Here is a 57671-nt window from a genome sequence, read left to right on the forward strand (position 1 = left end):
CCTGGCAATTCGGTAATCAAATGAATACAAGTGCCCAATTGCATGATTTGTTAAAATCCAAAGCATCAATTGATACCTGTTTTAGAATTTTTGATAAAAAACTGATCAGCTGTCGATGGTATAAAATGGTTTTTGCGGGCAACGAAAATGAGGGAAGGGAAGTTTCTCAGGAGGAAGTTGTCGATTTTATCGATGGGGAAAAACAACAATTCAATATAGTATTTGATGATTCAGGCTTAAAGGATAATGAACTTATCTTATCCCAAGTAAAAGTTGGGAATGTCAGTAATAAGGATATTTCAGTTCAATTGAAGTATGAGAATACGCATTTTTCAATAAGTCTTACCGCAGCAAATCCTGAGGGGCTCACGACTACTTTTGACATTACTTACAAAGGAATAATGGTACAGACTTTCAATGCAGGGCTTTTCCATAATGCCAAAGATTTTGTAGTGGAGATAAGCACTTACCATCCTGAATTGTCAAAAGTAAAACCTGTTATTACCTTAAAGCCAAATGACAAATTAACCTTACCAACGGGATTAAAGGAATACATAAGGTTAAAATATAAGGGGGAGTATGTAAAAATTGAGTTTCAACATGATGCGGCAGGTTACCTTTTCGGTTTTGGACTCTATCCAATCATTGCGGAAGATCATCAGATAGGAAAATATACAATGACCTTTCCAATCATAATAGGTGGCGAATATAAAATCATAAAATTTCCGATTGACTTGACGTTAACCAATGAAATCTATCGCAAAATCGTTGGAAAAACTATCACAGGAGATTTCCATAGATATGGATATAAGAACATGAAAATTTTATTTCGTGAAGATAAGACCGGGACTTTAGCTTTCGAAAATGGTCAACTGTATAGTACTTTTAATTATTTTTTCAATTCCGGTGGTGGCCATTTTGCACACATTTATCATGGTTGTTTTGGAATTAGCCCGGATGTCGACCAAAGGATTATTGGTGTAATTAGCTTGAGTTCTTTTTTCCCGTGGCAAACTCTCATCTTCCTTTTTGAAGACGGAACAATAAGGGCCGGTTCCCATCCTGAAATATGTTTACCACCACCGGGTACTAGCTTGGATAGAATTGATTACCGATTTTAATTAATGAATCTTTCGCTCTGGTTTTTTCCAAGTTAAAATTTTCTTTAATACCAATCTCCTAATAAATAGTCCAGATGATAATTCAGAATAAGATTATTGGTTTTCAATAGATTATAAGAGAGTTAAAAATTAACCTATCCATTCTTCCAAACCAAAAGCCATGAAAAAGCTATCATTCTTTGTTTGCTCAATAGTCATTTTTTTATTGGCAGGTTGCCACATATTTGAAGATAAGACCGATCAAGCTGATAAAATTGATGAGGGCGAACCGGTTCAGGTGGAGAATCAGGACCTGAATTTTTCCGTTTTTGAAATTGTCACCCTTAACCTTGGTGGTCAGGTTTTTACCAAGGGTCAAAAACAAGGAAAAACACTTGAAGGAGAAAAAATAGATTTAATGATCGAGGAAAATTCAGTGACTTTTATAGTTCCCAGACTCAAAGAGGGTAGCCACAAGGTAGTTTTTACCGAAAAAAACAAACCTTACAATATTTCTTTTGAAGTAAAACCCCATGACCTCAAAATGCTGCCCGCTACTTATTTGGAATCCTACCAGAAAAAATTCCAAGAGCAAATAGCAGCTCTTGAAAAGGGGAAAAGCCTGTTTTCTGAGGAAAAAAGCACCGCATTGGAGAAAGATATAAAAGTTTTGAAAAAACAGTTCGAAGATCAATTTGCTAAAGCTGCTTTATTGAACGAAAGCGAACTTGAGGATATGGCCTTTTTCTTTGAAGCGAATGAAGAATCTATTGAATATCTTTTTAAACCAATTATAGGATCCGATGCTTCAAATCCAGATGCGGGTCAAATCGATAATATTGAAGCCACAGGAAAGATTATCATGGTTGCATTCCCGAATCAAGCTTCCAAGTTTGTAGAGCAAATTCCAAAATTTGAACCCATTTTTTCCGTTGGCTTTAAAGCGGCAGCTAGTGTTCCTGAAATCGGAAATTCTGCAGGTGCAGCAGTAGGTATGGGCCTGGCCATTGGCGGCCTTTTATTGGATTTTAAAGAACTGTTTGCTGAAATTGAGGCCAGATCTGATTTGGCCCGGACTATCGACGATGCCATATTAACCGGCAACCTGCGGGCCGATTATCTGTTTGAGAACGACAAGACCCGGGAATTAATTGTTTCGATGAAATATCGGACTTTGTCCCGCCAAGATCAAAATTCTTCGATTCCCTTTATCCGGGACTATTTGGCCAGCTTCAAATCTTTTTTGGTTACATGGGAGAACCTCAACTCAAAAATCTCATTGGGATTAGAATTTTCTCCAACTGACCCAACTACTTTATCCACCTTCAATTCCAAACCCTTCAAAGTTCACAGTGACTATTTGAGCCTTTCTAGTATTTCCAACCCAAAAGTTACCGGTGAGTTAAAGAAGGAAAACGGCAAACTTTTACTCATTTTCAAAACTTCAGAGGAGGATGCCCAGGAATTTGAATTCAGGTTAAGTTATGAAAATCAGGATTTTGGGAAATTAACAAGCGAGTTCAATGCCGCAGTTTTTAATAATGGCTGCAAGGTTAAGTTAGAATTGACAGACTATAACATCCTGACTGCGACAGCCACAGGATATGGTCCTTTCCGGTTTGAATGGTCAACATTCTTGGATGAAATAGCTGCAAAATCCCATAAAATCACTGCACCAAGGACGGGAAATTATTCCGTGACCGTCACAGACCAAAATGGCTGCAAATCACAAGCCTCTTTAAATGTTCCATGTAAACTTAAAATGGAGGTTATTCAAACTGGCAATAATGTTGAAATCAAAGTTTTGGATGGACTTCCGCCATTTAAATATTTTTGGACCGGTGGATCAAACCTACCGGAACAAAAGAATCTGCCAAATGGAAACTACAATGTGACAGTCCAAGATGGTATGGGTTGTTCTGTATCAAAAACTTTCAGAATTGGCTAACGAGATAATCCTGAATTGTTTGCGACAAAACCGAATTCCCTTGTATTACCTCCACTTTCTAGCCGGTGTAAGCCGATAACTAAGTTGTAGTCGTTTTCCCTCTTTTTCCATAGTAGCTTTCTTTTACAAATTTTCGATTTTATGGATTTGAGAATTTATGGGATTCGTCTATTCAATCAACTTTAAAGCTATTCTTCCCTATGAAATTCATTCTTAAAAAATGCTATTTCTTGTTACTCGCAGTCGTTTTTGCCTGTGGCGTTCCTCCGGAAGAGCCAAGTGTCTTAGACCTTGAGGGTAGTCCAGGCAATCCACGCTTCAACCTCCAATTTACAAACCATGAAAATGTGGATCTTGACCTGATAGTCCAGACTCCTGGCGGGAGTTTGATTTACTGGGAAAATCCCTCTGCAGAAAATGGCATATTGGATCTAGACTGTTTTTGTGGGGATTGTGAAAATGGGCCCAATGAAAACATTTTTTGGGAAGATGGTTCAGCACCAAGTGGAACATACACTTTTTGGGTCAATTACTTCCAAAGTTGTAACGGAAACAATGAGCCTACAGAATACACTTTGCATGTCGTAAAAAACAATAAGATAATCGATACTAAAAAGGGTGTTCTCGAATCCGGGGCTACCACAACATGGACACATATTCAACCCTAAATACTTATGAAAACCTCTCTTTGCATAGTTTTGGTCATGTTTTTCACTTCTGTGACGGCCAATTCTCAGGACATCATTTACAAAAGGAATCTGGAAGAAATCAAAGTTTCAATCATGGAAATTGATTCCCTGATATTGAAATATAAAATCTATGATTTTGCTGAAAGTCCTGTCTTTACGATCAAGAAATCCGAAGTGGCGAAGGTCATGTTTGAAAACGGATCTGTCATGTATTTCGAATCTGTCACAAAATCAATTCCGGTTGCTGTGGATACAGCCGCGATTTTAGCACAAAAATTAGCGATGGACACGATTCCTGTTGCCAAAAGTAAAGGAGATTCCGAGGAAGAAGCCGACAAAGTCAAAGAGAAAAGAAGGGCTTCAGGAGGAGGTTTTGGGGTCAAAGGCGGATTGAATTATAATTCCAACGGAGACTACTTTAATGATGCGCAGGTCGTTTTCGGAGACCCGATGAAAAACCTGGGATTCCATGCCGGTTTTTTTGGAAAGGTAAAGCTAGGACCATTTTACCTGCGACCGGAGTTGGTTTACAGCCAACTTAAAACGGAACTTGACAACGAAGTTTTTTTAACACGAAGGATAGATGCGCCGGTGTTATTGGGTTTTGGAATATTCAGGCAATTCATCAGTGTGTTTGCGGGACCTTCCTTTCATTATAGGCTTGATGATGACCTCAACAACATTTCGATTTCAGATGTTTCCAATAATTTCAATGTCGGCTACCAAATGGGATTCGCTGTCAATATTGGAAAAGTGGGAGTTGACCTCAGATATGAAAGGGAATTGGTGGGAAAGGAATTCGACTTCAATCAGGTTGTAACCGGAACGGGGGAGTTTAACTTTCAGCAATTGATCCTAGGTGTTTATTTTAAATTCTAACCAGATATGAGAACTTACATCAATAAAATGAGTCGATTTTTTTTAAGCTGCCTATTTATTCTTTCTCTGCCTTTCTATCTGCAGGCCCAGAATAAAATCAAGATAAGTTGCAACCATGACGACGCCATTATATCAAAAGTTGATGATGCGTCAGATGCTGCATTGACCCGTTTGGGCATCGGTACAGTGGATTTCAAACTTGAAAAGGATTCCAAAAATAAGCTTTTGGTGACCAAAGACGGATATGAACCGGTTTATGTGGAGTTTCCCAAAACTGACAAATATGAAAAGGAACACCTTGTACTCCTCGAAAACAGAGAGGTCCTGATCGAATCTGACCATGAGGACGCTATGATATTTAGTGGCGATGCGCACGTTGGCACCAAAACAGCGAAAATAATCATTCCTAAGGATGAATCGGTCACTGTCTTTGTCAATAAGAGTGGATACGTTACCCAGAAGTTTGAATTCCATAACAAACCCGATAGCCAATCCCCACCCATCAAACAGGCGGTACTATTGAAAGACAGAATTGTCAATCTTGAAAATCTACCTGAAGGCGCATTGGTCGCCATAGGTGATGGAGAGCCTTTGCAGAAAATTTCAAAAATTGAAGTTCCTTTTGGCAAATGTGTAGAAGTCCACATCAGTAAAGAGGGTTTTGCAGGTGTTACAAAGGAGTTCTGCAATATGGCAGGAGCGGACAATGCACCTCCCATCAATCAAAAAGTGGTGATGGATGACCGGGTTGTCAAGATAAGTGCGAGCCCGGAAGATGCTTCCATCGCTTTGAATGGAAAAATGGAAGGTTTTGGAAGCTTGGAAATAATAATCCTCAAGGGTAAATGTCAGAGGATTACAATTACCAAGGATGGTTTTATCACCTTTTCCAAAAATTATTGTAATCAGCCAAATTCTGAGGCATTGCCGGTGTTGGAAGATGTTGTACTCTTGGAAGATGAGGCATACGGTTCATCTTTGCTATCCGAAAAAATCAACACAAGATTACCCTTGGCCACGAGGGCCTCAATTTCTTCTGCCGATGCATGGAAAATACTAATTTCCATTGTTACCAAAGAGTTTGATGTTTTGGAAACTGTGGATTTTAATGCCGGTTATTTGATCACAGCCTGGAAGCAGGATGTATTTAATGAGGAGACCTTTACCATTAGATCGCGGGTAATTATCACCAACAATGGCGATACATCAGAAAATAATTATTCGGTCAAAATGGTTTCTCAGTATGCAAATGGTGCTGCTGATGAGATGGAGGACAGCGATTTTAAAGATTGGAACAGAATTTTGAAAAAATATTATGACATCTTGGATGAAATAGAAATGCGTTTGCAATAAAGCAAACGCATTCATTTTCACAATACATTCAATTGAATAGGAGGTTATTGATTCAATGCTTTTTCTTACAAATACTTACTTTTCACCACCATCAATTTTTCTCTGGTCATTTCTTTCATGGAATAGGGGATACCTCCCATACCTTCACCGGAAGTGTCTCTTCCACCAAATGGCATCCAATCCACCCTGAATGCTGTGTGGTCATTGACCATCACCGCGTTTGCATTGAGTTTTTGGACGGTATCGAAGGCAATGTCCAAGTCTTTGGTAAAAACTGCTGCCTGAAAATGATATGGAAGGGAATTTGCCAGTTTTATGGCCTCATCTCTGTCGGAATATGGATACACGCTGACAACGGGTCCAAATATTTCTTCTTTGGACACTTTGGCTTCCTGTGAAGGGTTCCAAACGACCGTTGGCTCAAAACATGTTTCCGATATTCTCTTGCCCCCGCAAAGGATTTCGCCACCTTGTTTTATGGCTTCATTAACCCATTCCTCGATTCTGTACACTTCTTTAGGCAAAATCAGCGGACCAACTTCTGTCTTTGGGTCCAAAGGATCGCCTACAATTAATTTCTTGGCTGACTTGGCAATTTCATCTGCCAACTTTCGGGCGATGGATTCATGGGCAAAAATCCTCTGAACAGATACGCAGACTTGTCCGGCATGATAAAAACCTCCTTTGACCAACGCAGGTACCATTTCTTTGAAATCAGCATCAGGCTCAACGATCACAGGGGCAGCGCCACCATGTTCCAAGGCACAGCGGGTCCCTGGAGAGAGTTTTGACTTCAGGTACCAACCGACTTTTGCCGAACCTATGAATGACAAATAATTTACCCTAGAATCTGTAACCAATGCTTCTGAGTTTTCATTATCTAGGATCAAAGGCTGAACCCATCCTTCAGGAACACCTGCTTCTTCAAGGATTTTGACGAAAGCCAGACAGGACATCGGTGTCGTAGATGCCGGTTTGATAATTACCGGACAGCCTGCCGCAAATGCTGTCACCGTCTGATGGACAATAAGGTTTAACGGATGGTTGAAGGCTGAAATGGAAACTACCACCCCGATCGGTTCACGCATGGTGAAGGCCAACCTGTTGACAGAGGCTTGAGTCAATCCCATCGGGATCTGATGTCCGGTCAATCTGCCGATTTCTTCGGAAGCTATTTTTACACCGTTGATGGCGCGGAAGATTTCTACCTTGGAATCTTGATAAGGTTTGCCACCTTCTTTGGTTGCGGTTATGGTCAATTCCTCTATTTTGGATTTCATCAAATCTCCGACCTTTTCTAAGATTGCTATTTTTTGATGGGAAGGAATCCATTTTTTTCTATCCTGAAAAAGTGAATTGGCTTTTTCCAAAGCTATTTCAACTTCCTTCTTTCCATCCATTGGAATTTCGCCTAGGAGACTTTGGTCAAATGGCGAAAATACTTTTAGCATCAAGGAGGTTTTCATAAAGCGTAAATTTGGTTTATGTATTCAATATTGTTGTAGGATGGTTGGATTCCAAATCGGACAAGAAGAAACTGTTTGTTCGGTGATTTTTCATTTTATTATTTTCAAAATTAAAATCTGCCATTTTTAATATTATATGTCAAAAGTTTATAGAATGACCAATTATTGGTATAATATTTTTAAATTTAGCTCTACACAAACATATTTTTAGAATTTACAACTTTACAAAATTCCATTATGAACCTAACCAAAAACTTTTACCTTGATGAAATGTTGGCAAGCCAATCTGCGGTCAGACTCGGCTTTGATGAACAATTCTCACCTGACCAAGCAGTCATAGACAATTTGAGGGCTTTATGTCAAAACGTCCTGCAACCTTTGAGAGATGGATTGCAAAGAGCGATTCTTACAAGCAGCGGTTACAGATGTCCGAGAGTCAATCAGGCCATTGGTGGTGCCAAAACCAGCCAACATCTATTTGGAATGGCAGCGGATATAAATGTAGGGCACCTCACCACAGAGCAGCTTTACCAAAGGATCAAAAACAGCGGTCTTGTCTTTGATCAGCTGATTCAGGAATTTGACAGGTGGGTGCATGTTTCTTACAACCCTAATGTTTCGGCCAATCGACGACAGTGTCTCAGAGCGGTCAAAGAAAATGGATCGACTAAGTATATTCCCGATTAAAAATTAGAGGAACTTTCTTTTTTTGAAAATAAGCAGGTGTGTAAATCCAAATTACACACCTGTTATTTCTCTGAATTTGACACTTTGCCTTTGGCTGAGGTCTATTTTTTGGCCGTTTTGCATTTCGATCAAAAGCGTACTGTTGAAATACGGCTCAATGTTTTTGATGAAATTTAGGTTGAGGATATATTGCCTGTTGGCACGAAAAAAAACCTCTTCGGCAAGCCTGCTTTCCATATAAGTCAGCGATTTGTGCAGGAGTGGTTTTTTATTGTCGAAAAATACCCGAACATAGTTCCCCTCACTTTCTATCAAAAAGATGTCTTTGACAGGAACGAAATAACACTTTTCACCATCTTTGATAAAGATTTTTTTATCCAGGCCAAGTTTTTCAGATTCTAGAGACTTTTCTTTGATTGTCTTCTTTTGGACTTTGTTAATGGCATCTTTTAACCTTTCGGGATTTACGGGTTTTAGGATATAATCCAATGCATTGACTTCAAAAGCCTGAATGGCATATTCATCATAGGCCGTCACAAAAATCACATCCGGAGCTTCATCCAATTTTTCAAGCAATTCAAAACCATTCATTCCCGGCATGTTGATATCCAGGAAAATCAATTCCGGCTTAAGGGAATTGATCTGCTCTACGGCCTTGGTGGCGCGGTCACTGCTGCCGATGATTTCCAATTCGGGAAAAGCTTTTAACATGGTTTCCAGTTCCCTGATGGCTAGGATTTCGTCATCGACCAAATAACATTTCTTATTCATGGTTGCTGTATTTCAAAGGGTACACAATAGAAACAGATACTTTGTCGGGCGATTTGGCTTTGAGAAGCAGTTCCGCTTTTTCCCCAAAAAGAGTTTGAAGCCTCCTGCTTGAATTTTTCAGGCCGATTCCCTTGGTTTCATTTTCTTTCAATTCTCCTGTATTACAAACTTCCACTTTCAGCGAATGGGAATTGGCAGTGGATTTGATTTCGATGATTCCTCCATCCGGAAGCTGGGTGATTCCGTGTTTGATGGCGTTTTCAGCAAAAGTGAGGATCATCGCGGGTGGGACTTTGGCATCCAAGGTTTCTTCCTGGAGGTCAATATGTACATCCAATCGGTCCCCAAACCTTATTTTTTCAAGTTCCAAATACTTGACGACTTCATCGATTTCATCCGATAACCTGATCAAAGGAGTCTTTTCATAGTTGAGTGTAAATCGTAGCAGTTCGCTCAGCTTGATGATGGCTTCCCTGGCTTTTTCGGCATCTATGAGTACAAGCGCCTTGATGCTGTTGAGCGCATTGAACAGAAAATGAGGATTGAGTTGAGATTTGAGAAGTTCCAGTTCAGAGGTTTTTGCCAGGTTTTCTACGATCAGTTTCTGTTGGGAGATAATCCTGTTCCTGTCCAAAATATGGTACAGGTAATAAATAATGATCCATACCACCACATACCGTGCAATATTCATCATCTGACCAAAAAACTGGATCAAAAAATCTGCTGTGGAGAAATAGGCTGGATCATCGAAAATGACAGGCACAAAAAAAGTGCATACCATGATCAAAGTGATGAAAAAGGTATCTAAAAAAGCCTTTCCCCAGATTTTGGAAAGGCTTTTTTCAAAAGTGGTAGGTTTGATAAATAGAGTTTTGTACAAATGAGAAGCGACCAATCCCGAAACTGCCAAGAGACAAAACTGGAATACATATTCCCAGACAAACTGTCTGACAATGAAGAAAGTGTAATTGATGGTTTCTACAAAAACAATCGAAAGCCACCCGACTATCTGCAGCAGCCAATATTGTTGTTTTTTATTTAGTCTGATTTTTTTCATGAAACCGATTTACCGATGATTGTTCTTTGATCGATAGTACAAATAACAGGAAAAACCTCAAGAAAAGAATTCCCACAATACAGGATTGCAGGATTCAATGGATGAATGCCTACCTGCCTACGATATTGACCAAAGTTCCGATTTCATCTATTTCGATGCTGATTTTGTCACCGTCATGTAAGGTAAATGAGTCATCCGGTACGAGGCAAGTTCCGGTCATCAGATAGACGCCATCCGGAAATGCCATTTCTCTAAAAAGATATCCGGCCAATTCGGTATGGCTTCGTTTCATCTGGTTGATGGAGATTTCCCCTTCGAAGATGGTTTTCCCATACCGCTCGATTTTCATATGGATTTTGGTGTCGGGATGGATGGGCTTCTCCGGAACAAAGAGGCATGGACCGATAGCGGCTGCATAGTCGTAGCTTTTTGCCTGTGGAAGATAGAGTGGATTTTCTCCTTCGATATCGCGTGAACTCATATCGTTACCGATGGTATAGCCTGCGATATGACCTGCGGAATTGATAAATAACGTCAATTCGGGCTCAGGAACATTCCATTTGGAATCTTTGCGGATGTGGACTTTACCGTTTGGTTGGGCGACGCGGTAGTAGGTGGATTTGAAAAACAGTTCGGGTCTTTCGGCTTCATAGACTTTGGAATAGAATACCGCAGCGCCGCTTTCCTTGGATTCTTCCATTCTTGCTTCACGGCTTCGGAAGTAAGTGACGCCCGCAGCCCAGATTTCCTGTGTTCCGATCGGTGCAGCAATTTCCTTTGGAGACCAATCGATTTTTTCGGAGTTAGAAACTTCTTCCTGAAGTTTTTGAAAAAGGTTTTCACTGTTCACCAAAGTGTTCCAGTTTTTTTCTTTGGATCTAAAAAATCCTGATTCTGATTCAATGATGATGCCTTGGGCGGTTTTGTAGATTTTCATGGGTTATGGTTAAAGTAGGTTTGATCTGAAAGTTAATTATTTTGTATTGTTTCATTTGGTTTAAATTGATGAAAACACAGATAAACTCCCTAAGCAGACCAATAAATATGGGGGACGGTGATTTTGAAAAAAGCCTTTACAAAAAACCGGGGATTTCACCTTCCAGATTTGAACACATATTGAATGTTATGGATGGACAATTTTCAGATCATCACTTCAAAAGCTTCATTTTTTCATCCTCAAAAACGAAAACTTTCCCGTTACTCAGTCCGATTTCAAGATCAAAAACCAATTCCTGATTTTCGACCAAAGGAGAATTCCATTTTAGAAAAAGCCCGTCTCCAAGATAAATTTTTGGCTTTCCTTTCAAATAATCAGAAATGGTTTCTGCAGAATTTGAAGGATAGTTTGAAACCAAAAAATATCCCGAAATGTCTGACCCGATTGCGATGTCTGACCCGAGTGAAATTCCAATTTGTTTTTTGGCAGTGATTTTTATAACTGTAATGCTTTCAGAAGATTGGTTTGGCGCCGGACTACAGGCAGTGGCTACTTGGACCAATCCGGTTCCCTGAATGGGATTCTCGGCTTGTGAAAGAAATTCATAATCAGACACTTCAATCAATTTGTATAAATCTTCCTTTGGATAGTAGAAATCAGGATTGAAAGTTTGTCCAACCAAAAAATCACTCGCCTCAAAATCTTTTATCGTAAAGCTGGGAGGCGGAGGATTGTCGCCACAGCCACAGGTATCAAGGCAAATAATGTCACAGGAAACAGGTATGGCACCAAATAGTATAAGGAAAAGGAAAAAGGCTACGAAATTCTTTTGCATGGTTTCAATAGTTGAGCTTGTCTATCAACCGGACGATTTTTTCCACCTTGGTGTCCTGCCTCTTTGCTTCCATGATAGCATCTATCTCTTCTTTTTGTTCCAAATCAGAAAGTTCCTTGAATCTTTTGTAGGCATTTGGGGCTTCTTTGAGACATTCCAGGATATCACCGGGAATCACTTCCGGACTTTCTTCCCCAAAAAGTGTAATCCTCACCCAATCTCCTGCTTCCTTTTTGATGGATTTTCGGATTTCAGCCTTGACAGGTAAAAACAACTGACCATTGCCAAAGGGCATAAGCGTGCAATTCTCAAGTTGGAAATTATCTATGCTTCCGCTGACTTTCTTTAGGCCAAAAGGAAACCGTTTTTCTTGGGAGACTTCCGGTATCAAGGCATAAGTCCATCCTCCTTTGCCTTCAAATTTTTGAAGTAGATAATCATTTTCTATAAATGGTTTTTTATCCATCGGTGGTTGGAAGCCTGATCAAATTCCCTTTAAATTTAAGGAATTTAACAATCAATTTATAAACCTTATGGCCCCAATCTTTAGCGATATTCAGGAAGGATATTTCAAAAAAATCGCTTTTATATGCCTTGTTTTTTGTTGGATTGTGGTCACAACATCCTGCTCAGATAAACCTGAAGTAAGATCAAAAAAGGTTGTTTTGGTCATTTTGGATGGGATTCCCGCTTCGATAATCGAAAAAGTCTCGACGCCAAATCTTGACAGCATTTCTTCTGCTGGTGGGTATGCGCGTGCATGGCTTGGAGGAGAAAAGGGCGGATATTCGGAGACACCGACCATATCTGCAGTCGGATACAACAGCATGTTGACAGGAACCTGGGTCAACAAACACAATGTCAAAGACAACAATATCCAAATTCCCAATTACTATTATTGGAGTATTTTTAGGCATTTTAAGGAAACTTATCCCCAAAAGACCATTGCCATCTATTCTACCTGGCTGGACAATCGGACCAAATTGCTTGGCGAAGGATTGCCTGAAACAGGCAATTTAAAGTTGGATTACCATTTTGACGGATTGGAACTGGACACAGTCAGGTTTCCCCACGACACCTTGAGCCGGTATATCCATGAGATAGATAAATTGGTAGCATCAAAAGCCGTGGAAGAAATCAGTACCAAAGCTCCTGATTTAACTTGGGTTTACCTGCAATACACCGATGACATGGGGCATCGCTATGGAAACAGTCCGGAAATGGATGCCGCAGTCCAAGAAGCGGACAGGCAATTGGGGGAAATATGGAGAGCGATCAAAGAAAGAGAGAAAAATAACGAAGAAGAATATTTGCTGATCGTGACGACAGACCATGGCAGGGCTCAGGGAGGATACCATCATGGCGGGCAGTCTGATGCCGAAAGGGAAATTTGGATCGCAAGCAACTCTAAATTCAATAAGAGATTTATTCAAAATCCTGCGATAGTAGATGTTTTCCCCACGGTGGCACGTTACCTTGGAATTCCAATTCCAAAGGACCATGCCATGGAGTTGGACGGGGTTTCCTTATTGGGCGAGGTTTCTGCTACTGATCTTTCAGGAAAAATTGAAGGCGGAAGATTGAAAATCAATTGGAAGAATTTTGGGGAAAAGCAGGTTGGGAAAGCTTGGATCACCTTTGGAAACCAATTCCGGTATGGGAACAAGGATGCGTATATCCTGCTCGGGGAAGTAAACTTAGAGGATGAATCCGCCGAATTTGACATTTCAAACCACGCATTCCAAAATGCCAAAGTCGTATTGGAAACCCCGACAGGATTTCTGAATTATTGGGTGAAAAACGCAGATCAATAAGGGTTTTGATCTTGATAGGTCAATTCTTCTTCTTTATTGGGACGAAAGACGGAAGAAGTAATCAAACAAAACGTTGGTCCCTGTAACAATATCAACCAATATCCAATATCAATTAATATCATTTTAAACAAATATCAATGACCGGTTCGCTTAAAAACCTTTACAATTGGTCACAAGACCAAAAATCAACCCATTTGATGCCTGCACTTTTTATCGGTCACGGGTCTCCGATGAATGGCATCGAGGACAATGAATTTTCCAGGCAGTGGTCTATTTTGGGAAAGGAAATCCCAAAACCCTCAGCCGTTTTGGTGGTTTCGGCACATTGGTTGACCCGCGGAACTTGGATCACCGCGATGGACCATCCCAAAACCATCCATGACTTTGGGGGATTTCCTCAAGAATTGTTTGAAGTGCAATATCCTGCCCCCGGCAGTCCGACATTGGCAAAGGAAACCTCAGAGCTGATTACCTCAGTTCCGGTTGGATTGGACCACGAATGGGGTTTGGACCATGGCACTTGGATGGTTGTGCGACACATGTATCCTGATGCCAATATCCCTGTTTTGCAGCTCAGTATTGATTATTACGAAAGTCCTGATTTTCATTACCAATTGGGAAAGGAATTGAGGGAATTGAGAAAAAGGGGAGTCCTGATTATCGGCAGTGGGAATATGGTTCACAATCTCCGGATGGTCGCTTGGAACAAATTGAATGGACCTGAGTTTGGTTTTGATTGGGCTTTGGAAATGAATACTTTGTTTAAAACCAAAATCCAATCAAAAGATCATCGCGATTTGATAGATTATAAAAATCTTGGCCATGCCGGTAGGCTTGCTATTCCTACACCGGACCATTATTTCCCACTTTTGTACCTTTTGGGTATACAGGGAGAAAAGGAAGATGTCTCATTTTTCAATGACAAAGCAGTAGGAGGTTCCTTGACGATGACTTCGGTAAAGTTTGGATAGTATTCCGACAAATGAAATGGTGTGTTTTTATATTGGGATAAAATTTTGCAGTTTTTTTTTAATTTGACCCAAGAAATCCACCATTATTAATCACTATATGAAGCATTGTTTTGTAGGCTTGGCTTTTGTTTTAGCCTTTTTTGCTGTAACCCCGATTTTTTCCCAAACAGATACCATTTTTTTCAAAAGCAAAGACCTCATTATCGGAGATATTAAGTCGATGGACAGAGGAGTCATTACCATTTCGACACCTTATAGCAAAGATGATTTCCGAATCAAATGGGCGGAAGTGGATAGGATTATTACAAAAGCTCCTTTTATCATCACTACTACAGACGGGATAAGGACCTATGGAAATGTTATTGGGTCAGAGTCGGGGAAAGTGATTTTCAAGCCCGAAAAATCAGAAACCTTAGACATCCAACTTGACAAGGTCATAGGCATCAGTGAAGTTGAAAACAGATTTTTGGATAGGTTAAAGGCGGAGATTGATTTGGGTTATACCATGACAAAAGCCAAAAATCAGCGACAGCTTACTATCCGAAGCCGTGTGGGATATCTTGCCAAAAAATGGTTGCTTAGTGGTTCTTTTAACGTATTGGCTTCTGTTCAGGACGACACAGAAGGTATAGGGAGGCTAGATGCCAACGTAACCTACATTTATTTTCTTCAAAAAGATTGGTTTGCAGTGGGTAGACTGGATATTCTTTCCAATACTGAACAAAAGCTCGACCTAAGGTCCAATACAAAAGCAGGACTAGGTAATTTTCTTAAGCGTTCCAACCACTGGTATTGGAATTTTTCAGCCGGTGCTTCTTTCAACAATGAAAGGTTTGCTGGAGATGCTGTAAACAGACAGAGTGCCGAGTCATGGTTTGGTTCTGAGGTTAACTTATTTGATGTCGGAAAAATCAGCTTGCTTTCAAACGTTTATGTGTACCCAAGTATCACGGAAAAAGGTAGGGTTAGGGTGGATTATAAAGTTGATCTGAAGTACAACCTGCCCCTGGATTTTTATATCAAAACCGGTCTGACATGGAACTACGACAACCAACCTACACCCGGTGCAAATATCCATGATTACATATTGCAGACGACTTTTGGTTGGAGTTGGTAGTAATCCAAAATTATTTTTTTGGTCTGAAATACAAATACTTTTCTGCCAATATCAGAATACCATAAACCAAAAATTTATTTTCAAACCGATATTGCACTTAACTTTTATAATTTATACTTTTCTGTATAATTGCTTGTCACCCAATGCAATAAAAAGGAATTGATTGTTCGTTTTTAGAGAGTCACATCTTCTGATTGCAGACAAACAATAGCCGGACCCAATCAAAATATCTCGCTTTTGTTGGTTTCAGTCTTTTGTTGTTCAAGCAAATTATACCAACCTTTTTAAGTTAAAACAGCGCACATGTTTCCAATCAGACCTGGTCAGTATAGACACCTGCAGCCACAATACCAAAAGGTAGCCCCTCCTGATTTGACTTCAGGCTTGGACTTTTCGTCCGATCCCGGAGTCTATTCCAATGCAAGACTCAAGTACATTGAGGCAGGCTTGGAGCCCTTTTCCGGAGAATTGACAGATGCCCATTTGGTACATTTTCTCAAGAGAACCCGATTTGGTGCAACATTGGAAGAATTGAGGGGATTGAGAGGAAAATCTCTCGACATCATCATTTCTGGGTCATTGGCATCCTTTACGCCTTTTACTGAACCTGTCAATAACTACAATAAAGTAAGTGAAAACAAGATTGACCCTGATGTTCCTTTGGGTGAAACCTTCGTTCAGGCCAAGTTTAACCAGGAATTTGAAGGGGACAGGATTGTGGCGCTTAAAGCCTGGATGATCGGGAGGATCTTAGGCTCGAGCAGTGGGATTCAGGAAAAGATGGTGCTTTTTTGGTGGAATTTTCTTCCTATCAAAATGTGGCAGGTTTTTGTGGCTAAGTCTTGCTATCGCTACATCAACATGCTGCACAGCAATGCTTTGGGCAATTTCAAAACCATGATCCGTGACCTGACGATAGATCCTGCCATGCTGGTTTTTTTGAGTGGGGCGTTCAACAACAAGGAAACTCCCGATGAAAACTTTGCACGGGAATTACAGGAACTCTTTTGTATAGGAAAAGGGAAAGATGCGGGATATAAAGAACAGGATGTGCAATCCGCAGCAAGGGTGCTGACAGGTTGGACGGTCAATTGGGAAAGTATCCATTCTAACGGAGAACCCCAATCCTATTTCAACCCAGAAATGCACCATCTCGGCAACAAGCAATTTTCGTCCTTTTATGGAAATAAAGTAATTACCGGTAAAGCAGGGGAGGAAGGTGCCGGAGAATTGGATGAAATGTTGGACATGATTTTTGCTACCAATGAATCCGCCAAGCATCTTGCCCGCAAGCTTTATACCTTCTTCGTGGCAAGTGAAATCACAGAGTCGGCTGAAGTCAATGTCATTACACCTTTGGCCGCCATTATCAGGCAAAACAATTACAATATTTTACCGGCTTTGAGAGTGCTGTTTTCTTCGGCCCATTTTTACCATCCCGAAATTATTGGCGCCCTGATCAAAAGCCCTTTTGATTTTATTTTGGGACTTTGGAGAAATTTTGATATGCCTGTAGCCGAAAGCGCGATGGCAGAAAAGGATTTTTATTCAGCCATCCTATGGGATATGAGCGGAATGGGAATGGAAGCAGGAGAACCTCCCAATGTAGCCGGATGGACTCCCTATTACCAGGCTCCCCAATATGATAAGATATGGATCAACACCCATACTATCCTTAAGAGAGCGATAGGTTCAGATTCCATGATATTTTGGGGGTATTGGATTTCAAATTCGGTCAATATTGAAGCAGACCTTTTGGCATATGTCAAAGGATTCACTGTTCCGGAGGATCCAAATTTGTTGATCAAAGAATTTGCCTTGATCAACCTTGGATTGGAATTGTCCCAAACCCAGATTGACCTTGCCAAAAAGATTTTGCTCAATGGACAAGATCAGGACTATTATTGGTCAGGTGCCTGGCTGACATACATGGCTTCGCCCAATGACCAAGAAAGTGCCACAATCGTGACAAACAGACTCAAACCTGCTTTCCAGCTTTTACTGCAGATGGGAGAAGCGCAACTGATGTAATTTTTATGAAAAGAAGGTCATTTATAAAACACGCCGCTCACAGTCTTGCCATCCCCAGTTTTTTGGGAGCGATGAGCAACAATAGCTTTGGACAGACGCTTGAAAAATTTTTGCATTTAGCCAATGAATCCAACCGAGCTTTGGTCCTGATCTACCTCGAGGGAGGAAACGATGGATTGAATACGGTGATTCCTTTGGCACATCTGAGTCAGCTTAATAAAGTAAGGCCACATGTGGTGCTTCCGGACAGCAGTATTCTTCCTGTCAAAGGGGCTGATTTTGGATTGCATCCCTCGCTTCCGGGTTTCCAGTCCCTGTATGAGGAAGGACGGTTACAGGTATTGCATTCGGTCGGTTATCCGGAGCAGAATTTTTCACATTTCCGGTCGACAGACATTTGGATGAGTGGATCTGATGCCAACGAGTTGGTCACCTCCGGGTGGACAGGAAGGTATTTGGAAGCAACCCATCCGCAATATCCTGAGGCTTATCCCAATGGGGAAAACCCGGATCCTTTGGCAGTGGAGATTGGATATGGTTCTTCCATGCTTTTTCAGGGAGAAAAGGCCGGGTTCAGCATGATCATCAACAATACCAACCAGTTTTATCAATTGCTGAACAATGAATTGGATGAAACCCCGGACACACCTGCAGGTGAAAAATTAAGATATATTAGGCTGATTGCCCAGCAATCGCAAAAATATGGGAAAGTGGTCAGGAGCGCTGCTCAGAAGGTAACTCAACAGAAAATATATCCTGACACCAGGTTAGGCAATCAGCTTAGGATTGTTTCAAGGTTGATCGCAGGTGGGTTGAAAACACCGCTGTACTTGGTCCGGATGGGTGGATTTGATACCCATGACAATCAGGTAGACGGAGGAGACCGTACCAAAGGCAATCACGCCAATTTGCTGAAAGACCTTAACGATGCTGTGATGGCATTTATGAATGACCTGGAGTTTTTGGGAAGTGCCGATAGGGTGATGGGAATGACTTTCTCCGAATTTGGAAGAAGGATCGTGTCCAATTCCAGTGGAGGTACAGACCACGGTGCTTCGGCCCCGCTGTTTATTTTTGGCAATATGTCTTATGGAGGATTTAAGGGCAAGGCTCCTTTGATCACAGGTTCAGAAGAGTATCGCGACAATATCCCCATGCAGCATGATTTCAGGCAGGTATATAGTTCCTTGCTCACGCAATGGTTTGGTACAGATTCTTCAATCAACAAGTCCGTGATGATGGGGAGTTTTGATGAAGTTCCTGTGGTAAAAAATGCACTCATTACGTCCATCAGCCAAGAAGAACCAAGCAATCTCAAGGTTTATCCAAATCCAATTCGGGATTTTGCCACGGTTAAGTTTGATGTCTTTTCAGGAAATATCCGGATTGACATCATTGATAGCCAAGGCAGGGATGTTTCCAAGGTTTATGAAGGAACGGTCCAAAACAGGCAGTTCAATCAGGTAGTTGATTTTTCTATCTATCCTCCCGGAAGGTATATCCTCAGAGTAATGGATGGTTATAGGAGGTCAACGACACATTTGATCAAGTTATAAATGGAACAGGGAATTGGAAAGCACTTCCCTCATTCATTTTTTGAATAATATTTAGTGGTTTTTTGGTTAGTTAGACAGAAAAGAGCCGGCGTTGTGGCTGGCTCCTTTTTTCTTCTTTGACAAGATCACGAAAGGATACAGAGCAAGATGAACATCCAGGGCTTCGTATCTTTCAAAACAATGGTTATTTTTTTATTGGTTAGTTTGGTTAGAAGGAGTCAGTTGGGAGGCTGGCTCCTTTCTTTTTTGCCTCGGTCAGTGTCGTCATTGACTGGTTGAAGGTTTTAAACCGCTTTATCCAAATGTTTGTCCAGAATTTCCCTGATATTTCCTGAGGGTCTTTCTGCAGATGGATCAATGATTTTGAGCCTAAGTCAGTGTCTCCACTGACTTCTTTCTCATTTTTATTTCATTAGAGTAAATATGAAACTGAAAAAACCATTCATAATCTCTCACCAATATGGGTAAGAAATCCAAATTCATCTTTTCCTGTTTCATAAAAATATGCTGAAGAGAATGTATAATTTATTGGACTTGCAGCTAGCATCCATTTTCCATTACATGGGTTATTGTATATGTAATTTAGCTTTTGAATAACTACTGAAGGTGTATATACCTCAGTAGCCAAGGAATTTCGTTGCCAAAACTGAAAATCTCTATTGAAACTATTGACTGCAAATGACTTTAAATCATTTGGAGAATTTTTTCTTAAGTCTTTTTGAATCAAATGACTGGTATATTTCATGAAACTTGCATGAGGCATTTCTTTCCCGTTTTGTTCTAAAAATTCCCAAATTATGTGAATATGATTTGGCATGATTACAAAGGCATAGACTTTTAATTTTCCTGCATTTACCAAATACGCTAAACTCTGTATAAGAATTGATTTGTGTTTATCAGGGAGCAACAACAGCTTCCAATCAAGGATAGTAGCAGTGAAGAAGTATACTTTGTCTAATTCCATTTAGCTGGATTAAAGAGTTTAGTTTAATTGGAATGTCAGTGAAGACACTGACATTGGCAAATGGGAGGCTGGCTCCCTTCTTTTTTGCCTCGGTCAGTGTCGTCATTGACTGGTTGAAGGTTTTAAACCGCTTTATCCAAATGTTTGTCCAGAATTTCCCTGATATTTCCTGAGGGTCTTTCCGCAGATGGATCAATGATTTTCCCCTCTTTGTCCAAAAGCAAAAACCTTGGAATCGCATTCACCATAAAGAATTGGGCAAGTTCAGATTGCCATGCATTGGAGGCAAACCACTGCAAACCTTCCATTTTTTTGTTCTTCACCATTTTTTCCCAAGGTTCGCGCGTATCATCAATAGACACTGTGAGGAAAGCGACAGGCTTGTCTTTATATTCCTCTTTCACTTTATCCCAATTGGGATGCTCGGCGATGCAGGGACCGCACCATGTCGCCCAAATGTCGATATAGACCAATTGTCCTTTTAAGTCACTCAGCTTGACAGAATCCCCTTTGATATCAGTAAATGTAAAATCAGGAACTGTTTTTCCGGGACTGATAGGTTCCCACTTGGCTTTGAGTTTTTCTACCTTTTCGGCAAATTTTGGCGTGGTGTTTTCAGCCAAAAACTTGCTGTACATTTCTTCCACATGTACCGGTCCACGATATTCAAGGGTAGATTTCAAGGTTTCAAATTTCAATTGGTCTTTGATTGTAGGATCTTTGATCAATGAATCAATGGCAATCCAACTCACTTTTTCATAAGCTAAGGTAGTATCCGCTTTCATCAATTCACCTGCCAATGCTCCGATCCGTTGGTCAAGCAGGTTTCTATATGGAGCCACACCAAGAAGTTCTTTTCGGTCCAAAGGCAATTCTTTCAATTTTCTTTTGGTCTCTTCTACCGGGAAGTCCACAGAATCCTGCGGGATTTTATTGATAAAGGAATGATACATTGGGTACAACTGATCCATAAACATGCTTTGGTAGGTAAAGTAAGATTCCTCCATTGCCGAAAAAACCGAGTCAATGCCTTCTCCCATGATCAGAGAATCATAATTTGTCTTGACAATTGAAATGAGACTGTCTTTTTTTGAAAAATAGGCATCCTTTTTCAAGGCCATGATTTCCATAAAATTTTCAAGTCCACTTTCGTTGATGGCTTTGAATTTTTTACGCAAATAGGCATTTTCTTTGGCTTTATCGCCTGATGCTATAAAAGTCTTCGCAAACTCCTTGACATCGCCACTGACATGTATACTGTCCCCGGGATCCAGATAAAGACTAAATCTCAAATCTCCATTGGTAAGCATAAACATACCTGATTCTGGATAATCAAATTTTAATTGAAAAGAACCATCAGATTCCACTGAATCTTTTGCTAAATCTTCATCCAAACTCACGACAATGACCGCAAATTCCGAATTGTCCAGTTTTCCATAGATTTTGATACTGTTGTCGATGACTTCTGGTTTTTGGCTGCATGCAAACAATAGCAAGCTCGCTGCCAATACGGATAGACTTAGGTTTTTCATTTGTTTGTGGTTTAGATGAAGGATAGACTTTGGAAATAAATTGACCTTAAATTCAAATCAATTGTATAAACTTAAAAGTACATTATGATTTTTAGACAAAAAAATAAAACCACAGTTATCAAATAGAAAACATCAATATTTTATTAATATTTAACATTAAAGATTTTTATCCTGAAAAGAATTCCGAAAAAACCTTATTATCAATGAACCTATCTCATTTATTTTAATTTTATACTTTATTCTTCTTCAAATGATCGTTATCGGCTATACTGACCTTAAACCCTTCAGCCAGGATCTACATTTGCAGATTAAACTAGTCCTGCCAAATGTTTGTCCAGAATTTCCCTGATTTTCCCTGAAGGTCTTTCCGCAGACGGATCAATGATTTTCCCTTCTTTGTCCAAAAGCAAAAACCTTGGAATCGCATTCACCATAAAGAATTGGGCAAGTTCAGATTGCCATGCATTGGAGGCAAACCACTGCAAACCTTCCATTTTTTTGTTCTTCACCATTTTTTCCCAAGGTTCGCGCGTATCATCAATAGACACTGTGAGGAAAGCGACAGGCTTGTCTTTGTATTCCTCTTTCAATTTATCCCAATTAGGATGCTCGGCGATGCAGGGACCGCACCAAGTCGCCCAAATGTCGATATAGACCAATTGTCCTTTAAGGTCACTCAGCTTGACCGAATCACCTTTGATATCAGTAAAGGTAAAATCAGGAACAGGTTTTCCCGGTAAAATCGGATCCCATTTGGCCTTTACTTTTTCTAACCTTTTAACATATTTAGGAGTGGAATTTTCCGATATAAATTTGTTGTAAACTTCCTCTACTTGCAAAGGACCTCGATTTTCCATACTGCGCTTAATGAATCCATATTTGAAAAAATCAACCATTTCCGGTACTTTAATCAATGAGTCTATGGCAATCCATTCAGCCATTTCAATGGCTGTAATAGAAGAATCCGCTTCCATGATTTCATTTGCCAAAGATTCAATCCGCCTATAAATCATATAAACATAAAACTCTACCCGAAGAAGCTCAGGATTATCCATTGGTAGGTTTTCTATTTTTTTGCGTATTTCTTCTATTGGAAAATCAACAGAATCCTGCGGAATTTTATTGGCCAAGGCATGGTACATGGGGTAAAGCTGGTCCATAAATATGTCCTGATATTGGAAAGAGGATTCCTCCCAAGATAGGAAGGCGGTGTCGATCCCTTCTTTACTTTTCAATTCCTCATAAAACGTTTTCGCTATGGAGATAATGCTGTCTTTTTTGTAGAAATAGGCATCTTTTTTCACTGCCATAAATACATAAGGATCGTATAGCCGGCTTTCATACAAGAAAAAATCCCTTTTATTCAAGTACTCATTTTCTTGGGCCATATCACCCGAGGCAGTGAAAGTCTGTTCAAATTCTTTGCTGTCGCCTGTGACGAAAATGCTGTCACCTGGATTGAGGTAGAGGCTAAATCTCAAATCCCCGTTCAGGATCGAATAAATCCCCGTTTCCTCATAGTCAAATGCCAACACAAAGCTTCCATCCGATTTTACAGAATCTTGGGTGATTTCTTCATTGTTATGACTGACAATGATGACGGGGGATTCAGAATTTCCAAGCTTGCCGGCAATGGTGATGCTGTTGTCAATGACTTCAGGATTATTGCTGCAGGAAAAAAACAGGAGACTTGCCGCCAAAACAAATAGAAAGAGATTTTTCATTGTAAATGTGGTATCAAGGAGATTGGAATAATGTAGGGATTTGATGCGTTTCCAAACAGGTATTGACCTAAAAGTATATTATGATCCTTAGATTAAAAAACAGGAGCATGGTAGTTCCTCTTTCAAACTGATCTTTTAAGAAAATTTAATCTAAAGTAAAAAAATCGAGTTACTTGCCCATTCAATCTCAAAGGGTAAAAAATACAGTGGAAATTACCTTCTTGGAAAAAAGAATGATAATAGTCCTCTGAGTATATGCATTGTAGAAAATTAGGGGTCAGATGCTTAATTTGAACTGGGCGAGCTTTTCTTCCTCGTACTTTTTGAGAACCTGGTTTAGGGAATCGAGGTAATCCGACAGGATTTTGTTATTGTCCAAAGCACTTTCAGCATCAGGAATTGTCACAGGCATTTCACCGATAAATTTTTCAAGTTCAGGTGCATACTCTTTGATCTTTAGGGTGGCAGCAAGGATTTCTGTGTGGAGTTGGGCTTCGGATTTCATATCGTGCAGGAGTTTATATTGAATGGAATTTGCGGTTCGTGTTACAAAGATCGGTCCTTAACAAACAGCAAGCCTAACACAAAAAGGAATGTGATTTATATTTTTTACAGGTTCTGCTCCTAATTTATCATCATTTTTTCCTGCCTTACTTGAAGGAAAAAAATGGAATTCAATTCAATGGTGACTCACATTTGTCGAAAATCTAACTTAATAAAAAATACAAATCCCTAAGCCAACTCCCTCAGATCCACCGGAACAACTCGGGAGACACCGGCTTCGATCATGGTAATGCCATAGATGATGTCGGTACTTGCCATGGTGCGCTTGTTGTGCGTCACGATGATAAATTGGGACTCTTTCGAAAATGTATGAATGATGTTGTTGAACTTGTCAATGTTGGCATCGTCAAGCGGGGCGTCCACTTCATCGAAGATACAGAATGGTGCAGGCTTCAGAAGGTAAATCGCAAAAAGCAGGGAAGTGGCGGTCAGGGTTTTTTCCCCGCCGGAAAGTTGGTTGATGGTCAGCGGCCGCTTTCCTTTTGGTTTGGCGATGATCTCTATCGGGCTTTCCAATGGGTTGCTTGGGTCCACCAAGGTCAGGTCGCATTGATCCTCCTCGGTAAAGAGCGATCGGAAGACTTTGATAAAGTTCTCTTTGATCTTGCCAAAGGCATCCAAGAAAGTATCCTTGGCTACCTGATCGATTTCCAAGATCGTTTCCAACAGGGAGTTTTTGGCTTTGATCAGGTCGTCTTTTTGTTCTGTGATAAAGGTGTGGCGCTCTTTGATTTCATCATAGGCTTCCATTGCCATTGGGTTGATGGGTCCGATTTTCTCCAAACGTTCTTTGGCTTTGCCGACGATTTCGCGGATTTCGGATTCGGCCATCTCGGCATAAGCTTCATCCAAAGCAGGATTATCGGCCATCAATCCATCCAAATCTATTTCAAATTCCACACTCAGTCTTTCCTTGAGACTTGCAAGCTTAAGTTTGACTTCATTCATGGACTGCTGCATCTCATGGATCAAAGTGTCGAGCGATTCTTTCGATTTTTGGAGTTCACGGATCTGCTTGTCGGTATCATCAATCTCCCCACGGCAGGCATAATAGTCCTTTTCTGCTTCGTTGACACCTTTTTCTATGCCCTCCTTCTCGGAATAGAGTTCGATAAGCTCGTCGTCTTTGATCTCATTGTTATCCAGCAAAGAGCGGATCTCTGCGTCAATGGAAGCATGCTCAGTTTGGGATTTTTCGATCCTTTCCTTGCTGCTTTCGAAGGCTGATTGCTTGAATTCAATCTCTTGGGCAAGGCTGTTGACGCGGTTGAGCTGTTGGTGATACAGAATATTCTCCTGATTAAAAGCCCCAGACTTTTGGCTGAGGCTTTCACTTTCAGTTTGGAGCTGAAGGTTTATTCTTTCCAATTCTACTTCCAAAGCTTCAAAAGCTGCTTTTTCATTTTCCAGATCGGGCATGATGGTTTCCAAGCTGAATTGGAGGGATTCGATCCGGTCAAGGATATCTTCTCGCTTATTGGCATTGGAAGAAAGGAGTTCCGCCAACTGTTCCTTTTTTGTGCGGACAGAGACATACTCCTGATTGGTCTCATTGATTTCCTGTTGCAGCTTTTCAATGGCCGACTTGAAGCTGACTTCTTTGAGTTTAAGCAAGTCGGTGAGCTTGTCGTCAAGATTGGCGCGGGTCGTGGAAACTTTCTTGTTGAGTTCCTTGATTTCCTTTTCAAGTTTCTCCAGGTTTTTGGCCCGGCCTATTCTTTTTCCTTCAAAAAGTCCCACAGATCCACCGGAGACGCTGAATTTCCGCTTGGTGAATTTGCCGCTTTCGGTGATGAAAATCGAAGATTGGTCTGATGGAAAATCCTGGTATTCGCCTTTGACGATATAGACATCATCAAGGATAAACCCGATCAATTTGGCGTATTTGTCATCGTATTCGATGATCTCCGTTGCAGGAATAGCATTGGCAAAAAGCTTGGTTTGCGCAGGATGAAAACTGCTGAAATGCTCCAGGACAAAGAAATTGGCTTTTCCCTTTGCCGAATCGCTCAAAAGGTTGACTGCTGCGATCGCCTGTACCTCAGTCTCGACCACATAGTAATTCATGTAGTTTTCGAGGTAATTTTCAATCGTGACCCTGTACTTTTCTTCGGTGGTCAGGATGTCTGATAGGAGCGGAGTGTCCTTCGCCCAACTTGAATTTTTCTTCAGAAACTTGATCGCCTCGGGGTACCCCTCCAGGTTTTCGACCAAGGATTTTGTCAGGTTAAATTCATTTTGTCTTGCATCCAATTTTCTGGAAGTCTGTGTGACTTCCTCCCGGATCATGTCAATGATGCGGTTGGTTTCTTCTATTTTTTGGATTTGGTCTTCTTCTTTGGATTTGATCTTGGACAACTCGGCGGATTTGAGATCAAGGATATCTTTGAGCAAAACCATCTTGTCTTCAAACTCTGCCAAGTTGGAAACCTGATTGGTATCGTCAGAAGCAGTCTTTTCCAGTTCCTGCTTTAGTGTGGAAAGCTGGATTTGCTTGATTTCCTGGTCTTTGGAAAGCTGGTAAACGCGGTCTTTTATGGAAGAAAAATTCCTTGTTAGCTCTTTTTGGCTTTCCTGGATTTGGGTCTGTTCTCTTTTTTGGGTTTCGTAAGCTGCTCGCAGTTCCTCGACGATCATTTCTTTCTCGGCGAGCATCTTTTGGGCGGATTCACTTTCCTGCTCAAGGGATCTTATGCTGAAACCTGCACGGTCGTTGGACTTGCGGTCGGCATCGATCTGTTCACGGAGTTTTTGTGCCCGGTCTTCTAGAAATCTCAGCCTCTCGTTTTTGATTTTCTTGTCACTTTCAAACTGCCGGATTTTGTTAACATGCTCGTTAAGTGTCTTTTGGCGGGAGGAAAGCAGCTTTTCCTTCAGGATCAGGTCAGCCTTGCTGAATTCCAATAAGGATTCTTTTTCTGCGACTTTGGTATTGACTTGGAGCTTGCGGTCTTGTTCCTGCTGTACTTTTTGATTCAAAGAAATCAGCGAATCCGCATGTTTTTGGACGGATTTTTTGGCGAGGTTGATGCTCGCTTCTTTGTATTCCTGTTTGATTTCAAAATACCGCGCAGTCTGCTTGGCCTGTTTTTCGAGGCTTTTGAGGTTTTTTTCTATTTCAAAAAGAATGTCTTCCACCCTTGCAAGGTCAGCATCGGTGTCTTCAAGTTTTCGCAGGGTTTCCTTTTTTCTTGATTTGAATTTGGATATTCCTGCAGCTTCCTCGAAAAGTTCGCGGCGTGAATTGTTCTTGTCATTCAGGATTTCATCGATCATTTTCAGCTCGATGATGGCATAGCTGTTGGAGTTGATGCCTGTGTCCATGAATAGGTTGGTGATGTCTTTCAGTCGACAGGCGATGCCATTGAGCAGGTATTCACTTTCCCCTGACCGGTAATAGCGCCGGGTGATGGTAACGTGCGTGTATTCTGTGGGAAGGAGGTTTTTGGTGTTTTCAAAAGTCAGAGAAACCTCGGCAAGATTGCTTGGTTTGCGGTTTTTGGTACCGTTGAAGATCACGTTTTCCATCTTATCGGAGCGGAGCATCCGGGATTTTTGTTCGCCGAGAACCCATCGGATCGCATCCACTACATTGGACTTGCCACAACCGTTTGGACCGACTACTCCGGTGATTCCCTTGTCAAAATGGATGACCATCCTGTCACCAAAACTCTTAAAACCTTTGATCTCCAGCTTACTCAGCAGCATCCTTTACCTCTTTGAAAATGATTACAGACAAAATTACTTGAATTCGGAAATTAACCAAGGCGAATAAAGTATGAAGTGGGAAGTAAGAAGTATGAAGTGTGAGAAGAGAAGCGAGAGACGAGACTATTTTTGTGGACCAAAAAAATTACGCTGAACCAATTTGAGGGGTGGGATTTAAAGATTGAATTCACCGTAGTCAAAAATTTGGCTAAAGCCCAATTTGGAATTGAATTTTTCAAAACCTCCAGCTAAAGCAGGAGGAAATTAAAAAACGAAGAAGGATTCAGAGTTTTTGAATCTAAACTGAATTTAATTGTATTATTTCTTCCAACCGCAACGAAGATTTCTCTCTTCGTTCGAAAGGACAATGACAAGTATTTTCCGCCCTTAGCCCAATTTTTATTTATGACCCTTATTTCTTTTTCATTTGCGTCATAGCGTCTTTGCGAGATTCATTCTTTCCACTTTTTGCCCGTGAGCGAACAAAATGGAGGGTTGACGGACAAATAAATTATCGAAAAATGGCCAAAATTGGATGATATGGCTTCTTTTTCATTTGGCACAATCTGTGAAATTATTCTCGAAACCAATTATTATTTAACTATCATGAAAACCACCAAATCTATTTTACTCGCTTTTTGCTTTTTCTTTATTGCCGTATCAGTTTTGGCGCAAGCAACCGAAACACGTTCTCCGGGTAACTTTTCAAAAATACAATCCGGAGGCAGTTGGGATGTGATCATCCAGACCGGAAACAGGGACGAAGTGAGGTTGGAATCCACTAATGTTTCCCTAGACAAGGTAATCACGGAGGTCGATAACAATACCCTGAAAATATCCTTGGAGAAAGGCAATTACCGCAGTCTCGGTTTGACTGTTTATGTGACGGTAAGGGAACTAGAAGGCATCAAAAGCACTGGTTCGGGAAGTATCAAAGTGCAGTCAGAGATCACTACCGGTTCCCTTTCTCTGGGAAATACAGGATCCGGAAACATTACCCTGAAGGACGTCAATGCCGATAACCTTTCTGTTGGCATGACAGGCTCAGGATTTATTGCCGTCGCAGCGGGGACTGTTGGCACGTTTTCTTTGTCTCAGACCGGATCAGGGGATTTTAGAGGAGAGGAAATGTATGCAGAAAATGCAACCATCAATAAAACCGGTTCCGGCCAATCCCAAATCGGAGAAGTTGAGAGTTTGAATGTCAAATCTACAGGTTCAGGCAATGTCTATTATTCAGGAAATCCCGGAAATACCAATATTTCTTCCACAGGTTCTTCCAAAGTGATTAGGAGGTAGAGTTAGTAATCAGCAGGCAGTTTGCAGTGGTCAGTTTGTGGCAGTGAGCAGTTTGCAGTTTATTTGTAAAATTAGTTTTGTAGTAATAAGTTAAATTCTATGACACTAAGGATATGGAAAAAAAGATAGAATCTCTCAAAAATACTCTACTCCCAAACCCATAAACCACCAGGTTGGTAAAGGACTTCTTTACCAACATTTTTTTTACAGAATTTAAATTTCCAATTATTCGTCAGCCGCGAAGACAATTAGAACTTAGATTCTTCGCTTCCCTCAGAATAACGGACTTCGACAACTATGACAACTCAATAACCCGATAATCTGGTACCAATGATAACCATGACAACTCGATAACCTGACAACCACTACAACCACTCCAACAATTACAACCATTCACTAAAAACCTTCCCCCAACCATGGTCAGCAACTACTTCAAAATCGTCCTTAGAAACACCAAGAAGCATCCGCTTTATGTGTTGATCAATATTTTTGGATTGGCAATTGGGATGGCTGTCAGTATTTTGATACTCCTTTTTGTGCAGCATGAGCTGAGTTATGACAGGTACCATGATAAGGCCGACCGGATTGTCAGGTTGTCTCGGGCTTGGAATGATCAGAATGGTGAAGTCAGTCTGCATCTCGGACATGCTGCACCGCCTTTTGGGCCTTTGATCAAATCTGATTTTGGAGATGATGTAGAAAATGTCGTCCGCTTTTTTAATTTCAATCCTCTGATCAAATACAAACAGGAAGCATTTGTCGAGGAGCGATTTTTCTTTGCTGACCCCGAAGTATTTGATGTTTTCTCTTGGCAATTGTTGGAAGGAAATTCAAAAGACCTTGGGGAATTCAGTGATGCGATCTTTCTCACCGAATCCATGGCCAAGAAGTATTTTGGCAATGAGAATCCGATTGGGAAGTTTTTGGAACTGGAATTGGTAGGCCAAAAGTCTCCCTTTCAGGTCAGAGGTCTGATGGCTGATACTCCTGACAATTCACACTTTCAGGTGGACTTTCTTGCTAGCATGAGGCCGGTGAATGATTTCTATGGAGGTGAAGAGCAGATGATGCAAAACTTCGGTTCCAATAACTTCTCTACCTACCTATTGCTCGCAAAAGGGGTGGATATAAAAGAATTTGAGGCCAAGTTACCGGAATTGATTGACCGGCATATGGGTGAAAACCAAGCTGGAGTGGCAGCTTCCAAAGGAACAAGACTACAGCTTTGGCCTATCACCGACATCCACCTTCATTCCAACCTGGATTCGGAGATCGAGCCTAACGGCAACATTGATTATGTGTATACCTACCTTGCTGTGGCACTTTTTATCCTGTTGATAGCCTGTATCAATTTCATGAACCTTTCTACAGCGCGGTCCTCCTTGAGGTCGATGGAAGTAGGATTAAGGAAAGTCATGGGTGCTGACAGGTCGGGATTGGTGAAGCAGTTTATGGGAGAGTCATTCATCATGGCGCTCATTGCTTTGTTCTTTGCGGTTGTCTTGGTATATATTTTCCTTCCTGTTTTTGCTGATTTTACGGACAAAAAGTTGAGTCTAAACCTCATCCAGCATCCCGAATATCTGATAGGATTGATTGGATTGGCAATATTGGTGGGTTTGATTTCAGGGAGTTATCCGGCCTTATTTCTATCGGGTTTTTCACCTTCAAGAGTCTTGAAAGGAGTATTCAAAGCCGGGGCCGGACATAAGCAGTTCCGGTCAGTGTTGGTGACAGGACAATTTGCGATTTCGGTCATGTTGATCGTTGCGGTTTTGGTGGTGATCAACCAACTGGATTTTATGCAGTCCAAGGACTTGGGTTTCAAAAAAGAGGATCTTGTCGTCCTTCCTGCCAGTCAGTCTATCACCCAAAATTACCTTATTGTCAAAGACAGGCTTGAAAACCATCCCGGCATCCAAGAAATAAGCATTTCAAGCAGGGTTCCGTCTGGTCGCTTACTCGATTCTCAGGGAGCTTCAGCCGAGGTCAATGGAGAGTTGAGCCAAGTCAATGTCAGGATTGCAGACATCCATGTAGCACACAATTTTGTCCAAACATATGGCATACCGATCGTGGCAGGCCGAAACTTTGATTTTTTGCAGGCGACGGATTCGACAGAAGGCTTTGTGCTCAATGAGGCCGCCGTCCGTGCCATCGGTTGGGCGAGCGCCGAAGAAGCGGTTGGAAAGCAATTTAACTACGGCGGAAGAAACGGCTATGTGACCGGTGTGATGAAAGATTTTCACTTCGAATCGCTGCATCAGCCCATTGTGCCCATTGTCTTTATGATTTCTGTAGACAGGAGCAATCTTGTCAGTATCAAAATCGATGCAGACAAAAAAGAGGAAACCATGGCTTATCTGCGTGAAGAATGGCAGCAGTTGAGACCTGATTATCCATTTGATCCGCTGTTTGTTGATGAGGGATTCAACAGGCAATATGAAGCTGAAAATATTGTGAAGACTATATTCACCTTTTTTGCCGGATTGGCGGTTCTGATTTCTATTTTGGGATTGTTGGGATTGACGACTTTTGAGACCGAACAACGGACCAGGGAAATCGGAATCCGGAAAGTGATGGGAGCAGAGACATTCAACATTGTGACTTTGCTTGGAAAAGATTTCATGAAACTGGTGCTCTTCGGGTTTCTGATTGCAGTACCTATCTCTTGGTATGGCATGTCGCAATGGCTGGAAGACTTTGCCTTTAAGATCAATATTTCCTGGCAGGTATTTTTGGTAGCCGGACTTGTGGCGGGATTAATCGCTGCAGTCACCGTTTCGGGACAAGCGGTTAAAGCAGCCTTGGCCAATCCGGTCAAATCGATTAAAAATGAATAAATTAACCCTCTTGAACTTAAACCAAAAAATCCACCGTTGGCTAAACCTCGGTGGATTTTGCTTTTTATTCTTTTACGAAAATTTTAGAACTTGATTTTTTGCCCACTGGCGGACAAAATTGTTCGGACAGAAATCCAGTAATGATTCAAAAGGTGCCTTTTTTCATCAATAATGCGGTTTTCTTGTGGCATGGAAGTGGGATAATGTGAAATGATGAATTTAAAATTAATTATGAAGAAGTGGGATAAGTAATTTTAAATGGGAGTAAAAAAGATGAATTCCAAATACCTATAGCAAAAATACCGAAGTAGTTAAGCGAACAGTGCGGGAGAAACCTTCCAAATACTAAAATTTTATAATCATTCAGTTAAAGTCCTTTTAAGTATACAAATATCAATTGAAATGTGGAAAAATAGCCTCATCATATCTTTTAGAAATCTCAGAAAGTACAAATCTCTTACCGTCATCAATGTTTTGGGTATGGCTGTTGGGCTTGCCGTTTGTCTTTTGATTGGTTTGTTTGTTTTTGATGAACTGTCTTACGACAGCCAGACAAAAGATGGGGAAAGGATTTATCGGGTGTCGCTTAAAACAGAGGAGGCACTTTGGGCCGGATCTCCAGGGCCATTGGCAGAAGGATTGAAAAATGATTTTGAAGAAGTAGCTGCTTCGACAAGAATTATGAAATTTCCGGGTCTGGAAGAAATGTTGCTTAAGACTGATATCAATGGCGAAAAAAGGCAGTTTTTTGAGACAAAAGGATATTATGTCGATTCAACATTTTTTAAGGTTTTTGATTACCCATTTCTGAAAGGAAATCCCGAGCTGGCATTGGAGGCACCAAATTCCATTATTCTGTCGTCTACACTTGCCCAAAAACTTTTTGGAAACACTGACCCGACCAATCAGCCTTTGACAATTGGTTTGCCATTTGGGGAGTTTGAATATAAAATCAGTGGGGTGTTTGATGACAGCAAAGTGAAGTCCCATATCGATGCCAATTTTTTTCTCTCTATGGAAAATAATGACATCGGAGGCGCTGTAAAAGGCATGACCAATTGGGCTTCCAACAATATTTTTTACACTTATGTCAAACTCATCCCGAATACGGATTCCAAGAAATTTGAAAGTAAACTTGATCCTTACTTTGAACAAAGGGCCGGCGAAGATTTAAAGGCAATGGGAGGTTATAGCAAATCACTTTTGCTTCAGCCATTTAAGGAAATTTATCTCCAATCCCAGATGGAGTATGAGCTTGGCATCACAGGAAATAGGACAAACCTTTATGTTTTTGGTTCTGTTGCCATTTTTATACTCCTGATAGCCTGTATCAATTTTATGAATCTGGCGACAGCAAGATCTGAAAAGAGGTCCAAAGAAGTAGGTATCCGAAAGTTGCTCGGTGCAGACCGAACAGCCTTGGTTTTTCAATTTTTAGGAGAATCTACTTTGATTTCACTTTTGGGTTTTGGGGTAGCAATGATAGGAGCATCCATTTTATTGCCGTATTTCAATCAATTGACAGGAAAAGAAATTTATTTGTACCGGGATTTTTTTCCAATACTTTTCATTCTGGTCCTTGCTATAGCAGCAGGTTTATTGGCTGGGATTTATCCTGCCTTTTTCCTTTCAGGTTTTCAACCTGTCAAAATTTTAAAAGGAAGGTTTAAAGGAAATTTAGCCGGATTTTCACTGAGGCAGGTGTTGGTGGTTTTTCAGTTTGCGATTTCGGCATGCCTGATTCTCATGGTATTTGTAATCAGTCAGCAGCTTTCTTTTGTACAAAAACAGGATCTTGGTTTTTCTAAAGAGCAAAAACTTATTGTCCCCCTGAATAGTGAATTTACAGTTGCAAAATATGATGTATTGAAATCTTCCCTGTTACAGCAATCTGGTGTCAAGGCAGTGACAGTGGCTTCCACCTATCCGGGAATCGAGAATATTGAAAGCATGCTTTATTTCCCCGAGGGAAAGACTGCGGACAATGTCATCAACATAACCAATGCAGTCGTTGGAGATGATTTTTTGGAAACTTTGGGATTTACATTGGTAGAGGGGAGATCATTTACAGAAGATTATAAAACCGAAAATCCTGTTATTATTTTGAATGAATCGGCTGTCAAAGCTCTTGGATATGATGTCCATACTGCCGTCGGAAGGCAAGTGCATTATGAATGGAGGAACGAACTGCACACCTATGAAATCGTCGGAGTGGTCAAGGATTTCCATTTTAGAAGCCTCCACAAAAACATCGAGCCTTATGGTTTTATCAAAGGAAATAACGGGGGATTCCTGATTGCAAGCTTCGAAGGAAAAGAAGTAAAGGAGGTTCTTGAAAATGCAGAATCTACCTGGAAAAAGGCAGGGATTACAGACCCATTTGTCTATTCATTCTTGGATGAGGATTTTCATAGAAATTACCAAAAAGAAGAACGGACTGCTTCAATAATTATGACTTGCGCCATATTGGCAATCTTCATCGCTTGCCTTGGTTTGTATGGTTTGGTAAGTTTCATAACAGAGCAGCGGACAAAGGAAATTGGTATTCGCAAAACATTGGGTGCGACAGATTGGAGTATTGTGAGGTTGCTTTCTCAGGATTTTGGGAAGACGGTATTTGTTGCGGTGTTGTTTTCGATTCCTGCAAGTATCTATTTGGCAAACAAATGGCTTTCAGATTTTGCCTTCAAAATTGACCTTCATTGGGGATATTTTGTCACGGCAGGATTGGTGGCTTTGCTTATTGCGATGCTTACAGTCAGTTTCCAATCTATTAAAACTGCATTGATGAATCCGGTGGATAGTTTGAGAAGCGAGTGAAAAAAAGGTATGAAGAGGGAAGTTAGAAGTAAGAAGTTAGATTCTCCAAGAGTAGAGGAGACGTTGATTGAACAAAGTATCATGTTCCAAGTACCGAGGTTTTGGACAACGCTTACCAAAAAACAATAACAACTAAAAAGAGGCGAGTGACGAGAGATGAGACTTTGGGAATTAAGAATGATAAATTCAGAATTTAAGAATGAAGGATTCGACAACTAGAAACAGACAACCATTACAACTACTAGAACAATTACAACAAATAGTACCAAGTATTAAGTACCAAGTACTAAGCTCCGAAGACAACTCGACAACTTGACACCCTGACAACAATTACAACCACTACTACAACTACAACCACAACTACAACTACAACTACAACCATATGCTCAAGAACTACTTCAAAATCGCCTGGAGAAACCTTTTGAAAAAGAAAGCATACTCATTCATCAATATTTTTGGGTTGGGGTTGGGAATGGCCTGTTGCTTCATGATTTTTATGTTTGTTCAAGACGAATTGTCATTTGATTCTTATCATGAAAAAGGCGACCGTATTTACCGATTAATCCATGGTGAACTTCCATCCAAAGACCAAGCTGAAAATGCAGGAGTTATTCCATATTGGGTTTGGCACAATGCCCCCGTGGGACCAGCACTTAAAAGTTATTTCCCTGAAATCGACAAAGTAGTCCAGTTTTCCGGCAGTTCTGATATCCTGCTTACCGATGGTGAAAATTTCTATCAAGAAGAGGGTGTGTTTTTTATGGACTCGACAGCCTTTGATGTTTTTAGCTGGAAGGTGATCAAAGGCGATCCCAAAACTGCATTGACAGCACCTTATAGTATGGTAATGACTGAAACCACAGCCAAAAGGTATTTTGGAAATGAGGATCCAATCGGCAAAACAGTCAAAGGAAGTGACTCACCTGGAAGGTCTAATGCAGGGGATTACACTGTGACGGCTGTCATTGAAGATGTTCCTGAAAATTCCCATTTCAAATTCAACATATTGCTTTCATTAAGTACATTCAGACAATTTTGGCCTGAAGTATTTGATGCTTGGGGATATGTGGATTTTTACACTTATTTCTTGGTAAATGAAAACTTTGACCTTGCTGCATTCAAACAAAAAATCCCTGATTTTCTTGCTGCAAGACAGGATAATCCCCTCTATACTGTAAAAGTCGAGCAGATGAAGGATTTTTATCTCCGGACAGACGCGGACAGACAACCCGGAGAAACAGGAAGCTTATCCAACATCTATATTTTCTCGGTCATAGGGATTTTCATTCTTGTTATAGCAATGATCAACTTTATGAACCTGTCCACTGCTAGATCCATGGAGCGGGCTAAGGAAGTGGGAATCAGAAAATCCGTTGGCGCAGAAAGGAAGCATCTTGTATTCCAATTCCTAGGGGAGTCTATCATCATTGTATTTCTGGCGATGATTGCTGCTGGCATTTTTGTAGCAATTGCCATGCCGCTGATGAACAGCATCACCGGCAAAGAACTGGGGTTGAAGGAGTTTGTCAGTTGGCAATCGGTTCCTAGTCTAATCGGGATTCTATTTGTGGTGGGGATATTGGCAGGATCCTATCCGGCTTTTGTACTGTCAGGATTTAAGCCGGTTCAGATCTTAAAGGGAATTTCTGTAGCTAATAACAGTGGAATCAGCCTTAGAAAAGGACTTGTGATTTTTCAGTTTAGCCTATCTATCATCCTGATTGCCGGGACTATCATCGTCTATAGCCAAATGAACCACCTTCTTGACAAAGACATGGGTTTTGACAAAGAGCAGATGTTGGTATTGGACTACAATTATGATGATAAAGTAAATATGATATCGAGTGCGCTCAAAAGCGAGTTGGAAGCAAATCCTTCAATTTTGTCAGTAGCTTTTTCAAGAAGTGTTCCCGGAGGATATTTTCCAAACGCCGGCACATCCATACAGAATCCTGGTGGGGAAATGGTTCAAATGGGTCAGGCAATTTTTCAGGTTGGAATTGATTTTATTGATCATTTTGATATGGAGTTGGTGGCCGGAAGATCCTATTCAAGGGAATTTCCTTCAGATTCCACTTCAGCTTTGGTGATCAATGAAGCCGCTGCACGTCAATATGGCTATGCCAATCCTGCCGACATTATTGGGAAGAAATTTGACCAATGGGGTAGGAAAGGAGAAGTAATCGGGGTGGTAAAGGATTTCAATTTTATATCCCTCCACAGGACTATAGAGCCACTGACTTTACCATTTGATGCTTATTCGAGTCGTTTCCTTTCTATCAAAGTAAAACCGGAAAATTTGGAAAAAACCATTAAAGAAATTGAGGAAGTCTGGAAAAGAATGGCCCCACCCTATAGGCCGTTTTTATACAGCTTTTTGGATGAGGACTTTAACAAACAATACCAAGCGGATTTCAAATTTAGGAAGATATTTACCTCATTTTCTGTTTTGGCGATCTTAATTGCTTGTTTGGGACTTTTAGGTCTGGCTACTTACACAGCAGAAATCAGAACAAAAGAGATCGGAATCAGAAAAGTGCTTGGCGCTGAGGTTTCGAGTATTGTTGCCTTGTTGTCCAAGGATTTTATCAAATTGGTTTTGGTAGCAATTGTCCTAGCCATCCCGGTTACATGGTATGCCATGAATAGCTGGCTGGAAGGATTTGCCTATAGAATTGAAATCGGATGGTGGGTATACTTATTGGCAGGATTGGTTGCAGTCATTGTGGCTATGGTCACCATCAGCTCTCAAGCCATCAGTGCAGCGATGCTGAATCCGGTGAAGAGTCTGAAGAGCGAATGAGGAAAAAGACATTAGATCCAAGACTGAATTGTCGAAAAATAGGGAAAAATTTGATTGAACAAAGTTTTATGTACCAAGTAACAAGCCCTGCTGACAGCCTTAATCAACCGACCACAATGACAACTCGATAACCATTACAACGAAAAGTATCAAGTATTAAGTACCAAGTACCAAGCACCGAAGACAACCGGACAACATTTACAACTCGACAACAATTACAACAACTACTACCATTACAACTATATCCCCATGCTCAAAAACTACTTCAAAATCGCCTGGAGAAATCTGATAAGGAATAAATCCTTTAGCCTAATCAATATTCTTGGTTTGGCAGTCAGCATGTCTATTTGTTTACTTATCATCATGATAGGGATAGATCAGTATAGTTATGACACTTACCATAGCAAAAAGGACAGTATCTACAGAATTCATTCTACTGAATATCAGGAAAACGAAGGAGAAACAGCAAGTACTGCTTTACCCCTTGCTGAAAAGCTGAAAAAAGAGTATCCTATTGTTGAAGCCGCGGCAGCGATCAATAGTGAAATCGGAGGGGACATCATCTATGAGGAGAAATTTGCATCAGGTGGAGGTTATTTTGCGGATGAAAATCTATTTAAAATTCTGGATTTTTCTTTCAAAGAAGGAGATCCAAAAACAGCCTTGAATGAACCATTTTCGATGGTGATTACATCAGAATTGGCAGATATTCTATTTAAAAATGAATCAGCACTTGGCAAGATTGTCGCTTTTCAGGATAAGGATATCAGGGCCACCGATATCGAGGAAGGGAATATCGAAACTGATTTTGGCTACTTTACCATCACAGGCGTTCTCAATCCAACACCCGGTAAAACCCACTTGCCATTTAAACTTTTAGCTTCTTTGAGTACAATGAAATCACTTCCCGAAGGCTCGGTAATGTATGAAAACGAGGAAGATTGGAACAACGTTTGGACCAATTACACTTATGTCCTTTTGGAGGAAGGGCAAAGTAAAAGTGATTTTCAGTCAATTCTAGATCAAGTTTCTGAGGAAATTTATGGGTTAAAATTTGAGGACAAACATTCTTTTAAAGCTGTTGCTTTGAGTGAAATTAATCCAATGGGGATGATTGGAAACACTACCCATATTGGTATTCCTAAAGTGGTCCTATTGATTCTGGGGGTCCTTTGTATCATTGTGATGTTCTCGGCCTGTCTGAACTATACCAACATGTCAGTAGCCAGGGCACTTACCAGGATTCGTGAAGTAGGAATACGAAAGGTTTCAGGAGCAAGCAAAAGCCAGATTTTTGCACAGTTTATAACTGAGGCTGTGCTAATATCACTTTGTTCATTGGTCTTGGCTTTCTTCCTTCTTCAGTTACTCCAAAAGGGAGTTGCAGGCATGACTTTTGAAAAGTATCTGAAGATTTCTTTTGAGCAAAATCTATCTGCAATATTGATTTTTATAGGTTTCAGCATTGCTGTAGGGGTTTTAGCCGGTTTACTTCCTGCTTCTTATGTTTCCAAACTGAACCCTATCAATTTGTTCAATAAGCTGAGTGGTGTCAGGATGTTCAAAAATTTGAGGATCCGAAATATCCTCTTGGTGATCCAATTTTCAATTTCCTTGATTTTTATCATTTCTGTTGTACTCATCCAGGCCCAATCCAGGCACATTATGAATTTTGAATATGGATTTGCAAAGGAAAACATCGTCACTGTCAAGCTTTTTAATCCTGAAAACTATTCCAGATTTGCTCAGGCTGTAGTTTCCAATCCTTCTGTCACTCAAGTTGGGGCGACATCTCTTATACCCGGGGGAGGTTGGAGTTTTGGCAATGAAGTGGTTAATCCCGATTATCCTTTGGATAGTATTTCCACTAATTTCTTTGATATCGATGCTTTGGCTGTGGACGTTTTAGGATTGGAAATCTTGGCAGGTACCAACGTTCCTGCCGAAGGAAGCCCAAACCTAATTTTGATCAACGAGAAGTCGGTTGAAGAATTTAATCTTGGCAGTATAGAGGAAGCTATCGGAAAGCAATTGACGATAAACCAAGACGGTGAATTCCAAAATCTGCAAGTAGCAGGAGTGGTCAAGGATTTTCAGTTCCTTCCACCCCATAGGGAAATGCAAAGTTTGATTTTGAGAAACAGAGAAAGTGAATTTGGTTTTGCTTTGGTGAAAATCTCCAATCAAAACCAGGCACAGACGCTTGAAGCTCTTGAAGCATCTTGGAAAGAGGTAAATCCAAATTCCAAATTTTCCTACAAATTTTTGGATGAGGAGCTCCTGTTCATCCATCAGGTTTTGGGAGATGTCACTTCAGTCATCGGACTGATTTCATTTCTGGCGGTATTTGTTTCATGTTTAGGGCTTTTGGGGATGGCGACTTATACTGCCCAAACCCGAATCAAAGAGATTGGAATCCGGAAAACCCTTGGATCAAGTATTCCCCAGATTATTTATTTACTGTCCAAAACCTTTTTGGCCTTATTGGGAATCGCCATCTTGATAGCTGTGCCTTCAGCATATTTTATCAATAATTTATGGCTTGATTTCTTTGCATCCCGGGTTAGTATTGGAGTCATACCAATTGGATTTGGAGTAGGTGCGATTTTGTTGATCAGTTTGGGAATCATCTTATCACAGGCCTATCGGGCTGCCACTATTAACCCGATTGAAAGCCTGAGAAATGAATAAGGAATTTCTGATTTTCAAAAATCCAAGAAACCACAAGCCATTAAACTTCTAAACCTTCAACTCTCACCATGCTCAAAAACTACTTCAAAATCGCCTGGCGCTCACTTACGCGCAGCAAATGGATCGGGGCAATCAATATTTTTGGATTGACTATTGGAATTACTGCTGCATTATTACTTTTTGTGGTGGTCCAATATGAATTGAGTTATGATAAATTTCAGACAAATTATGATCAGATTTTCAGAATTGTCACGCAAGATACTTACGAAAACATCACGGATTTTAACCCCGGTGTATCCAATCCCTTTCCCGATGCATTGATGTCGGAAAAGCTGATGTATGAAATAGTTGTCCCTGTCATTGTCCACAGTGATGTACAGGTCAATATCCAGAAAACAAATGATGAGGGGGGCTTGGATAAATATAAGGCGAAAAGGTTGTTTTTTACTACTTCAGAATATGCAGAAGTTTTTGATGTGGAGTTTATTGCGGGAAGTCCGATTATATTAGATCAGCCTGACCATATTATCCTGACCCGAACAGAGGCGGAGCGGTTTTTTGGAAATTGGCAAAGTGCACAAGGTAAATCCCTACAGCTTACCAATGGCGTGACTTTGTTGGTAGGTGCGGTGGTAAACGATATACCTGAAAACAGCAACTTTGATTTTGATATGTTGGCATCTTTTGAGACCATCCGGTCGCATCAGGATATGTTTGGGTATGACCTCAAAGAGTGGGGAAGTACCAGCAGTAATTTTCAGGTCTACGTCCAGATGGATCCAAACGGTGATTTGGCAAAAGCGCAAAGTCAATTGGATGGTTTTTCCAAAAAGCACTTTGAAGGTAGAGGAACATCCGTGAAATCCCACCACATGCAGCCACTCAGCGATATTCATTTCAACCAGTCTTTTGAACCTTTGAGTGGTAGAATGGTCCGAAAATCAACTATTCAGACTTTGATCATTGTCGGGATATTTATCCTCCTGATGGCATCTATCAACTTTGTCAATCTCAGTACTTCGCAGGCAATCGGACGAAGTAAGGAAATCGGGGTGAGGAAAGTAATGGGAAGCTCCAAGTCGCAGATAGCATTGCAGTCCTTTGGAGAAACCTTCCTGACAGTTTTGGTTGCTTCCCTGTTGTCTTTTGGCCTTGCAAATCTTTTGTTTCCATTTCTCGACAAAATAGCTGATGTTCCTTCTACCATCAGTTTTTTCCAGCCTGTGATTTTATTCTTTGTGGCTTCCTTGCTTGTTCTTTTGACATTGGTTTCGGGATTCTATCCCGCGATGATTATCTCCAAATTTCAGCCTATCCAAGCACTCAAAAATAAGTTTCAGGGAGCTCAAATAGGAGGGATTTCAATTAGGAGAGGTTTGGTGGTCCTTCAGTTTGCCATTGCACAGATCCTTATGATCGGGACGCTGATAGCTGTCAGGCAGATGAATCTGGTGCAGGAAACTGACCTAGGGTTTAATAAAGATGCCATCTATTACATCGAAGTTCCATCCGACAGTCCTACAGAAGTCCGTATTGAAGGGTTCAAGCAGGGATTATTAGGGATTCCCGGAGTCGAGGGGGCAAGTTTGGCTTCGGATGTCCCTTCTTCGGATAACAATTCTGCAACCAATTTTTACTTTGACAACAAAAGTGAAGATGTCACTTTTCCTGCTTATCTGAAGTTTGCAGATGCTGCATACTTTGACCTTTATGAAATGGAATTTGCTGCAGGCCAAGGATATCCCGCGAGCGATACCATCAGAAATGTGGTGATCAATGAAACCATGGCCAAGAAACTTTTGATTCCTTCTCCTGAAGAAGCGATCGGCAAAAACATCCGATTGGGAAGCGGGGAGTGGGTTCCGATCACCGGCGTGGTCAAGGATTTTACAGTCAATTCTCTTAGGGAAGAAATCAAGCAATTGCTTATCACGACCGAAAAGGCTTATTACAGGCAGGTTGCAGTGAAGCTTGATGCGCGCTCAGACAAAGCAACCTTGACAGCGATACAGGAAAAGTTCGAGGAAATATACCCTGAACAGATTTATACTGCCAATTTCTTGGATGAATCTATTGCCGCATTTTACGAAAGCGAGCAAAAGCTGGCGTTGGTGTATAAGATCTTTGCTGTTCTTTCCATTCTGATATCCTGTATTGGTTTGTATGGCTTGGTGTCATTTATGGTGGGTCAAAAAGTCAAAGAAATCGGCATCAGAAAAGTGCTCGGAGCTTCTGTTGCACAGATCACGATGATGCTTTCCAAGGAATTTATCCTGATGGTTTTATTGGCATTTGTGATTGCGATTCCATTAGCCTATTTCATGGTGCAGGAATGGTTGGCATCGTTTGCTTACAGGACTCCAATTTCGATTGGTTTATTCCTTTCGGTGATGTTGGTTTCGCTGCTGATCACGGCATTGACAGTGGGTTCAAAAGCCATTCGTGCTGCCATTGCCAATCCGGTGGATAGTTTGACGGATGAATAATTGGACAGAAGATTCAAGACGCAAGACTTGGGGAAATCTGAATTTAGAATTATGAATCATGGATAAACGCTTCTTTGCCAGTAACCCTATATTCTTCTTCATGGGGACGGAAGACGGAAGTCGGAAGACCCCCGCCTGTCGTCGGGCAGGGATGTACCGGATATTTCAGTCTGCAGACAAAAATTTAAAGGCATATCCAATCTACTGGCATAATTGTGTACATACATTTTATGAATTAATAATGAAGAATTCCGACAACCAGACAACCAGACAACTTGACAACCCGACAACCAGACAACTTGACAACCCGACAACCCGACAACCATTCTAACAATTACAACCACTACAACCACTACAACAATTATAACCACTAAATCCCCTTTCCCTATGTTTCGCAACTACTTACTCATCGGCTGGAGAAACCTGAAAAGAAACAAACTCAGGACCGGTATTCACATCTTGGGATTGTCAATCGGGATATCAATCTGTTTCCTGATTTTCAATATTTTTTGGTATGCCCATAGCTTTGACAAATTCCATCCGGATTCGGAACAAATATTCCGGATGGGGATGATTACCGATTTTGGAGATGGAGAATTCCCGAACTCAGGCGTGCCCGGACCTTTGGGAGAAGTGGTCGAATCGGAGTTGACAGGCATCGCCCATAAAGGTAGACTATACACCCTTTGGGAAACTTTGGTGATACTTCCCGAATCCAATAAAGTAATGGGTAGAACCAATACAGTGACTTTTGCAGATGCCGGATTTTTTAAAATTTTCCCCAGAAAATGGCTGGCAGGAAGCCCTGAAAACTCACTGGAAAATCCCAATTCTGCGGTAATCAGTCTTGCTTCACTGGAAAAGTATTTTCCCGGGCAACAGCCTTTGGATGTTTTGGGCAAGGAAATTATATATTCCGATGCAGATACCATCTCTGCGCAGGTGACAGGTGTGGTGGCTGATTTTGAAGAAAATACCGACCTCGTTTTTACCGATTTCATTTCCTTTGCCACGATCAAAAGCATGGAAAAAGAAAATTGGTTCGGCCTTGATTCTTGGGGAAATGTCAATTCCAGTTCCCAGCTTTTTATCAAAAAAGAATTTCTAAAGTCCGAAGCAGACCTGAACCTGGGTCTGGACAATATCTCCAAAAAGTACCTCAACAAAGAAGGGGGAAATTCAAGATTCACCATACAACCTTTGTCAGAAATCCATTTTGACCAATCTGATCCGGGTCCGCAATCCGTCTCCAAGGTATTCCTGAAAGGCCTGATTTTTATTGGTTTGATCATTTTGACATTGGCATGTCTGAATTTTATCAACCTCGAAACAGCCCAAGCAATCGGCCGGGCCAAGGAAGTGGGAATCAGAAAAACCCTTGGAGGTGACAGGTCCCAATTGGTCTTTCAGTTTTTGTCAGAAACATACCTGATTGTTTTCTTTTCCTGCCTTTTGGGCATTGTGCTGACAGAGGGATTGGCGATGGTTTTCAGAAATTACCTTCCTTCAGGTCTCGAAGTGGATTATCTCAGTCTGGAAAACCTTGGGTTTTTGTCAGTGATTTCCATTTTGTTGACACTTTTGGCGGGTATTTATCCTTCACTTATTTTGGCCAATTATGATCCGCAGCGTGCCCTAAAAGGAGAGAAGGAACAAAGCGGAAAATTTTCCATCGGGGTTTTTCTAAGAAAAAACCTGGCTGTCCTTCAATTTGCGAGTTCTATCGCTTTCATCATTTTGGTTTCGGTGATTTCATTTCAGATGAAATACCTTTCAAGCCAACCATTAGGCTTTGAACGTGAGGCAGTGGTCTATACCCAACTGCCATTTATGGCCGGTGTAGACAAAGCCGAAAGGATAAGAGAGCGGATCTCTCAGTTCACCTTCGTCAAAAATGCTAGTTTGAGTGGGGATTTGGTATCTTCTGATGGGCTTTGGACTTCTGATTTATATGTACCAAAAGACACTTCAGAAACGCGCCATATCGTCCAAGTCAAAAATGTCGATTCGTCTTTCGTCGCTGTCAACGGCCTCAAGATTCTTTCAGGAAAAACCGGATCAAACCAAGCCGACGAAATCATGGTCAATGAGGCTTTTACCAAAGAAATCGGAGCGGCAAGTCCTGATGAAGTCGTGGGAAAATTGGTGAGGTTCGGTGCCACCCAGAGAAAAATCACCGGAGTGGTCAATGATTTTAATTCGCGGACTTTGAGGGAAGAAATCCGGCCTTTGGTATTCTCTTATGTTCCTGAAGGTTTTCATGTGTTGAATATCAAACTCGAAAAAGGATATAATCTCGCTCTCGCCAAAACTGAAATGGAGGGAATCTTCAAGGAAATTTATCCCTATGATGAATCCGAATTCAAATTTTTGGATGATGCCATAGCCTCTTTTTACGAGGAGGACATGAAAATCAGAAATGTATTGGGCATGGCCTGTATCCTTGCGGTGATCATCTCCGCGATGGGGTTATTTGGGCTTTCATCCTATACGATTGCGCAGCGAACAAAAGAAATCAGCATCAGAAAAGTGTTGGGCGCGTCCATTATGCAGATTTTGGGACTGATATCACGGGAATATGTCATCCTGATTTTGGTGTCCTTTGTCTTGGCAGTGTATCCTGCCTATTATTTTCTAAACGAGTGGCTGAATTCCTTTAGTTACAAAGTGGAAATGCCTTATTTCATTTATGGGCTTTCAGGCCTTGGGGTAATGTTTCTCTGCCTGCTGATCGTAGGGTTACATTCCTATGCTGCTGCCCAGACCAATCCTGCGAAGATTTTGAAGGATGAATGAGTTTATGAAGACATAAGATGCAAGACTGAATTCTCGAAAGGAAGAGGATGTCTTGAAGGTACAAAGTATTAAGTACCAAGTACCAAGACCCGTGACGACGCAGACAACCACCTAAAAAATGTAAGGTGCAAGATCGAGGGAATTCAAAATTTAGAATGATGAATTAAAAATGACTTGGTATTCGTCACTCTGAGTGAAGCGAAGAGTCTCAATTTAGAGAGATTCTTCACATCCGCGGGTTGCGGTTCAGAATGTCGGATTCCACATCCTGACAACGCGAAGCAGAAAACCATTACAACAACTAGAACAACTACAACCTTACAGCTTTCCAACCTTTAAATTTTAAAATTTTCCAATCTTTCAATTTTCCAATCTTCAAATTCCATGTGGACATACTACCTTAAAATAGCTTGGCGTAACCTGAGGAAAAACAAACTTTTCTCAGCCTTAAACATTTTGGGCCTATCTATCGGAATGGCTGTCTGCATCGTAATTCTCCTGTTTGTAAACTATGAAAGGGATTTTGATTCGATTCATACCAAGAATATCTACCGACTAAACGAAGTGCAAAAATGGGAGGGCATGGTTGCTCCCCAAAATGTGGCACTTTCTATGTATCCTATGGGGCCGACTTTGGTGGAAGAATTTCCTGAAATCCTCAATTTCACAAGGGTTCGGCCGGGAGGAGAGATGAAACTTCGACAAAACGAAATAGCACATACGCTGTCGGAGACCCTGTGGGCAGATTCCTCTTTCTTCCAAATTTTTGATTTCAAAATGCTGCAGGGTGATCCTGCGACGGCTTTGGTAAAACCCGGTAGCCTAGTGCTCACCGAAACCACTGCTGTTCAACTGTTTGGAGATGAGCCTGCCATGGGCAAAGTCCTGACCTTATCGGAGGCCGACAGTTCCTACTTTACAGTAACGGGAATTCTGGCTGATGTTCCGGAAAATTCTCACCTCCGGTTTGATGGTCTGACTTCTTTTAGTACGTATGCAGGCCCTCAAAATATGGAGAACTGGGGAGGAAACTGGCTGACAACCTATCTCGAACTGGTCGATGGATCGGATATTGATTACCTGGAATCCAAATTTCCTGCCTATCTAGTTTCCCATATGTCTGAAGAAGGGGCTGAAGGGTACAAGCTTTTCTTGCAGCCATTGGAAGATATCCATGCCAACTCCACGGATATCACCCATGACTACCTCAATTATCAGAAATTTGACGGAGCCTACACCCGGATATTCTTTTATATCGCACTTATCGTGTTGATTATTGCAGGGATAAATTTTGTGAACCTTTCCTCCGCCAAATCCATCAACAGAGCCCTTGAGATCGGTGTGCGCAAAGCCTCCGGAGCTTCAAGAAGACAGCTATATTTTCAATTCATCGCAGAGTCGGTCTTGATCAGTTTTATTGCAATGTTTCTTGCCGTGATATTGGTTAGCCTTGCATTGCCCTTACTCAGTGAATTCAGTCAGCGAAAGTTAGAGTTGCATTTGTTTAGCGACCCCATCCTATTGGGATCCCTACTCCTTGGTGCCCTGGCAGTAGGCATTGTTTCCGGCATCTATCCGGCAGTGTATTTGTCTAGTTTCCAACCGGTCAAGGTCCTGAAAGGCTCCGTGGAGTCAGGAAAGAGAAAATCCGATTTCCGGAATATCCTGGTTGTTGTCCAGTTTAGCTGTGCGATATTTTTGATCATTTCTACATTTTTTGCCTCCCGACAAGTGCGGTATATGCAGGAGAAAGATTTGGGATTTTCACATGATCAGGTAGTGACCATTCCCATCAACGAACGTTATTCACCGAAGTATGACCTCCTGAAAGAAAAATTGCTATCCAATACACTGGTGGTCAAAGTGACAGGGTCACAGCAGCGATTGGGGAACAACCTGCATCAGACCTCCGTGAATTACAAAGGTGATGGACCTGTCAGAGGCCTGACCACTTCCCAAGTTGTGGTGGATCCGGATTATCTTGATGTCTATCAGATGGAGTTGGTCGTCGGGAGAAATTTCCGGGATTCAGAGGCAGACAACGGCAAGACCTATATCATCAATGAGGCATTGGCTGAGGAGTTGCTGAAAGAGAGTGGAGGTGACAAGCCACTCGAATCGCTGGTTGGTCACCAATTTGGTTTTGGGTTTAATGGACTGGACTCTGTCGGTCAGATCGTCGGAATAGTAAAGAACTTCAACTTCAATTCCCTGCACCACAAGATCGAAACCCTTGCACTTTTCAATCAGAAGGATTGGGGCTATGGGGAAGTTTCTGTCAAAATTGCAGGAGATAGAGTTCCTGAAGCCCTTGCCCATATCGAATCGGTGTGGAATACGGTGATTCCTGAGAGTGAATTTGAGTATGAGTTTTTGGATGATCATTTCACGGAATTGTATCGGGCTGATAATACCGTGAATGTTATCATTGGGATGCTGACAATTCTTTCCATTTTAATTTCGTGTTTGGGATTATTTGGATTGGCATCATTTACCATTGAGCAGAGAAAAAAAGAAATAGGCATCCGCAAAGTTTTAGGGAGCTCAATTTCAGGTGTCGTGGCCATGTTGTCCACCGATTTTATAAAATTGGTTTTGGTAGCGATTTTTATTGCCATCCCGGTTGCATGGTTTGTGGTAGACAGCTGGATTCAGGACTTTGCGTACCGGATAGATTTGGATTGGTGGGTGTTTGGTTTAGCCGGAATGGTTGCCCTCATTATTGCTTTGGCTACTGTCAGTTCACAGGCCTTCAAAGCCGCGATGATGAATCCTGTGGATAGCCTTAAGAGCGAATAAATAGAAGCGAGAGACGAGACTTGGGGAATTCAGAGTTAAGGATGATGAATTAAAAATGACTTAGTATTCGTCACTCTGAGTGAAGCGAAGAGTCTCAATTTAAAGAGATTCTTCACCTCCGCAGGTTGCGGTTCAGAATGACGGATTCCACATCCTGACAACGCGAAGCAGACAACCATTACAACAACTAGAACAATTATAACCATTCCAACAAAACAAGCCTCCAAACTTTAAACAAAACCCGCCATGTGGAAAAACTATCTGAAAATCGCCTGGAGAAATATCCTGAGAAGTAAAGGATTTTCCATTATCAATATCGGTGGGTTAGGAATCGGGATTGCAGCTTCTGTTTTGATCTTGATCTGGATCCAATTTGAGCTTTCGATCGACAGGTTTTATGCCCATTCGGATCGGGTTTATGCAGTTTGGCGCTATACCACTATGGACGGCGAAGTGTTGAGTTGGGATTATACACCTGCGCCTTATGGTCCAGCATTGAAAGACAAGTTTCCTGAAGTGGAAGCAACCACAAGGCTTACAGAATGGGACCCACATCTTTTGACCGTGGGATCAAACAGCTTCTATGAAAAGACAACTTTTGTGGATCCCGGTTTCTTTAAGTTGTTTACTTTTGAAGTCATTTCCGGTGATACTGAGTCTGCTTTGTCTGTTCCGGATGGTATTATTCTTACCAAAACAGTTGCAGAAAAGCTTTTTGGAAAGGAAGATCCAATGGGAAAAACAGTTGTTTTAGAAAAGCAACTTGATTTCCAGGTCATGGCCGTGGTCCAGGATTTACCTCAAAACACCAACTTCAATTTCACTGTCTTTTTGCCCTTCAAAAAACTGGAATCAATGGGTTGGGCGGATTCTTTTTGGGGCAATAATTCTTACAGGACTTTTGCAATGCTTCATGAAAGTACAGATGTAAATGAATTCAATGAAAAATTTGCAGGATTTACTGCCCTGAATACGGAAGACAAAAGCGTAAGCGATTTTTTGTTTCCCATGTCTGACCTGCATCTGTATTCTAAATTTGAGAACGGTGTTTCTGTCGGCGGCCGGATCGAGCTGATACGATTGTTTGGGGGAGTAGCGCTTGTCATTTTGCTTTTGGCCTGTATTAATTTTATCAACCTCAGCACTGCCCAAAGTGAAAACAGGGCAAAAGAAGTCGGTGTTAGAAAGATTTCAGGTGCCGGAAGGGGAATGTTGGTTTGGCAGTTTTTAGTTGAATCAGTCATGATTGCCTTGTTTGCTTATGGTTTTGCATTGACCATTGTTGCGATAGCTTTGCCTTACTTCAGCAATTTTATCGGAAAGGAACTTCAAAGTCCCTTTTTCCAGCCTTTGTTTTGGGTGATTTCTTTTGTCTATATCATGGTCATCGGGATATTGGCCGGAAGTTATCCTGCTTTTTTGATGAGTTCCTTCAAGCCTACGGCTGTTTTCAAACTGAAGTTGAATGCCCGCAAATATTGGGTAAATCCCCGTGAGGCTTTGGTGGTTTTCCAATTTGCAGTGGTAGCGATATTGATTTCGAGCGTATGGATTATCCGCGATCAGATGAACCATGTCCAAACAAGGGATCTTGGGTTGGACAAGGAAAACCTCATTTACCATCAGGTCTCCGGAACAATGCAGGAAAACATGGTGGCTTTCCGCAATGAACTGTTGGCTCTGAAAGAGGTCAATTCTGTCAGTTATACTTTTTCTCCCATTACTGAGCTGCACAGTGATACCAATATGATGAAATGGCAGGGCAAAGATGATAGTTACAGACCCGCCATGTACAGAATGGGAGCAGATGCGAACTTGGTTGAAACTGCCGGATTTGAGTTGATTGCAGGAAGGGATATCGATGTATATACTTTCCCAAGTGACAGCAATGCAGTTTTGATCAATGAAACCGCAGCTAAGAGAATGGGATTTGAAGATCCTTTGGGACAGGTGATCCAAGACGATGACCTGAGTTTTACTGTTGTCGGCGTGGTGAAGGATTTTATAATGGGATCGCCTTTTGATGAGGTATTGCCTATTTTGGTTTTTGGTCCAAAAAGAAATCTGAGTTTTATCCATGTTCGTCTAAATCCCGGAGAGGACTATTCGGAAATACTGGCAAATGTTGAAGACGTTTTTGCAAAGTTCAATCCGGGAGCTCCTTTTGATTATAATTTTGTAGATCAGGTCCATGCCCGAAAGTTTGAATCCCAGAAACGTACGGCTCAATTGACCGGATTATTTACGGTCTTGGCTGTTCTCATTTCCTGCATGGGGCTTTTTGGATTGGCTACTTTCATAGCTGAACAACGAAGAAAGGAAATCTCAGTCAGGAAAGTTTTAGGGGCATCCATTCCCGGTTTGGTGAGGTTGATATCTTCCGAATTTACAAAGTTGGTCCTGATCGCTGTGTTGCTTGGAATACCAGTCACATGGTATTTTATGGATTCTTGGTTAGAAACCTTTGATTATAGAATCTCCATCGATTGGAAGATATTCCTTTGGACAGCGCTTGCGGCTTTGGGGATCGCATTTTTGACAGTCAGTTCACAGGCCATCAAAACCGCCATGATCAATCCGGCAAAAGTTTTGAAAAGCGAGTGATTTGGATGAAGTGAGAGCCAATAAACGAGACTTGGAGAATTTATGATGGTGAATTCAGAATATCGGGTTCTCTTCAACGAGATAACCTGACAACCCGACAACAATAATAAAGTGAAGCAGACAGCCATTACAACAACTAGAACCATTACAACCATTACAACATCTAGAACCAGATTAAATGAGATTCTTCACCTTTGCAGGCTGCAGTTCAGAATGACGGATTCCCAAACCCGAAAACAGTAACAACCTGAAGCAGTCAACCAAAAAAGACCCAAGATACAGTGAAAGTCCAAGTCCGAAGACTTGAACTATTGAATTCCCCAAACCCGACAACATTGACAACCTTATAACGCGAAGCAGACAACCATTACAACAACTACAACTATTACAACCACAATAACCAATTAACCAAATAACCCCTTAACCAGAAAAGCTCATTCCTTCTCAAAAACCAAAAAGTGCTGTATTTTCATAAACTGACCGTTTTGTATAAGTATGAAGCCATTGGCTGACAACTCTTTGGTAACCTGCTCGACAGTCATTTTATGAAGTCTTTTGATGGCGACTTTTGGGTCCTCTCCACGGTATTCGATCAGGAGGAGTTTGCCGTCCGGTTTGAGGGATTTTTTGATGTTCTGTAGTACCTCATGCGGATACTCCAACTCATGGTACACGTCTACCATGATGGCAAGGTCAATGGAATTTTCTGGAAGCATGGGTGATTTCTCTGTTCCTTTGATCGTCACCACATTGTCGAAGCCGAGTTCTTTGCTGCGATCCTCCAAGTATTTGATCGCAGGATCCTGGATTTCGACGGCATACACTTTGCCCTCAGGTACTTTCTTGGCGATTCTGAAAGTATAATATCCCGATCCCGCTCCGATATCCGCTACTACACTCTTTTTGTCAATGGGAAGGTTTTTGATTGCCAACTCTGTATTTTCTTCCTGCGGACGGGTGGATCGTTCCAGCCAACTCATACCCATAAAGTTCATGACCTGTGATATTTCCCTCCCCATATAGACTTTGCCGGTGCCGTCACGGTCAGGGGTTTTGTAAGTGTAGATGGCATCGGTTTTTGTTTGGGTTTGCCCAAATAGAGTTGATACGAAGAAAAGGAGAATGATAGGCAGCAGAAATTTTTTCATGGCGAAAAGGAAATTCAGTAAAAAGAAATCTTAACAATATACCCAAAAAACGCCCTTTACCTGTAATTGTTTTGACCGATACTGGACGAATACTGTTCGTATTCAAAGAAGGGTTTAGATTGAAACCTATCCAATTGAAGAAATAACGAAGATTTGACCTTTGGCATGTTTTTGGGCTTAGTGGATTCAGGCAACCACAAAAACGGTTTTAATTTTCCTGAATCCTAAACCAACTATTTTCAAGGACAATTAGAATGGATGTTTTGGGCTAAGGTTTTCCGCCTCAAAAACCGAAACGTTCTTTCCATCGAGGTATTTTAGTTTAGTTATATAGAGCAAGGTTTGGATCCTGTCCAGGCCTTGCTTTTTTTTGCCCGTAGGCGAACAATAATGTCCGTGATTTTATGGATTTTCACCTCCAATCAGCGATTATTTACTGTTTTGGATGTTTTTCGATTGGCATGGTAGTGGGAAGGAAGTTAGTAGGTTAAGAAGGATGGAAGTAGGGAAGTATGGAGTACGATTTTCGAGGCAAATCAAGGATTGAATGCTAAGGCTTACATCCTGCGTTTTTTCTAAATGATAAGGCAAAGTCTTGCTTCTCGGCTCTCGGTTCTTGTCACTCGGTTCTTGTTTCTCGCTTCTCGCTTCTTGTGTCTCACGTCTCAAATCTCACATCTAAATAATATGTGGAAAAACTACTTTAAAGTCTCCTTCAGAAACCTGTCCAAGCGGAAGCTGTATACAGGAATCAACATCCTTGGTCTGACGATTGCCATTGTCAGCTTTTTGGCGATATCGCTTTATATCTACCACGAGTTGAGCTATGATAAGATGTACACCGACTCGGAGAGGATTTACAAGTTCAACCAGGAATTTGTCTCCGGCGGTGAAAGCCAATTGGTAGGGACGACGCCGTCGCTGCTCGTTCCCACGTTGATGGAGGAAATGCCTGAAGTCGAAATCGGGACTTTGGTATTTGACCTGAGCATTTTTTCATCTGTTATGGTGGATGCTGGAGAGGGAAATCAAGAGGAAACCAAATTTGCCTTTGCTGATCAGAATTTCTTTAAAGTCTTTGATTTTGAGATGATCACAGGCAATCCCGACCTTGTTTTGACCGAACCCAATCAGATTGTTCTGACCGAAAGCACGGCAAAAAGGTATTTTAGAAATGCCCCTGAGGCCAATGGCAAAACGCTGAAAATTGATGGGAAGGAATACCTAGTCACAGGAGTCATGCAGGATTTCCCTTCCAACAGCCATTTGGATTTTGACTTTATTGCCTCTTTTGCCACACACCGGCATAGGAAAAATCCCGAATGGTCACCCTCTAATTATTATTCGTATGCGAAACTGACACCTGATGCCGACTTACCGGCTTTGACATCCAAGCTGGATCAGATGGTCGAAAAATACATGGGTGAAGACATGAACAATTATGGCTTCAAAACATCCTTTTTGTTCCAACCTGTCACTTCCATCCACCTTGGTGACAACCAACTCCAAACTGTCAAACCAACTTCCGACATCCGACAACTCTATATCTTCGGCCTCGTGGCTGTTTTGTTGATTTTCATCGGGATCATCAATTATGTCAACCTTGCAACTGCAGAAGCCACCGAGAGAAACAAGGAAGTGGGATTGAGAAAGGTAATGGGTGCAGGGAGGATGCAGCTTTTTGGGCAGTTTATATCTGAGTCCTTTATCCTGACTTTTTCCGGTCTGATGTTTAGTCTCTTGGTTTTGTATTTCCTTGCCCAACCATTTGAAAACTTCTCCGGCGTGCCACTTCAGTTGGATCTTTTGGTTTCTCCTGTTGGCCTGGTAGCGGTTTTTGGGCTCCTGTTGTTGATCGGATTTTTGTCGGGGATTTATCCTGCCTTGATCCTTTCGGGGATGGAACCGCTGCGTGCCCTTGGCAAAAACATCAAAATCGGGGGAGGGACTTGGCTTCGCAAAGGCCTTGTCGTATTCCAGTTTTTTGTATCTATCGGTTTGTTGGTGGCGACGCTGATCGTGCAGCAGCAATTGGACTACATGCGTGAAGTCAACCTTGGTTATGACAGGGAGCAAGTAGTAGCATTGACCTATCACTACAATATGCGGGAAACTGTAGGAACCCTCAAAAGCGAACTCCTGAGATCCGGCGCGGCACAATCCGTGACTTTGGCCGCCGACATGCCGATCTACATCAAGGCAGGATACAAGATCTTTCCTGGGTTTGACAACGAGAAAGAACTGATGATTACAGGCTATAATGCTGATCCGGATTTGGTCAAAACTTTGGGACTGAAGATTGTAGCAGGGGAGGATTTTTCTCAAAATGAAATCACAAGGTCTGTCGCCTATGAAGAAAACATAGAACATGCTGTCATGCTCAACGAATCCGCAGTCAAATCCCTCGGTTGGACCAATGAGGAAGCAGTGGGCAAAAAACTGAATTTCGGTTCTCCGGCCTTCGTCAAGTCCGTAGTCGGGGATTTCTACTTCAATTCCCTTCACCATCAGGTGGGGCCTTTGGCCATCATGGTCAATCCAAATGAAGCCAATATGATTTTGGCAAAACTTCCGAAGGGAAATCCTGCGGAGCATTTGGCCAAAATGGAAGGAATTTGGAAAACCTTAGCTCCTGACAGGCCTTTCAATTACAAATTTGTCGATCAGGAATATGCGCGCATGTACAGCTCGGAAGAAAAGACCGGGACCATCTTCAGCCTTTTTGCAGGGATAGCCATTTTTATTGCCTGTATGGGATTGTTTGGTTTGGTTTCCTATGTGGCCTTGAGAAGAACCAGGGAAATCAGCATCCGCAAAGTCTTAGGCGCGACTTCAGGAGATGTCCTGAAAGTGCTTTCTGCGGACTTCTTCACCTTGTTGGGAATATCCTCAGTCCTGGCAGTGGGTTTTGGATTATGGTTTTCCAAGCAATGGTTGGAGGGATTTGCCTACAAAACACAGATTTCTCCATTGGTCTATGTTGCCGCAATAATGGTGGTGGCGCTGATTTCCTTTTTGACCATCGGCTACCGCACCCTCAAAGTCAATCTCCAAAATCCGGCGAAGACGCTTAAGGACGAATAAGAACCGAGAGAAGGAAGCTTGGAAGTCGGGAAGGAAGGAAGTCGGGAAGTTAGAATGTTGAATGAAAGGACGGAAGACAGAAGACGGAAGATGGAAAAAAAGCATTCCCTTGTCATTTTGAACGTAGAGAAAAATCTTAAAAAAATGAATCTCGCAAAGTCGCGAAGGCGCAAATAATTTGAAGCGAGAAACAAGAAGCGAGTGAGATAAGCTTGGGAGTCGGGAAGGATGGAAGTTGGGAAGGATGGAAGTTGGGAATGTTGAATAAAAGGACGGAAGACAGAAGACGGAAGATGGAAAAAAAAGCTTTCCCTTGTCATTTTGAACGTAGAGAGAAATCTTAAAAAAATGAATCTCGCAAAGACGCAAAAACGCAAAGGAAAAGAGAAAGGAAAATCCCACATATGACTCAAAGGCGCAAAAAAATCAACCTCTTACTACTTGCCTTTCACCTCTCACTCCTCCTTTTTTAAAGCTCACCGAAAGTTTGCTCGTCTTTAATTGATTAAATTGCAGATGATTTTAATTGGGTCTCTATGAAAATGGATAAAAAAGCCTTCGTTATTCAGAGTTTTGAAGAAGCTGCAGACCATCAGAAACATTATGGAAATATGCCTGAGGAAGAAAAGAAGGATCTGTTTTTCAAACTGATGCAGGCGGCTTATGGATTTGTGGGCAATGATTGGCCAAAGATGGATAAGAGTCATTTTGAGATGAGCTCTAACAGAAGAGTGAATGATTCGGGCCAATCAGAAAATTTAGATTTGGATAAATTTTAAACCAGGTTTTTAAATTTTTCTTTTCAAGTCAACATCAATCGCTGTTTAAACTTTACAGGATTATCCCAAATTAAAAAGAGGAATTAATCTTCCTCCTCTTCCTCCCTTTCCTCATATTCCCCTTCAAATTCATCCGCTATCAGATCATCTTGACTCAACCAATATTCGGAAGTCAGGACTTTGAAATTTGTTCCGTCTGTTGTCTGCATATCCCACAGAATGGACTCCGCTTCGGGGAAAGGAGCATTTCCTGTCATTTTATCTCCAAAGAGTCTTTTGATAAGGTTGCTGTCCGAAAGTCCCTTGTCCAATAACTTGAGCATGCCTTCTTTGGTCATTTCCACCTTCCCGGTTTTATCAAGCGGGGTCAGGGTACATTCAAACTGACTGGCTTTGATATTTGGGAACTTGCCGTTGAAGGCTTTGTACAGGAGTTGGTTAACATGGAAAAGTGTAGCATGCAGGCTAATTTCGGGATATTCCTCAGCGATCTTGTCTAAGAGCATGTCGTTGGATATCTGTTCGATTTGGCCTTTGGACAAGTCCTCGCTCAATTTATAGGTCAAGACAATAGCTGCTGCTTCATTGGGTTCATAATCGGTAATGGCCATCATTAACAATTCCCTGAGAGAATCTCCTTCTGAACTTTCGGCATCAGGAAAACCGAAAAGGTCTAAAAGTTGGATATAATCTGCAGTAGACCAATAATCCTTGACTTGATCCAATGTTTTGAAGGAAGTAATTTTAATCTGAAATTTCATGTTTTTTGACTTTGGTATAAGTTAGGTGGTATTGTCGGAGATGTAAGGGAATATCTCATAAATCGTTTTTTTAACCGCAATGGACACAAAGGTTTCGCCAAGGGCGCAAAGGGTGAGATCCTTCGTTTTCTTTGTTTCTATTTTGGTTTCATTTTCTCCCGCAGATATCGCAGATTGACGCAGAAGACTCCTCCGCCAATGTTTGTATCACCAAAAAGATTGGTCAAACCCGCCTTTTTCTTTGAAGCTTTGCGTAAGATATTTTTTCTTTTACCGCAATGGGCACAAAGGTTTCGCGAAGGGCGCAAAGGGTGAGATCCTTTGTTTCCTTTGTTTCTTTTGTGGTTTCATTTTCTCTCGCAGATATCTCAGAACAACGCAGAACTTTCAATTTCGTCAGTTATCTGCTTCATCCGCAAAAATCTTGGTTACAATTTCTCCTTTTGATCCGACTATAAGATGATTCCTATTTGAATCTAGCCAATTGCATTTGTTGAATCAAAAACCACACTAATTATGAAATTGAAAATTTTCCCAAAGAAAATCTTACTCTTCCTATTCTCCATCGTGTTGTTGCTTTTGGCGGGACACATCCTCGGTCAGATGCTGATCAATTATTACCCTGATGTCTCCAAGTTTGAGAAATTTGCAAGGTGGATGAACTTCAATAAGGAAGTGAACTTTCCTTCCCTGTTTTCGGCAGGTATTTTATTCATTTCCTCCATTTTATTAGCCATCATCGGCGTGTACAGCAAGGACTCTAATAGACCCTATTTTGGATGGTATGGATTGTCCGTAGTGTTTTATTTCTTGGCGGTAGATGAAGCCATTTCGATCCATGAGATGTTCAACAAGTTTGCTCGCGAAAATTTCGGGATAGGGGGAGTCTTTTACTACGGTTGGATCATTCCCTACGGAGTAGCCCTGTTGGTTTTGTTGGGAGTATATATTCCTTTTTTGAGAATGCTACCCATGGATATTGCCCTTCTTTTTTTAGTTTCAGGGTTGATTTTTGTCTTTGGGGCTGTGGGTTTTGAAATGCTTGGGGGAAGGAA

The 57671-nt window shown here is 41.3% G+C and carries 36 protein-coding genes (2 of these 36 only partly in view); 23 read left to right on the plus strand and 13 right to left on the minus strand.

What is annotated here, in order from left to right; all coding sequences use genetic code 11:
• From DQW11_RS14020 to DQW11_RS14040, 5 genes are all read left to right on the plus strand, one after another.
• A protein-coding gene (locus tag DQW11_RS14020) for a hypothetical protein (protein WP_157966123.1) crosses the window boundary here: on the plus strand, window positions 1-1121 show its 3' portion. The gene continues 1093 nt to the left of window position 1, outside the view; only the last 1121 of its 2214 coding nucleotides appear in the window; the start codon falls outside the window, past its left edge; it ends in the stop codon at window positions 1119-1121.
• Between the two features lie 160 nt (window positions 1122-1281).
• Window positions 1282-3048 carry a hypothetical protein gene (locus DQW11_RS14025; RefSeq protein ID WP_157966124.1) on the plus strand — a complete coding sequence of 589 codons (1767 nt, stop codon included), beginning with the start codon at window positions 1282-1284 and terminating at the stop codon, window positions 3046-3048.
• A 200-nt stretch (window positions 3049-3248) separates the two neighbouring features.
• Window positions 3249-3716: a hypothetical protein gene (locus tag DQW11_RS14030; RefSeq protein ID WP_113924687.1), complete on the plus strand. Its 468-nt coding sequence runs from the start codon at window positions 3249-3251 to the stop codon at window positions 3714-3716.
• 6 nt (window positions 3717-3722) lie between these two features.
• Window positions 3723-4616, plus strand: coding sequence for a porin family protein (locus tag DQW11_RS22400; protein ID WP_198669902.1), 894 nt, complete (start codon window positions 3723-3725; stop codon window positions 4614-4616).
• 6 nt (window positions 4617-4622) lie between these two features.
• Entirely contained in the window at window positions 4623-5969 is a 1347-nt protein-coding gene (locus tag DQW11_RS14040; RefSeq protein ID WP_113924688.1) for a hypothetical protein, read from the plus strand.
• A gap of 65 nt (window positions 5970-6034) precedes the next feature.
• Here the strand turns inward: DQW11_RS14040 and DQW11_RS14045 are convergent, their stop codons facing one another.
• The gene (locus DQW11_RS14045) at window positions 6035-7435 is read right to left on the minus strand and encodes an aldehyde dehydrogenase family protein (RefSeq protein WP_113924689.1); all 1401 of its coding nucleotides are present in this window, start codon (window positions 7433-7435) and stop codon (window positions 6035-6037) included.
• 237 nt (window positions 7436-7672) lie between these two features.
• On the opposite strand from DQW11_RS14045, the gene DQW11_RS14050 reads away from it, so the two are divergent.
• Window positions 7673-8122 carry a D-Ala-D-Ala carboxypeptidase family metallohydrolase gene (locus DQW11_RS14050; protein WP_113924690.1) on the plus strand — a complete coding sequence of 150 codons (450 nt, stop codon included), beginning with the start codon at window positions 7673-7675 and terminating at the stop codon, window positions 8120-8122.
• A 51-nt stretch (window positions 8123-8173) separates the two neighbouring features.
• Here the strand turns inward: DQW11_RS14050 and DQW11_RS14055 are convergent, their stop codons facing one another.
• The 5 genes from DQW11_RS14055 to DQW11_RS14075 form a co-directional block, all read right to left on the minus strand.
• On the minus strand, window positions 8174-8893 hold the full coding sequence (locus DQW11_RS14055) for a LytR/AlgR family response regulator transcription factor (protein ID WP_113924691.1): 720 nt from the start codon (window positions 8891-8893) through the stop codon (window positions 8174-8176).
• Window positions 8886-9950, minus strand: a complete 1065-nt coding sequence (locus tag DQW11_RS14060; RefSeq protein WP_113924692.1) for a sensor histidine kinase — start codon at window positions 9948-9950, stop codon at window positions 8886-8888. Before DQW11_RS14060 ends, DQW11_RS14055 begins: the two co-directional genes overlap by 8 nt.
• Window positions 9951-10059: 109 nt before the next feature.
• Window positions 10060-10887 (minus strand): fumarylacetoacetate hydrolase family protein, encoded by an 828-nt coding sequence (locus DQW11_RS14065; protein ID WP_113924693.1) that lies wholly within the window; start codon window positions 10885-10887, stop codon window positions 10060-10062.
• A gap of 211 nt (window positions 10888-11098) precedes the next feature.
• Window positions 11099-11722 (minus strand): hypothetical protein, encoded by a 624-nt coding sequence (locus tag DQW11_RS14070; RefSeq protein ID WP_113924694.1) that lies wholly within the window; start codon window positions 11720-11722, stop codon window positions 11099-11101.
• Window positions 11723-11726: 4 nt separating this feature from the next.
• Window positions 11727-12188, minus strand: a complete 462-nt coding sequence (locus DQW11_RS14075; protein WP_113924695.1) for a YdeI/OmpD-associated family protein — start codon at window positions 12186-12188, stop codon at window positions 11727-11729.
• A gap of 67 nt (window positions 12189-12255) precedes the next feature.
• Here DQW11_RS14075 and DQW11_RS14080 point away from each other — a divergent pair, with 67 nt between their 5' ends.
• The 5 genes from DQW11_RS14080 (at window position 12256) to DQW11_RS14100 (ending at window position 19211) form a co-directional block, all read left to right on the plus strand.
• Window positions 12256-13536 (plus strand): alkaline phosphatase family protein, encoded by a 1281-nt coding sequence (locus tag DQW11_RS14080; protein WP_113924696.1) that lies wholly within the window; start codon window positions 12256-12258, stop codon window positions 13534-13536.
• A gap of 137 nt (window positions 13537-13673) precedes the next feature.
• Window positions 13674-14507: a 4,5-DOPA-extradiol-dioxygenase gene (gene ygiD / locus DQW11_RS14085; RefSeq protein WP_113924697.1), complete on the plus strand. Its 834-nt coding sequence runs from the start codon at window positions 13674-13676 to the stop codon at window positions 14505-14507.
• A gap of 97 nt (window positions 14508-14604) precedes the next feature.
• The gene (locus tag DQW11_RS14090) at window positions 14605-15624 is read left to right on the plus strand and encodes a DUF481 domain-containing protein (RefSeq protein WP_113924698.1); all 1020 of its coding nucleotides are present in this window, start codon (window positions 14605-14607) and stop codon (window positions 15622-15624) included.
• A 303-nt stretch (window positions 15625-15927) separates the two neighbouring features.
• Window positions 15928-17655 carry a DUF1800 domain-containing protein gene (locus DQW11_RS14095; RefSeq protein ID WP_113924699.1) on the plus strand — a complete coding sequence of 576 codons (1728 nt, stop codon included), beginning with the start codon at window positions 15928-15930 and terminating at the stop codon, window positions 17653-17655.
• Window positions 17656-17660: 5 nt separating this feature from the next.
• Window positions 17661-19211, plus strand: a complete 1551-nt coding sequence (locus DQW11_RS14100) for a DUF1501 domain-containing protein (protein ID WP_113924700.1) — start codon at window positions 17661-17663, stop codon at window positions 19209-19211.
• A gap of 442 nt (window positions 19212-19653) precedes the next feature.
• Here the strand turns inward: DQW11_RS14100 and DQW11_RS14105 are convergent, their stop codons facing one another.
• The 5 genes from DQW11_RS14105 to smc all read right to left on the minus strand — a co-directional run bounded on the left by DQW11_RS14105 (window position 19654) and on the right by smc (window position 27703).
• Window positions 19654-20175 carry a transposase gene (locus DQW11_RS14105; RefSeq protein WP_113924701.1) on the minus strand — a complete coding sequence of 174 codons (522 nt, stop codon included), beginning with the start codon at window positions 20173-20175 and terminating at the stop codon, window positions 19654-19656.
• A gap of 122 nt (window positions 20176-20297) precedes the next feature.
• Window positions 20298-21707 (minus strand): TlpA family protein disulfide reductase, encoded by a 1410-nt coding sequence (locus DQW11_RS14110; RefSeq protein WP_113924702.1) that lies wholly within the window; start codon window positions 21705-21707, stop codon window positions 20298-20300.
• Window positions 21708-22015: 308 nt separating this feature from the next.
• The gene (locus tag DQW11_RS14115) at window positions 22016-23431 is read right to left on the minus strand and encodes a TlpA family protein disulfide reductase (protein ID WP_113924703.1); all 1416 of its coding nucleotides are present in this window, start codon (window positions 23429-23431) and stop codon (window positions 22016-22018) included.
• Between the two features lie 277 nt (window positions 23432-23708).
• Window positions 23709-23936, minus strand: a complete 228-nt coding sequence (locus tag DQW11_RS14120; protein ID WP_113924704.1) for a hypothetical protein — start codon at window positions 23934-23936, stop codon at window positions 23709-23711.
• Between the two features lie 227 nt (window positions 23937-24163).
• Window positions 24164-27703, minus strand: a complete 3540-nt coding sequence (smc, locus tag DQW11_RS14125) for a chromosome segregation protein SMC (protein WP_113924705.1) — start codon at window positions 27701-27703, stop codon at window positions 24164-24166.
• A 606-nt stretch (window positions 27704-28309) separates the two neighbouring features.
• Here smc and DQW11_RS14130 point away from each other — a divergent pair.
• From DQW11_RS14130 to DQW11_RS14175, 9 genes are all read left to right on the plus strand, one after another.
• Window positions 28310-29002: a head GIN domain-containing protein gene (locus tag DQW11_RS14130; protein ID WP_157966125.1), complete on the plus strand. Its 693-nt coding sequence runs from the start codon at window positions 28310-28312 to the stop codon at window positions 29000-29002.
• A 416-nt stretch (window positions 29003-29418) separates the two neighbouring features.
• Window positions 29419-31845 carry an ABC transporter permease gene (locus DQW11_RS14135; RefSeq protein WP_113924707.1) on the plus strand — a complete coding sequence of 809 codons (2427 nt, stop codon included), beginning with the start codon at window positions 29419-29421 and terminating at the stop codon, window positions 31843-31845.
• Between the two features lie 402 nt (window positions 31846-32247).
• Window positions 32248-34665, plus strand: coding sequence for an ABC transporter permease (locus DQW11_RS14140; protein WP_113924708.1), 2418 nt, complete (start codon window positions 32248-32250; stop codon window positions 34663-34665).
• 382 nt (window positions 34666-35047) lie between these two features.
• Window positions 35048-37468, plus strand: a complete 2421-nt coding sequence (locus DQW11_RS14150; RefSeq protein WP_113924709.1) for an ABC transporter permease — start codon at window positions 35048-35050, stop codon at window positions 37466-37468.
• A gap of 249 nt (window positions 37469-37717) precedes the next feature.
• On the plus strand, window positions 37718-40159 hold the full coding sequence (locus DQW11_RS14155; RefSeq protein WP_232826751.1) for an ABC transporter permease: 2442 nt from the start codon (window positions 37718-37720) through the stop codon (window positions 40157-40159).
• A 68-nt stretch (window positions 40160-40227) separates the two neighbouring features.
• Window positions 40228-42645, plus strand: a complete 2418-nt coding sequence (locus DQW11_RS14160; protein WP_113924711.1) for an ABC transporter permease — start codon at window positions 40228-40230, stop codon at window positions 42643-42645.
• Between the two features lie 387 nt (window positions 42646-43032).
• Entirely contained in the window at window positions 43033-45441 is a 2409-nt protein-coding gene (locus DQW11_RS14165; protein WP_113924712.1) for an ABC transporter permease, read from the plus strand.
• A gap of 384 nt (window positions 45442-45825) precedes the next feature.
• Window positions 45826-48240, plus strand: coding sequence for an ABC transporter permease (locus DQW11_RS14170; protein WP_113924713.1), 2415 nt, complete (start codon window positions 45826-45828; stop codon window positions 48238-48240).
• A 246-nt stretch (window positions 48241-48486) separates the two neighbouring features.
• Window positions 48487-50844, plus strand: a complete 2358-nt coding sequence (locus DQW11_RS14175) for an ABC transporter permease (protein WP_113924714.1) — start codon at window positions 48487-48489, stop codon at window positions 50842-50844.
• Window positions 50845-51278: 434 nt separating this feature from the next.
• On the opposite strand, the gene DQW11_RS14180 is transcribed toward DQW11_RS14175, so the two are convergent.
• A complete protein-coding gene (locus DQW11_RS14180; RefSeq protein WP_113924715.1) occupies window positions 51279-51992 on the minus strand; it encodes a class I SAM-dependent methyltransferase in 714 nt (237 codons plus the stop codon).
• A gap of 687 nt (window positions 51993-52679) precedes the next feature.
• Between DQW11_RS14180 and DQW11_RS14185 the strand changes: the two genes are divergently transcribed.
• Window positions 52680-55076 (plus strand): FtsX-like permease family protein, encoded by a 2397-nt coding sequence (locus DQW11_RS14185; RefSeq protein WP_113924716.1) that lies wholly within the window; start codon window positions 52680-52682, stop codon window positions 55074-55076.
• Window positions 55077-55612: 536 nt separating this feature from the next.
• Window positions 55613-55855, plus strand: coding sequence for a hypothetical protein (locus DQW11_RS14190; protein WP_113924717.1), 243 nt, complete (start codon window positions 55613-55615; stop codon window positions 55853-55855).
• Between the two features lie 83 nt (window positions 55856-55938).
• Here DQW11_RS14190 and DQW11_RS14195 read toward each other — a convergent pair whose 3' ends face one another.
• A complete protein-coding gene (locus DQW11_RS14195) occupies window positions 55939-56616 on the minus strand; it encodes a hypothetical protein (RefSeq protein ID WP_113924718.1) in 678 nt (225 codons plus the stop codon).
• Window positions 56617-57132: 516 nt separating this feature from the next.
• Here DQW11_RS14195 and DQW11_RS14200 point away from each other — a divergent pair.
• Window positions 57133-57671: the 5' portion of a hypothetical protein gene (locus tag DQW11_RS14200; RefSeq protein ID WP_113924719.1), read on the plus strand. Its footprint extends 187 nt past the window's final position; 539 of the gene's 726 nt are visible here — the first part of the coding sequence; its start codon is at window positions 57133-57135; the stop codon falls past the right edge of the window.

Origin of the sequence: Cognataquiflexum aquatile (genome assembly GCF_003316845.1) — a bacterium.
In the GTDB taxonomy this organism is placed as follows: Bacteria; Bacteroidota; Bacteroidia; order Cytophagales; family Cyclobacteriaceae; genus Cognataquiflexum; species Cognataquiflexum aquatile.

Excerpts from the sequence above, each read along its gene's own strand:
- DQW11_RS14025 (WP_157966124.1), top strand. The coding sequence starts at position 1,282 with ATGAAAAAGCTATCATTCTTTGTTTGCTCAATAGTCATTTTTTTATTG.
- DQW11_RS14030 (WP_113924687.1), top strand. The coding sequence starts at position 3,249 with ATGAAATTCATTCTTAAAAAATGCTATTTCTTGTTACTCGCAGTCGTT.
- DQW11_RS22400 (WP_198669902.1), top strand. The coding sequence starts at position 3,723 with ATGAAAACCTCTCTTTGCATAGTTTTGGTCATGTTTTTCACTTCTGTG.
- DQW11_RS14040 (WP_113924688.1), top strand. The coding sequence starts at position 4,623 with ATGAGAACTTACATCAATAAAATGAGTCGATTTTTTTTAAGCTGCCTA.
- DQW11_RS14045 (WP_113924689.1), bottom strand. The coding sequence starts at position 7,435 with ATGAAAACCTCCTTGATGCTAAAAGTATTTTCGCCATTTGACCAAAGT.
- DQW11_RS14050 (WP_113924690.1), top strand. The coding sequence starts at position 7,673 with ATGAACCTAACCAAAAACTTTTACCTTGATGAAATGTTGGCAAGCCAA.
- DQW11_RS14055 (WP_113924691.1), bottom strand. The coding sequence starts at position 8,893 with ATGAATAAGAAATGTTATTTGGTCGATGACGAAATCCTAGCCATCAGG.
- DQW11_RS14060 (WP_113924692.1), bottom strand. The coding sequence starts at position 9,950 with ATGAAAAAAATCAGACTAAATAAAAAACAACAATATTGGCTGCTGCAG.
- DQW11_RS14065 (WP_113924693.1), bottom strand. The coding sequence starts at position 10,887 with ATGAAAATCTACAAAACCGCCCAAGGCATCATCATTGAATCAGAATCA.
- DQW11_RS14070 (WP_113924694.1), bottom strand. The coding sequence starts at position 11,722 with ATGCAAAAGAATTTCGTAGCCTTTTTCCTTTTCCTTATACTATTTGGT.
- DQW11_RS14075 (WP_113924695.1), bottom strand. The coding sequence starts at position 12,188 with ATGGATAAAAAACCATTTATAGAAAATGATTATCTACTTCAAAAATTT.
- DQW11_RS14080 (WP_113924696.1), top strand. The coding sequence starts at position 12,256 with ATGGCCCCAATCTTTAGCGATATTCAGGAAGGATATTTCAAAAAAATC.
- ygiD (WP_113924697.1), top strand. The coding sequence starts at position 13,674 with ATGACCGGTTCGCTTAAAAACCTTTACAATTGGTCACAAGACCAAAAA.
- DQW11_RS14090 (WP_113924698.1), top strand. The coding sequence starts at position 14,605 with ATGAAGCATTGTTTTGTAGGCTTGGCTTTTGTTTTAGCCTTTTTTGCT.
- DQW11_RS14095 (WP_113924699.1), top strand. The coding sequence starts at position 15,928 with ATGTTTCCAATCAGACCTGGTCAGTATAGACACCTGCAGCCACAATAC.
- DQW11_RS14100 (WP_113924700.1), top strand. The coding sequence starts at position 17,661 with ATGAAAAGAAGGTCATTTATAAAACACGCCGCTCACAGTCTTGCCATC.
- DQW11_RS14105 (WP_113924701.1), bottom strand. The coding sequence starts at position 20,175 with ATGGAATTAGACAAAGTATACTTCTTCACTGCTACTATCCTTGATTGG.
- DQW11_RS14110 (WP_113924702.1), bottom strand. The coding sequence starts at position 21,707 with ATGAAAAACCTAAGTCTATCCGTATTGGCAGCGAGCTTGCTATTGTTT.
- DQW11_RS14115 (WP_113924703.1), bottom strand. The coding sequence starts at position 23,431 with ATGAAAAATCTCTTTCTATTTGTTTTGGCGGCAAGTCTCCTGTTTTTT.
- DQW11_RS14120 (WP_113924704.1), bottom strand. The coding sequence starts at position 23,936 with ATGAAATCCGAAGCCCAACTCCACACAGAAATCCTTGCTGCCACCCTA.
- smc (WP_113924705.1), bottom strand. The coding sequence starts at position 27,703 with ATGCTGCTGAGTAAGCTGGAGATCAAAGGTTTTAAGAGTTTTGGTGAC.
- DQW11_RS14130 (WP_157966125.1), top strand. The coding sequence starts at position 28,310 with ATGAAAACCACCAAATCTATTTTACTCGCTTTTTGCTTTTTCTTTATT.
- DQW11_RS14135 (WP_113924707.1), top strand. The coding sequence starts at position 29,419 with ATGGTCAGCAACTACTTCAAAATCGTCCTTAGAAACACCAAGAAGCAT.
- DQW11_RS14140 (WP_113924708.1), top strand. The coding sequence starts at position 32,248 with ATGTGGAAAAATAGCCTCATCATATCTTTTAGAAATCTCAGAAAGTAC.
- DQW11_RS14150 (WP_113924709.1), top strand. The coding sequence starts at position 35,048 with ATGCTCAAGAACTACTTCAAAATCGCCTGGAGAAACCTTTTGAAAAAG.
- DQW11_RS14155 (WP_232826751.1), top strand. The coding sequence starts at position 37,718 with ATGCTCAAAAACTACTTCAAAATCGCCTGGAGAAATCTGATAAGGAAT.
- DQW11_RS14160 (WP_113924711.1), top strand. The coding sequence starts at position 40,228 with ATGCTCAAAAACTACTTCAAAATCGCCTGGCGCTCACTTACGCGCAGC.
- DQW11_RS14165 (WP_113924712.1), top strand. The coding sequence starts at position 43,033 with ATGTTTCGCAACTACTTACTCATCGGCTGGAGAAACCTGAAAAGAAAC.
- DQW11_RS14170 (WP_113924713.1), top strand. The coding sequence starts at position 45,826 with ATGTGGACATACTACCTTAAAATAGCTTGGCGTAACCTGAGGAAAAAC.
- DQW11_RS14175 (WP_113924714.1), top strand. The coding sequence starts at position 48,487 with ATGTGGAAAAACTATCTGAAAATCGCCTGGAGAAATATCCTGAGAAGT.
- DQW11_RS14180 (WP_113924715.1), bottom strand. The coding sequence starts at position 51,992 with ATGAAAAAATTTCTGCTGCCTATCATTCTCCTTTTCTTCGTATCAACT.
- DQW11_RS14185 (WP_113924716.1), top strand. The coding sequence starts at position 52,680 with ATGTGGAAAAACTACTTTAAAGTCTCCTTCAGAAACCTGTCCAAGCGG.
- DQW11_RS14190 (WP_113924717.1), top strand. The coding sequence starts at position 55,613 with ATGAAAATGGATAAAAAAGCCTTCGTTATTCAGAGTTTTGAAGAAGCT.
- DQW11_RS14195 (WP_113924718.1), bottom strand. The coding sequence starts at position 56,616 with ATGAAATTTCAGATTAAAATTACTTCCTTCAAAACATTGGATCAAGTC.